Origin of the sequence: Xanthomonas sp. WHRI 10204 (genome assembly GCF_040202875.1) — a bacterium.
Lineage (GTDB): Bacteria > Pseudomonadota > Gammaproteobacteria > Xanthomonadales > Xanthomonadaceae > Xanthomonas.
In genome coordinates, this window is the sequence record NZ_JBEGDW010000002.1 from 1,250,581 (window position 1) to 1,308,251 (window position 57,671).

A 57,671-nucleotide genomic window follows, 5' to 3' on the forward strand; every position below is an offset into this window, starting at 1 on the left:
CGACACAGCCGCGGGGTTCTGGCATGCCCGGAGCGGGGCCCGCGTTTTGTACTGCCGCAGGCGGTACGAAGCGTGGGCGCCTTAAGCTTTGGGCGATGCCCAAAGCAAGGCGGCGGAGCCGGCCGATAAGCCGGGTTCTGTCGTGGACAGTCATTCGTCTAGGCGCTACGTCACCGCAGCGCTCAAGCAACCTACCCGGATCCAGCGCGGGCCACGCCAATGGATCCCTATTTGGTCTTGCTCCAGGTGGGGTTTGCCGTGCCGGTCCGTTACCGGACTCGCGGTGCGCTCTTACCGCACCATTTCACCCTTACCACGCGCCTCTTGCGAGGCCGTTCGGCGGTATCTCTCTGTTGCACTTTCCGTCGGCTTGCGCCGCCCAGGCGTTACCTGGCACCTTGCCCTATGGAGCCCGGACTTTCCTCGGCACTCTTGCGAGTGACGCGACTGTCTGGCCGACTCCGCCGGGGCGCATTCTACGCTATCGCCACAATCCAGAACGGCGCAGCGTTTCCAACCTGCAATTGACCGTAGGAGCGCACCCGGGCGCGACAGCCTTACCGAGAAAGCGTCATCGCCGATCACAGTGCGCTCGCGACCACCACACTAGCCGCCATACAACGCCTTGCGCGGCGCACCGGTCAGCTCGGCGGCGAGCTTGGCGGCGGTGGAGGGCGGCAAGTGTTCGGCGAGTTTGGCGTAGACGCGGCGGCCTTCGGCGAGTTGGCCTTCGGCGGCGTCGGCGGCGCCCTGCACCATCACCACGAACTCGCCCTTGCGCTGGTTGTCGTCGGCTTCGACCTTGGCCTGCAACTCGGCCAGGCTGCCGTCGAGCACGGTTTCGAACAGTTTGGTCAGCTCGCGGGCGATCACCGCCGGGCGGTCGTCGCCGAAGGCGAAGCGCAGGTCGGCCAGCGAGTCGACGATGCGGTGCGAGGATTCGTAAAACACCAGGGTGCGGGTCTCACCGGCCAAGTGCGCCAGCCGCTCCCGGCGCGCAGCGCTCTTGGCCGGCAGAAACCCCTCGAAGCTGAAGCGGTCGCTGGGCAGACCGGCCACGCTGAGCGCGGCAATCGCCGCGCAGGCGCCCGGCACCGGGCTGACCTTGATGCCGGCGGCGCGGGCGGCGCGCACCAGCTTGAAGCCGGGGTCGCTGACCAGCGGGGTGCCGGCGTCGCTGACGATGGCCAGCGACTCGCCCTCGCGCAGGCGCGCCACGATGCGTTCGGACATGGCCTCTTCGTTGTGGTCGTGCAGGGCCAACAGCGGGCGGTCGATGCCGAAATGGCTGAGCAATTGGCGGGTGTGGCGGGTGTCTTCGGCGCAGATCGCGGCCACGCCGCGCAACACCTCCTGCGCGCGCGGCGACAGGTCGGCCAGGTTGCCGATCGGCGTGGCGACCACGTGCAGGGTTCCAGGGGACATCATCAGCGGTCTTCCGGGGGCAAAGGGTAGAATCGTAGCGGTTTTCAACGGACCGCCCTGGCGGCCCCTGTCCAATGGATCTGAAATGAACAAGCGTGTTGCAAGGATCTCCGCCCTGTCGTTGCTGGTCATGCTGGCGGCCGGTTGCGCCACCAGCAGCGTCACCCAGACTGCCTCGCCGACGCAGAGCGCGGCGCTGGCGTTGCTGGACCAGGGCAAGCCGCGCGAAGCGGCGCAGCAGCTGGAAGCCGAAGCCGCCGGTGCCAGCGGTGCGCAGCGCAGCCGTCTGCTGGCCGCGGCCGCATTCGGCTGGCACGACGCCGGCGATGACGCCCGCGCACGCACGCTGCTGGCGCAGGTTAACGCGCGCCATCTGAGCGGCGAAGAGCGCGCCCGCTTCGGGCTGCTCACCGGCGAGCTGGCGGTGATCGACAAGCAGGCCGAGCAGGCGCTGCAAGCGCTGGGCGACAGCCCGCAGGGGCTGACCCAGCCGCTGCAGACGCGCTGGCTGGTGGCCCGCGCCGCCGCACTGGAAGCCACCGGCGACCTGTTCGGCGCCGCCGCCGACCGGGCACGCGCCGATGCCAGCCTGACCGGCATGCCGCGCAGCGACAACCAGCGCGCCATCGTGCGTCTGCTGGCGGCGCTGGACGATGCCACGCTCAAAGGACGCACCGCCGCGCTGCCGGCCGGCGACCCGCTGTACAACTTTGCCGGCCGCGCGTTGATCAGCCGCGGCCTGGCGTTGCCGCGCGCATTCGATCGCGATGCGCAATGGGGCTTCGACACCAGCAAGCGTCCGCCGGCCGAGCGCGACGGTTACCGCCCGCCGGTCAAACTGGCAGTGCTGCTGCCACTCACCGGCAATCTGGCCACCGCCGCCGCGCCGGTGCGCGATGGGCTGCTGGCTGGCTACTACGCCGAAACCCGCCGCCGCCCGGAGGTGCAGTTCTTCGACACCGCCGGCACCGCCGCCGGTGCCAACGCCGCCTACGACAAAGCCGTGGGCGCCGGTGTCGATTACGTGGTCGGCCCGCTAGGTCGCGACGAAGTCAGCGCGTTGTTCGCGCGCGGCCAGCTTGCCGTGCCGGTGCTGGCGCTCAACCGCCCCACCGACAACAAGGCGCCGCCCGCTGGCAGCGCAGGCTTCTCGCTGGCACCGGAAGACGACGGCATCATGGCCGCCGAATATCTGCTCTCGCGCGAACGTCGCAATGTGCTGATCGTGGGCACCGGCGACGACAACGGCAAGCGCACCATCAAGGCCTTCCGCGACCGCTTCACCGAACGCGGCGGCAAGGTCGCCGGCAGCATCAGCGTGGCCGATGCACCGGGCGACATCGGTGCGCAGCTGCGCAACTACGGCACTGCCGATGCGGTGTTCCTGGCGGTGCGCGGCAATACCGCGCGCGCGCTGGCGCCGCAGCTGGCCTTGAGCGGGTTTGCCGGCAAGTCGCGCGTGGGCACCTCGCAGTTGGTGGCCGGCACCGGCAAGGTCGAAGACGACCTGGCGCTGGACGGCATCATCTACCCCAGCGAAACCTGGACCGCACTCGGCGTCTCCGGCCTGCCGGCGGCCAGCCAGGTCGCCAGCACCCTGCCCAGCGCACGCGGCCCGGCCGCACGCCTGTTCGCGTTCGGCTACGACGCCTGGAAGATCAGCGCGTATCTGGAAAAGCTCGCCACCGGCACCGACGGCGGCCTGCGCGGCGCCACCGGCACCTTGCATCTGGACGGCTTCGGCAATGTGCTGCGCACCCCGGCATGGTCCACCTTCAACGGTGGCCGCCCGGTGCCGATCGCCGACGGCCGCTAAGTCATGCCGGCAGCGCGCCAGCAACGCGGTGCGGCAGTGGAAGCGGCCGCACGCGTGATGCTGGAGCAGGCCGGCTTGCGCCTGGTGGTGAGCAATGCCAACTACCGCGGCGGCGAACTGGATCTGGTGATGCGCGACGGGCCGGCGCTGGTGTTTGTCGAAGTGCGTTACCGCCGCGACACCCGCTTCGGCGGCGGCGCGGCTTCGGTGGATGTGCGCAAACGCCGCAAGCTGGTATTGGCGGCGCAATTGTTTCTTGCCTCTCACCCTGCACTGGCAGCGCTGCCGTGTCGCTTCGACGTGGTCGAAGCCAGCGGCGAACCGCCGGTGCTGCACTGGATCCGCGACGCCTTCCGCGCCGACGATTGCTGATGCTTCAGAAGCTCGACTAACGACGTTCGATGCCAACCATCATGACCCACGCCGCAGTGCCGCTGGCACTTTGGTATGCCAGTGAACGCGGACGCATTTCGCCGCGCTTGCTCGGTGCCGGCATCGTGGCGGCGATGCTGCCCGATGCGGATGTGCTGGCGTTTGCGTTGCACGTTCCGTATGCCGATGCGTTTGGTCACCGCGGTGCCAGCCATTCGTTGTTGTTCGCCAGCGTCATCGCACTGCTCGGCGCGGCGGCACATCGCAGCCTGCGTGCGGATGTCGTGCAGGCAGCGGTGTGGCTGTTTGTCTGCACCGCATCGCACCCGATCCTGGATGCGATGACCTCCGGCGGGCTCGGCGTGGCGTTGGCCTGGCCGTGGAGCGAAACGCGCTGGTTCGCGCCGTGGCGGCCGATTCGCGTCTCGCCGTTCGCCAACGGATTTTTCAATGCGCGCGGCTTGAACACGCTGCTCTCCGAGCTGCGTTGGGTCTGGCTGCCGCTCACCGTCGCAGCGCTGGGATTTCGATGTATCCAGCGCGCGGCACCACAGGATCACCCGCAATGACCGATGTACTTCCCACCGCGCTAGCCGAGCTGTTGGCCGCGCGGCTTGGACCCGATGGCTGGTTGACTGCCGACGATGCGCGCCGCCGTTATGGCGAAGACGATTCGCGTCGCTGGGCATTGCCCGCCGCGGTGGCGCTGCCGCGCGATACCGACGACGTGGTGGCGATCGTGCAGGCATGCCGCGCGCATGGCGTGCCGATCGTGGCGCGCGGTGCGGGCACCGGCACCACCGGCGCGGCGGTCCCGTTTTCCGGCGGTGTGGTGGTATCGATGGCGCGCATGAATCGCATCATGGCATTGCGCCCGGAAGACCGCTGCGCCGTGGTGCAGCCTGGCGTGCTCAATGGCGATCTGCAGCAGGCCTTGCAGCCGCATGGCCTGTTCTGGCCGCCGGATCCGTCCAGCGCAGAGATCTGCAGCATCGGCGGAAATTTATCCACCAACGCCGGTGGTCCCCGCGCGGTGAAGTACGGCGCCACCCGCGACAACGTGCTCGGTCTGGTGGCGGTGACCGGCACCGGCGATGTCATTCGCTGCGGCGGTGCGTACACCAAAAATTCCACCGGCTACGACCTCACCCATTTACTGGTTGGCAGCGAAGGCACACTGGCGATCATCGTCGAAGCGACTTTGAAGCTGACCCCGCGTGCAGTTGCGCAAGCCGGGCTGCGCGCGTTGTACCGCGATGCCGCCAGCGCTGCGGCCGCGGTGTCGCGGCTGATGGCGCAACCCACCACGCCGACCATGCTGGAATTCATGGATGCCAGTGCGATCGCGTTACTGCGCCGCAATGGCAGCGACGTGCCCGAGGCTGGCGCGATGTTGTTGATCGAAGCCGATGGCGATCACGACACGCTGCCTTACGCATTGCAGGCCTTGCACGATGCCGCCGATGGCGAGGGCGTGCTCAGCCTGGACATCGCCGCCGATGGCAGCGCGCGCGACAAACTGTGGGCCGCACGCCGTGCGTTGTCGCCCGCATTGCGCACCATCAAGCCCGGCAAGATCAACGAAGACGTGGTGGTGCCGGTGTCGCGCATCCCGGAGCTGGTTGCAGGCGTGGAAGCGCTGGCGGCGGAATTCGCGCTGCCGATCGTCGCCTTCGGCCATGCCGGCAACGGCAACCTGCACGTCAACATCATGTACGACCCGGACGATGCCGATGAAAACGCGCGCGCGCATGCGGCATTACCGCGCGTCTTCGCGCTGGTGCTGTCGCTGGAAGGCACGCTCTCCGGCGAGCACGGCATTGGCGTGGCCAAGCGCGATTTCATGACCCAGGCCTTCAGCGCACCGACGCTGGCGGCGATGCGCGCGATCAAGGCCGCGCTGGATCCGGATGGGATCTTGAATCCGGGCAAGGTACTGCCGCCGGCCTAGTGCGGGTATTGCTTCAGCGCGTCACACCGATAAAGCGCAGCCCCACGCCCGGTTCGGTGACGATGTAATGCGGGTCGGCAGCGTCGTCGTGCAGTTTCTGGCGTAGCTTGCCGACCAGGATGCGCAGGTAGTGGGTGTCCTCTTCGTGCGTGGGGCCCCACACTTCGCGCAGCAATTGCGGTTGCGTCACCACGCGGCCGGCATGTTTGAGCAGCAGCGCGAGCAAGGCGTATTCCTTGCGACTCAGCGGGATGGCTTCGCCATTGAGGGTGACTTCGCGCAGGCCCAGATGGATGTGCAGGCGGCCATCGTCGAACACGCTTTCTTCCACCGTGTTGCCGGCACCGGCCTGACGCAACAGCGAGCGGATGCGCGCCATCAGTTCCTGCACGCCGAACGGTTTGGTGACGTAGTCGTTGGCGCCGGCATCGAGTGCGGCGACCTTTTCGGTTTCGCCGGCGCGCACGGTGAGCATGATCACCGGCACGTTGGACCACTGGCGGATCTCGCGCAGCACTTCATGGCCGTCGCGGTCGGGCAGGCCGATATCCAGCACCACCAGTTCGGCGCCCTGCCCGGCCAACAACGCAAGCCCTTCTTCGCCGGTGCCGGCCTGCAGCACGCGGTAGCCCTGCGCGCGCAGGCTGATATCGAGAAAACGGCGGATCTGCGGCTCGTCGTCGACGATCAGCACGCGGGCGGGCGGGATGGCAGTGGTGTCAGTCGGCATCGGGACGAGGTGGCGCGGCAGGAACGAGCAGCGGCAGCGTAATGCGGATCGTGGTGCCGTGACCATGCGCGCCTGCCAACGCTTCGACGCTGCCACCGTGTGCGCCGATCATGCCCTGGCAGATGGTCAGCCCCAGGCCGGTGCCGTGACGGCCGCGGTCGCCGCGTTCGACGCTGTAAAACATGTCGAAGATGCGCGCGCGCTCGTCCTCGGGAATGCCCGGGCCCTGGTCGCCGATATCGATCTGCAAGGCGCCGCTGCGCAGCTGCGCCTGCACGGTAACGGCCATGCCTGGTGGCGAAAACTTCGCTGCATTCTCCAGCACGTTGAAGATGGCCTGCTCCACCAGCGCCGGGTGCACCCAGATCGCCGGCAGGTCGGCCGCCAGGTCCAGTTGCAGGCGCACATCCGGTTGGTAGCGCTGCAGGCGGCGGGTGGCCGAGCCGATCAACTCGTCCACGCCGATCCAGTCGCGATTCAAGGTCAGCCCGGTGTGGCCGAGCTTGGTCATGTCGAGCAGGTTCTGGATGTAGCGATCCAGCCGCTCGCCTTCGAGCTGGATGGTGTCGAGCAAGGCGTGGCGATCCTGCGCATCCATCGCATCGCCATAACTGGCCAGGCTGCTGGCCGAGCCGATCATCGAGGCCAGCGGCGAGCGCAGGTCGTGCGAGACGGACGACAGCAATGCCGAGCGCAGGCGTTCGGTTTCGCCGCTCACGCGTGCGCCTTCCAGGTCGGCGACCAGCCGCGTGCGCAGCGCGGCCTGGCCGATGTCGTCCACCATCGCTTCGGCCAGCCGACGTTGCTCCAGGCCAGGACGCTGCACGGCCTGCCGGAAGCGCAGCGCCGCCACGCCCAGGCTGCCGCGCTCGTGGCGTACCGGCAGGCACCACCATTGCGCACCGGCCAGCGTATCGGTGAAGCGGCCCGCAGGTTGCCCATGCCGCTGCGTCCACTCCGCCGCGCTGCGGTCGAGTGCGCCGAAGCTGGCCGGTGCATCGCTTTCGCGTTGCTCCAGGCGCAGCCAGACCTCGGCATCCAGTGCGGTGGTCAATGCACGGCGGCCGGCTTCCAACACCTGGCCGAGATCGGCGGCCGTGCTGAGCTGGCGGCCCAGCGCCTGCAGCGCGTTGGCATGCGCATTGGCCGCACGCAGCGCCAACACCTGGCTACGCAGCCGCGAGGCCAGGCGCCCGGCGACCAATGCCGCAATCAGGAACAGGCACACCGTCACCACGCCCTGGCGCGCACTGATGTGCAAGGTGAAGCGCGGTTCGATGAAGAAGAAGTTGTAGGCGACAAAACTCAGCAATGCCGCGATCACCGCAGCGGCCATGCGCGTGCGCGACGCGACCAGCACCACAGCGACGATGAACACCATCGACAGATCGTCGATATCGGTCCAGCGCTGCAACAGCCACGCCACAGCCACCGCACCGGCGGCGGCGATGGCGGCAAAAGCCAGGTCGTAGCCTTGCAGCCAATGGCGTGGATTGCGCCAGCGCTGACGCGCGCGTGCACGCGCATCGGCGGAGCTGACGATGACCAGTTCGTAATGCGCGCCACGTTGCAGCAATTGCTGGGTCAAGGTGCGGTTGAACATGCGCGCCAATGGGCGCTCGCGGGTGCGCCCGAGCACCAGTGTCGACACGCCGTTTTGCGATGCGAAATCCAGCAAGGCCTCGGCGACATTGGCGCCATGCAGCAACGCGGTGTCGCCACCCAGGCGACGCGTCAGTGCGAAGGCGCGGTCGATCTCCAGCTGCCAGCCGGCATCGGCCACGGTGCGCGTCTGCACGGTGACCACCGTCCACGGCGCATCGCGGCGTTCGGACAATCGCCGCGCCACCCGCACCAGATACTCCGAACTGCCACGCCCATCGATGGCCACCACCACACGGCGGCGCAGTGCGGCGGTACCGGGCAACCCACGCGCGGCCTGGGTATCGCGCAGATCGCTGTCGACGCGATCGGCGGCGGTCTGCATCGCCAGTTCGCGCAGCGCGGTCAGATTGGATGGCGAAAAAAACGCCTGCAAGGCCTGCGTCGCCTGTTCGGGCAAATAGACCTTGCCCTGCTGCAGGCGCTCGATCAGTTCGCGCGGCGGCAGATCCACCAGCACGATGTCGCGCAGACGATCGAACACCGCATCGGGCACCGTTTCGGACACACGTACGCCAGTGATGCGCAGCACGATGTCGTTGAGGCTTTCCAGGTGCTGGATGTTGACCGTGGTGTAGACATCGATGCCGGCATCCAGCAGTTCGACGATGTCCTGCCATCGCCGCTCGTGACGGCTGCCGGGCACGTTGCGATGGGCCAACTCGTCGATCAGGGCCAGGCGCGGTTTGCGCGCCAGCAGCGCATCCAGGTCGAGTTCTTCCAGCGTGCGGCCCTGGTAGCTCACGCGTGTGCGCGGCAACAGCGGCAAGCCGTCCAGCAACGCAGCGGTTTCGCTACGCCCGTGGGTCTCCACAATGCCGGCCACCACGTCCATGCCCTGCCGCAAGCGCTCGCGCGCCCGCGACAGCATGGCGTAGGTCTTGCCCACGCCGGGCGCCGCGCCCAAAAACACCGTCAGGCGCCCGCCGTGTTCGCGTTGCAGTTCGCCGATCAGCGCGTCGGCTTGTTGGGTGCGGGCGTCAATCATCGGGAATGCGGAATGGGGGATCGGGAATCGGGAATCGGGAATCGGGAATCGCAAAGACTACAGCTGCACGATGATCCTAGTGCTTTTGCTTCACCCCATTCTCTATTCCCGTTTCTCCATTCCCAGCCTGATCCAACGCAAGATTCAACGCCAGCACATTCACCCGCGGCTGGCCAAGCAGACCGAACTGTGGCGCTTCGGTGGCGCTTTGCAGCAGTGCGGCGACGCGTTGCTCTGGCCAGCCGCGCGCGGCGGCGATGCGGCGTACCTGCACCTGCGCGCCCGCCGGGCTCAGATGAGGGTCCAGGCCGCTGCCGGATTGGGTCAGCAACTCGCTCGGCACCGCATCCGGTGCAATCCCGTCGCGTGCGACGACCTCCGTGCGCGTGGCGACGATGCGTGCCTGCAGGTCGGGATTGGAGCGCGCCTGATTGCTGCCGGCCGCCGCAGTGAGGTCGTATTTGGCGGCCGATGGACGCGGCTGGAAATAACGCGCAGCAGTGAACGGCTGCGCGACCAAGGCCGAGCCGACCACGCGCGTGTCCTGGCGCAGCAACGAGCCGTGCGCCTGGGCCGGAAACAACGCGCCGGTGATGCCGGTAGCGATCAGCGAATACGCCAGACCCAAGCCGAACAGGATGAACAGCGCGAGGATCACCGAGGCGCGTAACGCACCGTCGTCGCGCAACGGCAGCGCAGTGGAACGCGTATGAGTAGAAGACGTGGTCATGGCTCAGGCACCCAGGGTGGCGACAAGCGCCAGATCGATCAGCTTGATGGCGGCAAACGGCAGCACGATGCCGCCCAGCCCGTAGATCAGCATGTTTCGGCGCAACAAGGCGGTGGCGCTGGATGGACGAAACCGCACGCCGCGCAAGGCCAGCGGAATCAACGCCGGAATGATCAGCGCATTGAAGATCAGCGCCGCCAGCACCGCATGCCGCGGGCTGGACAGCTGCATCACGTTGAGCGCGGCCATCGAGGGAATCGCTGCCGCAAACAGCGCCGGCAGGATCGCGAAATACTTCGACACGTCGTTGGCCAACGAGAAGGTGGTCAACGCACCGCGCGTGATCAACTGCTGCTTGCCCACTTCGACCACCGCCAACAGCTTGGCCGGATCCGAATCCAGATCCACCATGTTGCCGGCTTCCTTGGCCGCCTGCGTGCCAGAGTTCATCGCCAGGCCCACGTCGGCCTGCGCCAGCGCCGGTGCATCGTTGGTGCCGTCGCCAACCATCGCCACCAACCGACCACCAGCTTGCTCGGCACGGATGCGTGCCAGCTTGTCCTCCGGGCGCGCTTGCGCGATGTAATCGTCCACGCCGGCTTCTGCGGCAATGGCGGCAGCGGTGAGCGGGTTGTCGCCGGTGATCATCACCGTCTTGATGCCCATCGCACGCAGCTGTGCGAACTTTTCCTTGATGCCCTGCTTGACCACGTCGCTCAATTCGACCACGCCGAGCACATGCCGGCCTTCGGCGACCACCAGCGGTGTGGCGCCGCCGCGTGCCACTTCTTCGATACGCCCGTTCAACTCCGGCGACACCGTGGCGCCCTGTGCTTGCACATACGCCACGATGGCATCGCCGGCGCCTTTACGAATTGCGCGGCCGGGCAGATCGACACCCGACATGCGCGTCTGCGCGGTGAAAGCGATGAAATGCGCAGCTTCCGGTTCCACGGCCACGGCACCTTGTTGGCGCGCGAGTTTGACGATGGACTTGCCCTCCGGCGTGGGGTCGGCCAGCGAGGCCAGCATCGCGGCATCGCGCAGCTGCGCACGGTCGATACCGGCCAACGGATGAAACGCGGTGGCCTGGCGGTCACCGTAGGTAATGGTGCCGGTCTTGTCGAGCAGCAGCACGTCCACGTCGCCAGCCACTTCCACCGCCTTGCCGGATTTGGCCAGCACATTGGCCGACAGCGCACGGTTCATGCCGGCAATGCCGATCGCCGGCAACAGGCCGCCGATGGTGGTCGGGATCAGGCACACCAGCAATGCGATCAGCAGCAGCGGGTCCAGCGTGACGCCGACAAAGCCTGCGATCGCCGGCAGCGACGCCACCACGATCAGGAAGGTCAACGTCATTGCGGCCAGCAACAACGTCAGCGCGATTTCATTCGGCGTCTTCTGCCGATTGGCGCCTTCCACCAGCGCGATCATGCGATCCAGAAAGCTGTGGCCGGGTTCGGCCGTGACCTTGAATACGATCTCGTCGGACAGCACCCGTGTGCCGCCGATCACGCCACTGCGATCGGTGCCGGCTTCGCGCAGCACCGGTGCCGATTCGCCGGTCACCGCCGCTTCGTTGATGGTGGCAAGGCCGCGCACGATCTCGCCATCGGCCGGGACGAATTCGCCTTCGGATACCATCACGTAATCGCCCGGACGCAGCTCGGCCGCCGACACGCGGGTTTCGCGCCCACCCAATGCGGTTTCGACGCGGCGCGCGATCAGGTCCTTGCGCGCACGGCGCAACGATGCGGCCTGCCCACGGCCACGTGCTTCGGCAATGGCTTCGGCAAAATTGCCGAACAACACGGTGACAAACAAGATCACCGTCACTGCCCAGCCAAAACCGGCATTGCCATAGCCACTGGCGGTGATCACCGCTGCCAGCAGCGTGCCGCCCATCACCACCGCCATCACCGGGCTACGCAGCAGATGCCGTGGCGATAGCTTGATAAAGGCCGCACGCATCGCTGCGATCAGCACCGCAGCATCGAACAACGCTGCGTCACCGCGCTCGCGTTTTTCAGTTGTATCGATCGTAGACATGCTCATTCTCAGGACGCCGCCAGGGCGAGGTGTTCAGCGATGGGGCCCAGCACCAGTGCCGGCATGAACTGCAGCACGGTCAGCACGAGCACGATCGCCATCAAGGTCAGCGCAAAGGTGGGTGTTTCCACCTGCAGGCTGCCGGCCGATTCGGGCGCGCGCCGCTTTACCGCCATGCGTGCAGCCACCATCAACGGCAAGATCAAGGCCGGGTAGCGGCCCAGGGCCAGCACCACCGAGCAACTCAGATTCCACCAATACGTGGCATCGCCCAGCCCTTCAAAACCCGAGCCGTTGTTGGCGAAAGCCGAGGTGTACTCATAGAACACCTGGCTGATGCCGTGGAAGCCCGGATTGGAATTGCCGGTCAATGCCGGTACCGCCAGTGCCACCGCAGTAAAGCCCAGTACCACCAGCGGCTGCAACAAAATCAGCAGTGCCAGCAACTGCACTTCGCGCGCTTCGATCTTGCGGCCGAACAATTCGGGCGTGCGCCCGGTCATCAAACCGGCCAGAAACACGCTCAATAACAGGTACACCACAAATTGCTGCAGACCGCAGCCGATGCCGCCCCAGATGGCGTTGATCAGCATATCCACCAACGTGACCAGACCACTCAGCGGCGCCAGCGAGTCGTGCATTGCATTGACCGAGCCATTGGACGTCTGCGTGGTCAACGCCGCCCAGAGCGCGGAAGCATCGGCGCCGATGCGCACTTCCTTGCCTTCCATCAGGGCCGGCGAGGCGGCACTGGCCGAATGCGCTTCGGACCACATCAACAAGGCCGTGGAGGCAGCCGACATCGTCAACATTGTGCCGAACACCAAGGCAGTGAGTCGCTTGCGCCCGGTCAGATAACCGACCATGAACACCACGCTCATCGGCAGCAGCACCAGTGCCAGGGTTTCCAGCACGTTGCTCAACGGCGTGGGGTTTTCCAATGCCACCGAACTATTGGGGCCATACCAGCCACCGCCGTTTGTGCCGAGCTGCTTGACCGCCACCATCGCTGCCACCGGTCCCACCGGAATGGTCTGCGTGGTCATGCCGGCGCTGCTATCCAGCGGCGCGGCAGTAGCCGCGCCTTGCAGCGTGGATGGCACGCCTTGCCAGCCGAGCAACATGGCCCACACCAGAGACAGCGGCAACAGCACGCGCACGCTGGCACGGATGACGTCGGCCCAGTAGTTGCCGACATCGGCCTCGGGCAGCGCCTCTGCGCCAGACGTTGGCTGCTGCCCTGCATGGCGCGCCAACGCCATCTCCGGCTCGTCCCGCCCGGCCACCACTGCCCGGTCGCTCGCTGTCGCGTCCGATGCCGACGCGCCATCGGACACGCGTGCGACGGCGCGCCCACCGAACAACGCGCGCAAGGTCGCCACCGCCAACGCCAGACCCATCATCGGCGTTACCACCTGCAGGCCGACGATGCCGGTCATCTGCGCCAGATACGACAGCTGCGCCTGGCCGGAATAATGCTGCTGATTGGTATTGGTGAGGAACGACACCATGGTGTGCAGCGCGGTATCCCAACGCATGTTGGGGATGCCATCCGGGTTGAGCGGCAGCCACGCCTGGGTCATGAACACGCCCCAGGTCAGCAGCCCGACCACCAGGTTGCTGAGCAGAAACGCGATGGTGTAGCCGCGCCACGACATGCCCTGCTGCGGGCGGGTGCCGAGCAATGCGTACAACGGCCGTTCGATCCAGCCGAACAGCGCATCGCCACGCATCGGCGCACCGCGCATCACTGCCGCCAGATACCGGCCAAGAGGCCACGCCAGCACGATGGCCAGCGCATAAACAAGAAAGGTTTCACTCATTGGAGCGCACTCGCATCAGAAGTCTTCGGGCCGCAGCACCACGTACAACAGGTAGGCGGCGGCAACGAGTACGGCCACGCCGCACAGCAGGGACAACCAGGCAGGCATGTCGGCTACTCCCCGTGACGCGCACAAGGGCGCAAGGCCGCTGCGCTGCGCGCGGGCGCATGCGGCAGCTGCATGACAACAGGGCAAGGCGCTGCCGCACCGCGCGCGCAGCGCCGATGGAGCAGACAGGTCAAGGGATGCATCAGGATCGTCCACAGCGGAACCGCTCCGCCACTGCGCGCAGTCTCGTCCCGAGCTGCGTAAAGTCGCTATGGACATGCCATGGGCACCGCGTAAATTCCGCATAAAAGCGGCCGAGCGGTGGTTGGTCGATGCCTGGATTGTTTGCTCGCCTGTGTGCGGTTACGGCTTGGAAGCTGGCGATTGATTGGTTTGGCTGAGGGTGGGTGATCGAGCGGTGGTTGGTCGAGCGGTGGTTGGTCGAGCGGTGGTTGGTCGAGGCGGTTGGTCGAGGGCGCACTGCCCTGGCCGGTTCCGGGACACGCCGTGAATCCGTCCGTGGAGGCTCGGTGGCGGCATCCATGCCGCCACACGGTCCCGGAACCGGCCAGGGCAGTGCGCCTGTCGAGTTGGTTGCGTGCGGATGGAACGGTGACACGCAGTGGCGCAGATAGATGACGTTGTGGGGTTGATTGAGCTGATGCGGCTGACGACTCAGCTACAGACGTAACGACATGATTGCTGTACTTGAGTACATACTTTTTATATGTGGGCTCTTCCCATAAAAAAGCGAGGAGTAGAAACTCATCTGCTCGCCACAGCACCGCACGCGAACGATGCCCTGCTTTTAACCATGCATACCGACATTCTCGAATGGCCCTTGCCCGCCCACCGTCGCGGGACCTTATGCGGCATGGATGCCGCATAAGCGCCTTATCTGTTCGGAATCTGGCAGTTTAGGTGTCGAGAGCCGGCGTGGGCTGCCGTCAGAGCCTGGATCTCAGCGATCGCCATGTAGCTTGGTACCCACGCCGGATTCTCCCTTGATTCGCCCGAACAGTTGCCCGAGATGACACTCGAAACGATAAGACTGGGCAGGCGAGGGAACTCTCGACATTTCTAGCCTAGCGGAGATTTCCCATGAGCGGAATCGGGATCGATGTGTGCAAACACTTTCTGGACGTTGCGGTTTTTCGAGGCCAAACCCGTCAGTTCACCAACACCGCAGGCGGTCATCGGAAGCTTGTCGATTGGCTGAAGACGCTGTCGGTGCGGCAGGTGGTGCTGGAGGCGACCGGGGGCTACGAGCTGGCAGCGCTGGATGCCTTGCATCACGCCGCACTGCCGATGGCGCGCGTCAATGCGCAACGGGCACGCAACCTGGCCAACGGTTTGGGACTGGCCAAGACCGACCGGCTGGACGCGGCCATGTTGGCCTGCATGGCCGAGAAGATGGAGCTCCATCGGTATGTTCCACTGGAACCCTGGCAGCGCGATCTGGGCGAGCATGTACGTGCCCGTCGGCAACTGGTCGAACTGTTGAAAGCAGCAAGGCAGCAGTTGCTGCAGGTTGCGGAAAAAGCGCTACGAAAGATCCTGCAGGGCAACGTGAACCAGCTTGTGCGCAGCGTGGCGCGGCTAGACAAACTGATCGCCGGGCAGCTGAAGACGCTGCTCATCGAGCAACCGCACCTGGCCGCGTTGAAGACGCTCAAAGGGGTCGGTCCGGTGCTGCTGGCCGTACTGGTGTACCGGTTACCGGAGCTTGGGACGCTCAGCGGAAAGCAGATCTCCCGATTGGTTGGCGTTGCCCCGCTCTCGCGCGACAGCGGCGCGATGCGTGGTAAACGGGGGATCGGTGGAGGCCGAGCCGATATCCGGCAGGCGCTGTACATGGCGGCGATGTCCTCGGCTCGGCACGAGCCAGGTCTGCGCGATTTTTACAGATCGCTGCGCACACGCGGCAAGGAAGGCAAGGTCGCCCTCGTGGAGGTGATGCGCAAGATGCTGGTCATCCTCAATGCGCGCGTGCGCGATCAAAGAGCCGCCATGCAGTCCACCTGAGCGCACTCGGCGGCCGTGAGTAACCGCAAAAGCGTGCCAGCCAGCGGCCGGCACCTACCGAGGAACACGCCCGAAGGACACCGATCAACGGTCGCGGATTGAGGTCCTGACCAACACAGTTGCTACATGGACGTACTTGCGGCGTGTCCTGCGATGGTGGGCGGGCAAGAGCCCTGCAGCGACCGCACAGATCAGCGGCTTCTCGCCGTCGCTCATCGAACGCAACGACATGCAGAGATACGAGCGCGCTTTGACAGCATCTGAAAACCCAAGCCAGTGTGATCGCAGGACGCGTTGCCCTACTCACTTGCGAAATACGCCATCAACCGATCACTTAAAGCTCCCTAGCGGCATCCATGCCGCAACAAGGCCAAAGAGAAAATCCCACTTGTTCGCAATCTGCACAGTAGCCACGCAAGTGCAATGGCAAGGCGAACACAGGTCATGGCAATCATCCACCGCTGATGTAAGCAAACGAAGGCTCGGTATTACCTTGAAGCCTTACCGCAGCGGTACGCTCAACACCGATGGCGTTGCCACCGGCGAGGTAAACGTCACCATGCCGCCGCCATCGCTTGCGTCGGTGTAGCGCGCATCGCGGGTATCGATGACCAGCACCAAACGCTGTCCTGCGGGGATTTCGGCGGCGGCGGCCTGCAGCGACCAGTCCAGGGTCACCGCGCGGCCGGGCGTTGCATCGCGCAGCGAGTACGGCGCATGCGTGATCAACGAGGCAATGCCCAACGCGTCCATGCGGTACAGATACGCAAACAGGCTCACCTTCGATTGCGTGGGCACCACCGTGATGCGTAACGATGGACTGCCCGCCAGCTGACGCACACCGCTAGCCGGCGACCCAACCCACACCGCCGCGCCAGCGCGGGTGACCAGCGGAATCGAGGTGGTCACCGGCAAGCCGATGCCTTGCAACAGGCCGCTGACCAGCACCACGCCCGAGTCGGCCAGGGTCGGCACGTCGGTGGCAATGCGCGATTGCCATCCGCTGGCCGTGCCAGCGATCAATCCGCCGGTGGGGCTGAGCAGCCCGGCCGGTGCAGACAGACCCAGGCGCGTGGTGCCTTGCTGCACCGATGCCCAATCCGGATACGTCAGCCATTGCCCGGCGCGCGGCGATAGCCGCACCGGCGCTTCGGCATCCACGCCATTGCGCACTTGCTTGAGATGGCGATCGAACCAACGCGTGGCTGCGGTGTAAACCTCATTGGGCAGGCCCAAGGCGCCGGGCAGTTCCGTGGTGGCGTGATCGCCCTGGCTCAGCAGCAGTTGCTTGGGCCCGCGCAGCTGATTGAAGAAGGCGATGGTTTGATTCGGCGGAAACAAGCCGTCGTTGAAGGCATTGCCCAGCAGCACTGCAGTGCCGCGCGCGTTGAGCGCGGCCACGTCGGTGACCGGGCTGCGCGAGGCCGCCTGCGGCAGGAAGCCCTGCACCGCACCATCGAAATCGCCCTGCGCCACTTTCGTACCGATCTGCGCCAGATCCGGGCCAGCGCGTCCGGTCAACGCGCCCGCGCCGACCAGCAACCCGACACCTTGCTGGCTGACGGTGCGATTGGAATACAGCGAGGCCTCCAGATCAGCCCAGCCACTGAGCGCAGCCACTGCCTTGATGCGCGGGTCGCGCTCGGCGGCCAGCAGGCTGATGCCCGCGCCATAGGAGATGCCGGACGCGCCGATCGCATTCGGGTTGGCCGGCGTATGCGCCAGCGCCCAATCAATGACCGCACTGACGTCTTCCACGGTGTCCGGCCCGGCGATGTCGATCTGCCCGGCCGAATCCCAGAACCCGCGCGAGGTGTAGCTGACAACGACATAGCCATCGCTGGCAAGCTGAGTGGCGCGGCCCAGATATTCCAGATTGGGCAACGACCAACTGGCCGGCATCACGATGAGCGGAAACGGCCCGCTTCCCTGCCCCTGCGGCACCAGCACCAGCGCCCCCATCGGCGTGCCATCCCAGCCGGGGATGCGCTCGTAGGTCTTGCTGAAGGCGCCTGCCACGGCCGATGCCGACGACACCAGCAACGCCACCGCGGCGATGCCACGGATCCAAACCTTGTTCATGCTGCTCTCTCCCACGCAAAGCCGGGCCGGGATAGCCCAGCGGCAACTGCCATGCATCCGTGGTTCGGGGGAGAACCCGGCGAACGTACCAGACGGTACGGTATGGGTTCAAGGCGGGGATTGGGGATTGGGGATTGGGGATTGGGGATTGGGGATTGGGGATTGGGGATTGGGGATTGGGGATTGGGGATTCGAGAGGCGGGAATTTGATACCCCCACTGAAACACGGGCGTTGAGCCGCCCCGCCGCCGACACAACCGCCCACAAGTCGACACATGCCCTCATGGCGCCACTGCGACCGAATTTTTCAGGGGCATAGCCGTGCTGCAACCAGCGCGATATCGCGTGGCCGTTTTGTCTTCGCGAAACACATCGGCAGGACGGGTGAGGCCCCAGAACCTCGCCCCGCAGCACCGCACTCGGCAACGCAGGCAGTTCGGGACGCGCCCTACCACGCTCGCCGATGCGCATCGCCCGGCTGGCACCGCCACAGCGGACACACCGCCCAGCGCCAGCTTTCGTGACCCGTCAGCGCAGCAGCACCAGCCGCCACTCCCTCAACCGACGAAGTGCTGATACCCGCGCTGTGGCGGTTGCCAGGGATGGCCGTCGGCGTCGTGTACCACCACGCCCGGTGCGGCAACGATCTGGCCGATGCGCGTGGCAGCCACGCCGGCAAACGCCATCGCCTGCAGCACGGCATCGCGGTGCTGTGGGGCAGCGGTAAAACACAGTTCGTAGTCGTCGCCGCCGCCCAATTGCCAGCCGATGCACTGCAACGCGCTGATTCCGTCGCTGCACGACATCTGCGGCAAGTTAGTCAACGCCAGGTGGGCGCCCACACCGCTGCGCTCGCACAGATGGCCCAGATCGGCCAGCAGGCCGTCGGAGACATCCACGCAGGCATGGGCAAGCCCACGCAGCCGCAATCCTGCCTGCACGCGCGGCTGCGGACGCAGCAAACGGCTGCGCCATGCTTCATGCAGCGGATCCGCCGCCACACGCGTGACATCCAACGCGCCGGCCTGCCACAGCGACAACGCCGCTGCCGCTTCGCCCAGCTGGCCGGTCACCCACACGTCATCGCCCACCCGCGCGCCATCGCGACGCAGCGCAGCCCCCGGCGGCACGCTGCCGATCGCGGTGACCGCGCACGACAACGGCCCGCGCGTGGTGTCGCCGCCGACCAACGCGATGCCATGCGCATCGGCAAGCGCGAAGAATCCATCGGCAAATGCGTCCACCCACGCCAGATCGTCGTGCGGCAAGGACAGCGACAAGGTGCACCAGCGTGGCTGCGCGCCCATCGCGGCAAGGTCGGACAGGTTGACCGCCAGCGTCTTCCAGCCCAGATCGTCGGGCAGCGTTTCGTGCGGAAAATGCACCCCGGCATTGAGCGTGTCGGCAGTGATGGCCAACTGCTCGCCAGCCGGCGGCTGCAGCAACGCTGCGTCGTCGCCGATGCCCAGCGGCACATCGGCACGCGCGGCGATGCGCGTGCGCAGACGCGCAATCAGATCGAATTCGGGCATGGCAACGGGAATCGGGAATGGAGAATGGAGAATCGCAAATGCGGCGGGTGGTCGCGAGCAGTGGGGCTCTTCACGATTCCCCATTCCCGACTCCCGATTCCCGCGACTCAGGCGCCGCTAACGCCGCCCGACTCGACCTTGCGCCACTCCACTGCAGCGCGATCCAGCACGCCGTTGACGTAGGTGTGCCCGTGTTCGGAGCCGAAGCGCTTGGCGGTTTCGATCGCTTCGTTGATCACCACGCGGTATGGCACGTCCTGCCGATGCAGCAGCTCAAAGGCGGCCAGACGCAGCACCGCACGCTCGATCGCATCGACCTCTTCCACGCCGCGATCCAGATACGGCGTCAACGCGGTATCCAGCTCGGCGCGATGGGTGAGCACGCCTTCCACCAGGCTTTCGAAGTACGCCAGGTCGGCCACTTCGTGCGCCTGCTCATGCGCAAACTGGCCGATCACCTGCTTGGCGAAACCGCCCGAGATCTGCCAGGCATACACCGCCTGCAAGGCGCGGCGGCGTGCGCGCGAGCGCAGCACCGGGTCGATACCGTCGCGACGGCCGTGGCGGGCATGTCCACCGGACTTGCTCATGGCAACAACTCCATCAAATTCACCAGTTCCAGTGCGGCAAGCGCGCATTCCTCGCCCTTGTTGCCATGGCTGCCGCCGGCACGCGCCTCGGCATCTTCCACCCGCTCGACCGCCAGCACGCCATTGAGCACCGGCACGCCGGTCTGCAATTGCACGCTCATCAGGCCTTCGGCACACAGGTCGGCCACATGTTCGTAGTGGCGGGTATCGCCACGGATCACGCAGCCCAGCGCGATGATCGCGCCGTGCTGGCCGGACTGCGCCACGCGGTTGGCAGCGATCGGAATTTCCCAGGCGCCCGGCACGCGGATCACGTCGATGGCGTCCTCGCCTACGCCGTTGCCGGCCAGGCTCTGGCGTGCACCGGCAACCAGCACGTCGGTGATACGGGCATTCCAGCGGCTGGCGATGATCGCAAAGCGCGCGGTGGTGGGGCGAAGATCGCCTTCGTAGTGGGTCATGCGGGTCGGCAACTCGAGGGGGCGGGAAGTTTAACAGCTGCCGGGCCCAGGCCCGGCCGACATCTGAGGCAGCGGCCCGCCGAAGCAGGCACTGCCGGGCGTCCTGGACGCCCTGGTGCACCAGCTGCAGCGCGTTGTGCCAGCGGCATGCGGTTGTCGATGGGCCACGGGCGACATCACAGCCACCCGCTCCTTCGACGCCCGCACCCGCTAGCCAGCACGCGCTGCCGGGACTGGATGCGCTACGGCACCGCGGTCGGCGGCACCGAACGCACCGCTTCGCCCGCGTGGCATTCCAGATACTCCACCACTTCCAGCCCGAAGCCGGCCAGGCCGACCTGGCGGCGCGGGGTGCCCAGTACGCGCAGCTTGCCCAGGCCCAGTTCGGCCAGGATCTGCGCGCCGGCGCCATTGCGACGCCACTGACTGACGTCCTTAGCATTGGTGGCGGCCTCGGGCTGCTGACGCAGCCGCGCCAACAGCGATTCGCTGTCGCGCGGGGCCGACAGCACCACCATCACGCCCTGCCCTTCGGCAGCGATCGCACGCAAGGCATCGGTGGCGGCCACGCCGAAATCATCGCGCTGCCAATGCAGCAGATCGGCCAGCGGGTTTTCCACCTGCACGCGCACCAGCGTGGGGGTGTGCGGATCGGCCGCGCCGCGCACCAGCGCAAAGTGCAGGTCGTGCGCGATGCGGTCGCGGTAGGTCACCAGTTTGAACGGCCCGAACTCGGTGGTGATGTCGCGCTCGTCCACCCGCTCGACGGTGTGCTCGTTGGCCAGGCGGTACGCGATCAGATCGGCGATCGAGCCCATCTTCAGCCCATGCTCGCGAGCGAACACTTCCAGCTGCGGGCGGCGCGCCATGCTGCCATCCGGGTTGAGCACTTCCACCAGCACGCCGGCCGGTTCCAGCCCCGCCAGCATCGGCAGATCGCTGGCGGCTTCGGTGTGCCCGGCGCGGGTCAGCACGCCACCGGGCTGCGAAATCAGCGGGAAGATGTGACCCGGCTGACTCAGGTCCTGCGGCTTGGCATCCGGGCGCACTGCGGTCCGCACCGTGTGCGCACGGTCGTACGCCGAGATACCGGTGGTGACGCCTTCGGCCGCCTCGATGCTGACGGTGAAGTTGGTCTGAAACTGCGCGGTGTTATTGCGCACCATCGGCGCCAAACCGAGTTGCGCGCACCGCTCGCGGGTCAGCGACAGACACACCAGCCCGCGCGCGTGGGTCACCATGAAATTGATGTCCGACGGCTTGACCAGCTCGGCGGCCATGATCAGATCGCCCTCGTTTTCGCGGTCTTCGTCATCGACGATCACCACCATGCGCCCGGCACGCAACTCTTCGATCAGCTCGGGAACCGGTGCGAAATTCATGCCTCACCCCGCGTGCCGAGCAAACGTTCGACATAGCGCGCGACCAGATCGATTTCCAGATTCACCGCAGCGCCTACCGCAGTGGCCGCAAACGCGGTATTGGCGACCGTATGCGGAATCAACGCCACTTCAAAGCCATCCTGGTCCACTTCGTTGACCGTGAGGCTGACACCATCCACGCAGATCGAGCCCTTCTTGGCCACGTAGCGCAACACCGCCGGTGGCGCCGCAAACCGCCAGCGCTGCGCGCGCGCATCCTCGTGCACCGATTGCACCTGACCCAGCCCGTCGACGTGGCCACTGACCAGATGCCCGCCAAGGCGGTCGGTCGGGCGCATCGCACGTTCCAGATTGATCACCGCGCCTTCCGGCAACGCGCCCAAGGTGGTCAGCGACAGGGTTTCGGTGGACGCATCGGCCTGAAAACTGCTCGCGTCGAACGCGATCACGGTCAGGCAAACGCCATTGACCGCGATGCTTTCGCCCAATTGGACTGCGTCGAACGGCAAGCTGCCGACAGCGAAGGTAAACCGCACATCGCCACCCTGCGGTTGGCGCGCCGCCAGACGGCCGACGCCTTCAATGATTCCGGTAAACATCAGCGCGCCCCCGTTTGCAGTAGCGATCGGGGTGAGTTGGCGCGATGGAAGGTCGCGATGCAACGCGACAGGTGATGCAAAGACATAGTCGTTTCTCGCAGAAGTTGAGCGAAAAACGCCGCAAGGCAAAGCAAACAGGCGCGCGCACAGCCGCAAGGGCTGCGCGTTGGCCGTCTTCTTTCATCCGGACTATACCGTCGGCTCCGGCATCGGACCGGATCTGCTGACCTTCGCACCACGCCCGGCGCATAACACCCCGGGCACCGCTGCGAAGCGCTCGCGGGCTCGCACGCTTGCACGTGCCTACCGCCGGTGGGGAATCGCACCCCGCCCTGAAGACGTTCGTAAGTACCGGCGAACCGGCCGGCGCAGTTTAACAGCGCGCATCGGCGCCATTGCTGACCACAAGCTAAGGCCGACAGGACGCTGTGTCGTGTCAGGAATTTCCCCATAGCCAGTTTTGTGAAGAGTCTGTTAAATTGCGCACCGCGGCGGGAGACGTCGCGCTTTTTTCCAGCCTGCAACAGGCCGGAAGACACGGACATCAACTCAGAGAGAACACTTATGCGCACCACCCTGATTCTGGCTGCCCTGCTGGCAGCAACCCCGTTTGCCGCCGCTGCTGAAGGCCTGAGCTACAGCTACGTCGAAGGCGGCTGGAACCGCACCGAAATCACCGTGAACGGCGATTCGGACGATCTCGACGGCGGCTACCTGCGCGGTTCGTGGAAGATTGCCGAGCCGGTCTACCTGCTCGCCGGCTACCAGCGCGCCACCAAGGATTTCAACCTCGGCTCTGGCTTTGTGCTCGAAGGCACCTTGCAGCAGGCCAGCTTCGGTATCGGCTATCGCCAGGAAATGACCGAGCGCGTTGAGTTCATCGCCGACATCAGCGTGCTGCGCTCCAAGGTCGAATCCGACCTGCGCCTGCGTGGCCGTTCGATCGACGACTCCTCCGACACCAGCAGCCTGGGCTTCGGTAACCTCGGCCTGCGTGGCAAGCCCTCGCCGCGGACCGAAGCATGGATCAAGGCCGGCTACATCGACGGCAGCGACGTGGACGAAGGCGAATTCGTCGGCACCCTCGGCGGCCAGGTGAACTTCACCCCGACCTGGGGCCTGGTCGGCGAAGTCCAGTTCATCGACAACGCCAATCAGTACCGTGTCGGCGTGCGCGCAAGCTTCTGATCGACGCGCTGCAGCTACAAAAAAGGCTCCGCTTGCGGAGCCTTTTTTGTGTCCGGCCACTCCCGGCGCGATTAGGGCGCTCCTGAAGGCAAATGCGTTTCGCCACGGCTACAGGCACCACCAGCAGAATGGGCGGTGGAAGCCGCGTCTCTAGCGCCTGCAACATCGCACGCACGCTGGCTGCGATTTGCATCTAGAAACTTCCAGAAGCTGGAACATGCCGTCGACCACGACACCAACGCAGCATCCTGCTACTGATTGATCGTGGTTTCGATGACATCGACGATCTCACTGACGGGGATCGTGAAAACTCCAGCGTTGCCTTCTTCAAAAGCAGTCCGCCAGGTTGTGTAGCCCTCCAGATACTCCGGGTTCACCGCGGCCTGGCCGACAAGCGTCGTGACGGAGCTTTCGAGTGTCGCTCTGGACACCGGAGAATGCGGCAACTCCGTTGAGATGGCGTTGGGCGCACGCGCATTTTTTACCCGAACGTCGCGAACGCTGATATGGAACACTTCGCCAATCTTCGGTTCGATCTCGATCCTGTTGATCTGCAGCGTCGATCCCGGCTCTTCGGCCCTGCTGCGGTATTCCCAGACTTGCCCTTCCGCAAACTGCCGGGCTTGTGCAGTGTCCATGGTCATAGTGAGAAATCCGATGACAAGAAGAAAAGTGAGCTTCATCTAAAAAGGCTTAAGAGCACGTGTTGGTCGGCAGTGTCTAACCGTCGCCTGCATCGCTGGTCCCTTCGGACCTGCCCTGCCCCGAGGCAGGCAACGCATTCGATACGGTCACCCTCAGGCCTCAACGCTTACAGAACACGTGAGTTACAGAATCAGCATCCGGCAACGTTCTCTTGCACCAAAGCCAGCGCTCATTCAACGGCACCAGGCAGATAGCGCAGCCGCAGGTCCTGGCCAAGTTGGCGCACATCGGCCAGATGCAGCGTGCGACGCTGCGCCATGGTGTCGATGCCAAGCCCGGCCAGCAGCGGTCTGGCGGCATCGCCCAGCACCACCGGCGCCAGATAGACCAGCAGTTCGTCGACCAGACCAGCTTCCAGCAGCGCGCCGCTCAGGGTTGCGCCGGCTTCTGCGTGCACTTCGTTGATGCCGCGCTCGGCCAGCAGCGCCAACACCGCTCCCAGATCGAAGCGACCGTCGTGCAGTGGCATCCCGACGAACTCGGCGTTGTGCAGCGACGGCGCTGGTGCAGCGTTGCCATGCAGATAGAGCGTCGGTGCATCGCCCTGGCGAATCTTCCCGCACCCCACGGTGCGCAAGCGCGCATCCAGCACGACCCGCAACGGCGGCACGAAAGGGGTGTCATCGCCCAGACGCACCGTCATCGCCGGATCGTCGGCCAGCACCGTGCCGGCACCGGTCAGGATGGCACCGGCACGCGCGCGCCAGCGTTGCACGTCAGCACGTGCGTCTGCACCGGTGATCCACTTGGACTCGCCGCTGGCCAGCGCAGTGCGCCCATCCAGGCTGGCGCCCAGCTTGACCCGCAGCCACGGACGGCCACGCTCCACCCGCGACAAAAATCCACGATTGAGTTCGCGCGCCTGCGCCTGCAGCACGCCGCTGACCACCTCGATCCCCGCCTCGCGCAGCAGCGCGAAACCACCGCCGTTGACCTGCGGAAACGGGTCGGCCATCGCCGCGACCACGCGCGCCACGCCAGCCTCGATCAAGGCCAATGCGCACGGCGGCGTGCGCCCATAATGTGCGCACGGCTCCAACGTGACATACGCGGTCGCTCCGCGTGCACGCTCGCCGGCAGCGCGCAACGCAAACACTTCGGCATGCGGGCCACCGGCACGTTGATGGAAGCCTTCGCCCACGCACACGCCATCGCGCACGATCACGCAGCCCACCATTGGATTGGGGCGCGTGGTGTAGGCACCGCGTTCTGCCAGGCGCAGTGCCTGCGCCATCCAGCGGTGGTCGTCGGCCGTCGCGTTCATTGCGTTGCTCCCTCCGGCGCGATGGCCATCACCACGATCTGCATCGGGCCAAGCAACAGCTCGGCATGCGCGTGCCAGCCAAGCCGCTGATAAAACGGCACCAGCGCCGGTTGGCAATACAGATACAGCAGCGACACCTTTAATTGCGCGGCGGCCCGCACGCAGTGCGCCACCAGTGCTTCGCCGATGCCCTGCCCGCGCGCCTGCGGCTGCACGTACAGCGATGCCAGCCAGGGCGACCATTGCCGGATGCGGCCATCGTCGTTCTCCAGCAGGCTGACCGAACCGAGCCAGTGCGACTGATCGAGCGCGACCCAAGTGGTGGGAATCACGCCATCGCGGGTATGACTGCGCAGTTCGCTCAACGCTTCATCGATGTTCCAATCCGGCAACAGGCTGCCGAAGGCCTGCAGATGCGCCAGCGCGATCGCAGGCAAATGTTCTGGCGTGTCCGCCACGCAGGCGATGCGCATGCGCTCAGCGCTTACCGGGTTTGCCGGCACGTTCCAGCGCCGCTTCCAGCAGCGGCAGTTGCTCGCTACCGACCGGAAGCTCGCGTTCGAGCTTTTCGATTTCTTCGCGGAAGTCGGCTACGTCCTGAAAACTGCGATACACCGAGGCGAAGCGCACATAGCCCACATGGTCGAGTTTGCGCAGCTCGACCATCACGTATTCGCCCACGCGCAGCGAACCCACTTCGCGCTCGCCGGACATGCGCAGCTGATGCACCACCGCGCGCACCGCCGCTTCGATCTGTTCCTCGGACACCGGGCGTTTCTGCAGCGCGCGGTCGAAGCTGGTGCGCAGCTTGCGCGCGTCGAACGCCTCGCGCCCGCCATCGCTCTTGACCACCGTCGGCAGTTTCAGCTCGATGGTTTCCAGGGTACTGAAACGCTCGCCGCACGCCTCGCACTCACGGCGCCGACGAATCGTCGTGCCGTCTTCGGACACCCGCGAATCGATCACGCGGGTGTCGTTGTGCTGGCAAAAGGGGCAGTGCATCAGGTTGCCGAGATTGGTGAGTGGGGTTTAGGGATTGGCAACAGCAGGAACAAGGACGCGCTTGCCGCGCATCCCCAATCCCGAATCACCAATCCCGGCACCTCAGCCATACACCGGATACTTCTTGCACTGCGCAGTCACTGCGTCGCGCACCTTGGCCAGCACGGCTTCGTCGGCCGGAGCATCCAGCACGTCGGCGATCCAGTTGGCCAGATCGATGCTGTCCTGCTCCTTGTAACCGCGCGTGGTGATGGCCGGGGTGCCCAGGCGCAGGCCCGAGGTCACGAACGGCGAACGCGGGTCGTTGGGTACTGCATTTTTGTTGACGGTGATGTGGGCTTTGCCGAGCGCGGCCTCTGCATCCTTGCCGGAGACATCGCGGCCGATCATGTCGACCAGCATCAGGTGGTTCTCGGTGCCGCCGGAGACGATCTTGTAGCCGCGCGCGATCAGCGTGTTGGCCATGGCCTGGGCGTTCTTGACCACCTGCTGCTGGTAGGTCTTGAAGGCTGGTTCCAGCGCTTCCTTGAACGCGACCGCCTTGGCCGCGATCACGTGCATCAGCGGGCCACCCTGGATGCCGGGGAACACGATCGACTGCAGCTTCTTCTGCAGCTCTTCGCTGGCGCCCTTGGCCACGATGATGCCGCCGCGCGGACCGCGCAGGGTCTTGTGGGTGGTCGAGGTGACCACGTGCGCATGCTCCATCGGACTCGGATAGACGCCGGCGGCAACCAGGCCGGCGACGTGCGCCATGTCGACGAACAGATACGCGCCCACGCTGTCGGCAATGGCGCGGAAGCGCGCCCAGTCGATCTTCTGCGAGTACGCAGAGAAACCGGCCACGACCATCTTCGGCGTGTGCTCGGTGGCCAGGCGCTGGACCTCGTCGTAATCGATCAAGCCCTGCTCGTCGACGCCGTACTGCACCGCGTTGAACAGCTTGCCGGAGACATTGACCTTGGCCCCGTGGGTCAAGTGGCCACCGTGGGCCAGACTCATGCCCAGGATGGTGTCGCCGGGCTGCAGCAGCGCCAGATACACCGCCTGGTTGGCCTGCGAGCCGCTGTGCGGCTGCACGTTTGCGTAGTCGGCACCAAACACCTGCTTGATGCGGTCGATCGCCAGTTGCTCGGCAATGTCGACAAACTCGCAACCGCCGTAATAGCGCTTGCCCGGATAGCCTTCGGCGTATTTGTTGGTCAGCTGGCTGCCCTGGGCCTCCATCACCAGCGCGCTGCAGTAGTTCTCGCTGGCGATCAGTTCGACGTGATCCTCCTGGCGGCCAACTTCAGCGGCGATGGCCTTGGCCAGTTCGGGGTCGTAGGTTTCCAGTCGGACGTCGCGCGAGAACATTCGAAGCTCCGGGGCAGCTGCAGCCAGTAGGGCCGCCGATTGTAAGCCCCCGCCGCACGGGTGACCAATCGCGCTGCTGTTGCGGCAATGCGCCCGGTCGGCCGGCGCGCGGCGCAAACGGCAAAGGCGCACCGAAGTGCGCCTTTGTGTGATGACCGGCCCGATTGCTCGGCGAGCAACCCGGTGCCTGCTCAGTTGTTGAGGACCAGGTCGGCGATGACGCCGGTGGCAATGGCGACCAGCAGCAGATTGCCGGTGTTGTCGCGCTGCCAACGGTAGCCGTACGGCGGGCGACGCAGGTTGTAGCGGTCATAGTCGTTCACAACATAGACCGGCCCGTGATAACGCTGGCCGCGGGCCCAATACGGGCGCGGCGGCGGGCCAGCGCGGTAGTAGGTGGGGCGATCGTAAACGTAGACCCGGTTGCGGTCGTAGCGACGCTCCTGATAGCGGGCATCGCGATAGCCCTCGCGGTAACCGTTGCCGTAATAGCGGCGGTCGTCGCGACGTTCGGCCCGGCGGTCATCGCGCCAGTCGCGACGGTCGTTGCCCCAGTTGCCGCGATGATCGCGGCCGCGGTCGTGGCGATCGTCGCGGTCATGCCCGCGGCGGTCGTGGTCGCGGTCCCAGTCGCCGGCGAACGCAGCCGGGGCCATGGAGCCCAACGCCAGGATGGAAGAAAGCACAACAGTGACGATGCGATTGCGGTTCATGACCAGCTCCTGTTTGCGATGTCGCAATTTCATTAAGACGTTGCTCGCCTTAACGCATTCTTGCTGGAATCGATTACGAAAACGCCTATTCAGGTAATAGGTAGGCTGCCGTTTAGCTACACGCCCGTCTGCCGCGGCCCCAGGCACTTGCCCGTATAATCGCCGCAATCCCTTTTCCGCCGCCTCCGGCCTCGGCCGGCGGGCTGCCTGCGTCCACGGAGCACCCATGTCGCAATATATCTACACCATGAACCGCGTCAGCAAGGTGGTCCCGCCCAAGCGGCAGATCATCAAGGACATCTCGCTGAGCTTCTTCCCGGGCGCCAAGATCGGCCTGCTGGGCCTGAACGGCGCGGGCAAGTCGACGGTGCTGAAGATCATGGCCGGCGTGGACACCGACTTCGAGGGCGAAGCCCGTCCACAGGCCGGCATCAAGGTCGGTTATCTGGCCCAGGAACCGCAGCTCAACCCCGAGCACACCGTGCGCGAGGCGGTGGAAGAAGGCGTGGGCGATGTGCTGCAGGCTCAGGCCGCGCTGGATGCGGTGTATGTGGCTTATGCCGAAGAAGGCGCCGATTTCGACGCGCTGGCCAAGGAACAGGAGCGCCTGGAAGCGATCCTGGCCGCGGGCGATGCGCACACCCTGGAAAACCAGCTGGACGTGGCCGCCGATGCGCTGCGCCTGCCGCCGTGGGAAGCCATCGTGGGCAAGCTGTCCGGTGGTGAAAAGCGCCGCGTGGCGCTGTGCCGCCTGCTGCTGCAGAAGCCGGACATGCTGCTGCTCGACGAACCGACCAACCACTTGGACGCCGAATCGGTGGAGTGGCTGGAACAGTTCCTGGCGCGCTACACCGGCACCGTGGTGGCGGTGACGCATGATCGCTACTTCCTGGACAACGCCGCCGAGTGGATCCTGGAACTGGACCGCGGCCGCGGTATTCCGTGGAAGGGCAACTACACCGACTGGCTGACCCAGAAGGACGAGCGCCTCAAGCAGGAAGACAACCAGGAAAAGTCACGCCAGAAGGCGATCCAGAAGGAACTGGAATGGTCGCGGCAGAACGCCAAGGGCGGCCGCACCAAGGGCAAGGCACGTCTGGCCCGCCTGGAAGAGCTGCAGTCGGTCGATTATCAGCGCCGCAACGAGACCAACGAGATCTTCATCCCGCCGGGCGAGCGCCTGGGCAACTCGGTGATGGAGTTCAAAAACGTCTCCAAGAAGTTCGGCGACCGTCTGCTGATCGACAACCTGTCGATGATCGTGCCGCCTGGCGCCATCGTCGGCATCATCGGCCCCAACGGTGCCGGTAAGTCGACCCTGTTCAAGATGATCACTGGCCAGGAAAAGCCCGATTCCGGCGAAATCGTGGTCGGCCCCACCGTGCAGCTGTCCTACGTGGACCAGAGCCGCGATGCACTGGAAGGCAACCACAACGTGTTCCAGGAAATCGCTGGCGGCCTGGATATCCTCAACATCAACGGTGTGGAGATTCAGTCGCGCGCCTACATCGGGCGCTTCAACTTCAAGGGCCAGGACCAGCAGAAGATGGTCGGGGCACTCTCCGGTGGTGAGCGCGGCCGTCTGCACATGGCCAAGACGCTGCTGCAGGGCGGCAACGTGCTGCTGCTCGACGAACCGTCCAACGATCTGGATATCGAAACGCTGCGTGCGCTGGAAGATGCGTTGCTGGAGTTCCCGGGCAACACCTTCGTGATTTCGCATGACCGCTGGTTCCTCGACCGTATCGCCACGCACATCCTGTCGTTCGAAGGCGACTCGCATGTGGAGTTCTTCCAGGGCAACTACCGCGAGTACGAAGAAGACAAGCGTCGCCGTATGGGCGATGACGCGGGCCCGAAGCGTCTGCGCTTCAAGGCGCTGAAGTAAGCGCGTTCAAGTTGTCACGATCAGGGCGCCGCTAGGCGCCCTTTTTGTTTGTGGGGCTGGGGGCGGCGGGTGTGGATGAGTGGTGTGGCATGTGGCGTTTGGATGCGGTATGCGTTAGTGCACGCAACGGTTGGGGGTTACGGCGCGTCTGGGCGATTGAAGGTGCGCTTGCCATGATTGAGGCATCACTGGTGGTCGAGGGCGCGATGCCCTTGCCGCTTCCGGGACACGCCGTGAATCCGTCCGTGGAGGCTCCGTAGCGGCATCCATGCCGCTACAGGGTCCCGGAAGCGGCAAGAGCATCGCGCCTGTCGCATTCGTTGAGGACTGATGGAAGCAAGCTGCACCACGCGGTGCGAGGTGAGTCTCTGGGCGCTGCGTTGGCTCAGCATTGCGATGCATGCGCTACACAACGTGTGAGCCGCAGAGATACGCATGGTCAAGGTTGAGCGGCCAGCGGGCATTGCCACGCGTCAAACGCGATCGCTTCGGCACGGCCGCGTTTGCGCACGCGACCGTGCCCGGATCAAGTAACGCGTTACAGATCGTAGGACAGCACGTCTTCGAAGCCGAAGGTGTCGAAATTTTCGATGCGCGAGGGATATAGGCGGCCGACCAAGTGGTCGTATTCGTGTTGCACCACGCGGGCATGGAAACCTTCGGCCTCGCGCTCGATCGGGCTGCCGTCGGGGGCGAAGCCGCGGTAACGGATGTGGCGGTAACGCGGGATCACCGCGCGCAGGCCGGGAATCGACAGACAGCCTTCCCAGCCGTTTTCCATCTCGTCCGACAGCGGCTCGATCTGCGCATTCGCCAAGGCCGTGCGCGGTACCGTGGGCGCGTCCGGATAACGCTCGCTGACTTCGAAGCCGAACACCATCAGTTGCAGGTCCACCGCGATCTGCGGAGCCGCAAGACCGACGCCGTGCGCATGATCCATGGTCTCGAACATGTCGGCCACCAAGGCATGCAACTCGGCACTGCCCAGGTTGCTCACCGGCGGCGCCACGCGCAGCAGGCGCTTGTCGCCCATGCGGATAATTTCGCGAATCATATCGATGCTCCTCAAAAACACGACAGCGATTTTAGAACGGCCAACACACGCTAGCGAGCGGCTGCCGGTTGGCATGGGTGGCGCCAGCCGCAGTGTACGAGTGCTGCATAACGCTTCCTTGCACCGGCCGCGCCTGCCTGTAGTCAACATACTTGCGGTTAAACGGTCGCTTTGTTGGTCGCTCTCAGCGCGGCAGACGCAGTGCGATTAGCGGTGCAGACTGCCATGGCGCCAAGGTGTCAATCCGTCCGGCCTGTTGGTCGCGTAACCGTTTTATTGCTTGCTTTTAGCGCAGCAGCCGCAGAGTGGGTAGCGGTGCAGTGCAGGACTGCGATCCGCTGCAGCGCTCAAGCGACGATCCGCTGCCCGCGCTCGTCCAGCACGGGTTCGCCGTCTTCCTTGGCGAATGCGCTGGTGGCCAGCGGCAACAGGTCGAGCACCTGCTCGGATGGACGACACAGGCGCGTACCCAACGGCGTCTGCACGAACGGGCGGTTGATCAGGATCGGGTGCGCAAGCATCGCGCTCAACAGTGCGGCGTCCTCCAGCGCGGGATTGTCCAATCCCAGTTCCAGATACGGCGTGCCCTTCTGACGCATGGCATCGCGCACCGACAGACCGGCGTCGGCAATCAGCGATTGCAACATCTGCCGGCTGGGCGGGTGCTGCAGGTAGTCGACGATCTGCGGTTCGATGCCGACATGCCGAATCAGCGCCAGCGTGTTGCGCGACGTGCCGCAGGCGGGGTTGTGGTAGATGACGGCGTGCATGCGTGACCTGTTCGGTTCGATGGATGCGCGTGTCGCTGCGATCGTTGACGATCGAAGCGCTCTGCAGGACGCGCAGTGTACGAGTGGGCGTGTCGAGTCCGTACACGCACACCTGCGCTTTCCTGTGGGCCTGTCTGCTTGCCCGCTGCGGCCTATCGCTGTGCTGGCTGTTGGTTTCTGACGGCTGGTTGGTCACTGCCGCTTGCCGCTCGCAGGCATTGGGTCGCCGGTGTCGACTGCGTCGTCGCGGCGAAATCCAGACCCCCTCCCGCGGAGCAGCAAGGCACGGCTCGCGCGCGACTGACGTGACTTGCCTTGGTGCGTCCGCGCCAGCCGCACGGGCCGGGGCGAGGAACGGCATGGAGCTGTGCGCGCAGCCACCTTGGTGCAGTGAGGTCCACGAGGCGCGGCCGCCCCTGCCCCTCCCGGGGGGGGCGCTCCCTGGGAAACAGGGAGCTCAGCGATCTGCCGCACACCGTCACCAGGGCGCCAGATTTCTGACCAAAACGCCCCAGGACCGCTACCGATTTCCGAAAAGCATCGTGGCGCAAGCGCGAGGCTGACGTTTTCAGGACATCTGTTCGCATTCAGCGCGCCAACTGTCAAAAGATTGACACACATCACGGATTCATGGTTCAGTCATGAACAGACTGAAACGGAAGTATCTCCCGAACTCCGGTGTGTCGCACGGCGTTCTTTCTGCGGTTGGACTTAAGGAAATCCCAACGATGATGAGCTTTCGCAAGCCCGGATGGATGCTGTCCGGTGTGCTGTGTGTTGCCTGCCTGCCCGCTGTTGCGGGGGCGCAGGACGTCGCCGCCAGTTCCAAGGTCGGTATCGATCCCGTCACCGGCAAGCTGCGTCCGCTGACCGACGCCGAGAGTGCGGCGCTGGACCAGCAGGCCGGCTCCGCCGCCCGCAGTGGGGCGAGCCGCACGACCGTGCCGCAAACCGAGGCGGCCGCACGCGCCACCGAGCGTCGCCTGCCCAACGGCACCGTGGTGCGCAAGTTGCCGGCCACGCAAATGAGCTCGCTGACCGCGACCCGCCAGGCCGACGGCCGCATCGTGATCGAGCACAGCGACGACGCAGACACCCAACCCGCCCACGCCGAGCACGGAGCGCTGCCGCATGAATAAGCCCTTGTTGCTGTTATCCCTGGCCGTGGGCGCGGCGCTGGCGCCGCTGCATGCATCCGCTGCCAACGTCACGCTGATCAATGGCGATGCCGGCACCGTGGTCGGGTTGAACGACCCCACCACCGCCGCACCGTTGGGCGGCAATCCCGGGCGGTCGGTCGGCGAACAGCGTCGCATCGCCTACCAATACGCCATGGATCTGTGGGGCGCGGTGCTGCAGAGCAACGTCGAAATCAAGGTGTATGCCTCGTTTGCACGGCTGACCTGCACCGCCACCGGCGGCACGTTGGGCCAGGCCGGCCCGAACTGGATCGTCAACGACTTCCCCGGCGCCAAGGCCAATACGCTGTATCCGTCCGCGCTGGGCGATGCGATCGCCGGGCAGGACCTGGTGCCCGATCCGGCCGATCCGGCCGACGTGTTTTCGCAGTTCAACGGCGATCTGGGCAAGGACGACTGCCTGGCCGGTTCGGGCTGGTACCTGGGCCTGGACGGCAAGACCCCGGCAGGGCAGATCAACTTCCTCAACGTGGTGATGCACGAGATCGGCCACGGGTTGGGCGCTGCCGGCTTCCTCAACAAGACCACCGGCGTGCTCGGTTCGGGCAGCGGCCTGACCGACGTCTACACCTCGCAGGCCTTCGATAACGTGCAGAACAAGCGTTTCGACGACCCGACCATGACCAACGCCTTGCGCGCCGAGGCGATGCGCACGCCCGGTCGCACGGTGTGGGCCGGCACCCGCGTCAACCGCGAGGCGGCGTTGATCCTGGACCCGCGCACGCTGCTGCAGGTCAGCGCGCCAGCCACTGCGGCTGGCAAGTTCGAAGTGGGCTTTGCCAGCTTCGGGCCGCTGGCCAGCGCCGGTAACTTCCCGGCGCGCGCAGTGGTGACCATCAATGATGGCGTTGCCGCCGCATCGGCCACCGATGGCTGCGAAACCCCGTTCGTCAATGCGGCCGAGGTGGCCGGCAAGGTGGCGCTGATCGACCGCGGCACCTGCGCCTTCGCCATCAAGGTCAAGAACGCACAGCTCAACGGTGCGGTGGGCGTGATCGTGGCCAACAACGCCGGCGGCGTGCAGACCATGGGCAATGCGGCGCCGCCGATCACCGACATCACCATCCCGGCGATCATGGTGTCGCAGGCCGATGGCGCACGGTTGAAGAGCAGCACCGGCGTGGTGGCGGCGCTGTACGAAGATCCCGAGCTGCTGCAGGGCACCGACAGCGCAGGCCGCACGCGGTTGTATGCGCCCAGCGTGGTGGCCGGTGGTTCGACGTTCTCGCACTTCGATACCGACCTGCAGCCCAACGCGTTGATGGAACCGTTCGATACGCCGGAAGTACAGGCGCATCTGAACATCGACCTGACCCCGGCGATGTTTGCCGATATCGGTTGGACCTTGAACCGTGGCCTGACCCGGCTGGGCAACTGCAGCACGCTGGTGCCGACGGTGGAAACCGGCGGTCTGATCGTCGGTGCGAACCTGACCGCCGAGAGCAGCCTGTGCAAGACGCAGAATGCCGGTAACCGCTTCGGTTATCTGACCTGCATGAACGATCACATCCGCGAACTGGAAGACCAGGGTGCGATCAGTCGTCTGCAGCAGGCCGCCACGTTTATCTGCGCGACCAAGGTACGCCCGTAACCCAGGCGTAGACGGTCAGATGTGATGCGAACGGCGCCGCGAGGCGCCGTTCGTTTATGCGTAATCAGCTGTGTACTGGATGCAGCCATGTGCGTCGATGCAGTGCGCGCCATCGCACCTCGACGTGGCGCAGAGCGATGCACTGCGTCTGCGCAACGGCTACAACCGCATCAGCTGTGTACTGCATGCAGCAATGTGCGTCGATGCAATGCGCGCCATCGCACCTCGATGTGGCACAGAGCGATGCACTGCGTCTGCGCAACGGCTACAGACGCTGGCCTCGTTAGGGAAGCCCTGAGCAACGCATCCGCGTGTTTTCGATCAACACCGCTGGCCATCTTCACTATGCGCAACTGTTAGATATTCAGCAGGAAAGGCGGCCGTGTTTGAGCGACATCCCAGGTTGCCCCGTCATGCCGCGCGTTGTTCAGCCCTTCTTTCGCTCACACCACGCGTTGCCGTGCCTCACCGATCTGCGGCATACGGCGAGGTCAGTACCTGCGGCGCGCGCCCCAACGCGGCGCCCAGGCGATCCATCACAAAGCGCAGATAGAGATTGCTGCTGAACTGGTTGTAGTCGCGTGCATTGTTGAAGGTCATGCGCCCGCCCAGGAACAACTGCGGCGCCACCTGCCATTCGGCTGCGCCACTGAGGTTGTACGACACGCCGGTGCGGCTTTCGCCCGCATACACCGGGTCGGTGTAGCGGTCGACCAGGCCGAGCAGCGCTGCCAGCGATGCGGCGTCGTAGGCGGCCTGCTGCAGCGTCGGGTCGGTGGGGAAATACGGCGTGGGGTCGGTCTTGAAATGCTGCACGCCGACGCTGGCATCGACCTTCCAGTTGACGCTCTGCCCCGCGCTGCGCCCGCTCCAGTGCACCGGGAAACCGAGGTCCACATATTCCTGCGGGCTGAAGTAACCGCCGTGGCCGTACGTAAATCCACTGAGATTCTTGTCGTACTGCATGGCGGTCAGATTGACGCCGGCGGTCAGCGACTGATGCTGGGTTTCCAACGCATGTACGTAGAAGCCCAGGTCGGCCTGGCGGTGGTCGTTGTCGGCCACGTTGCTACCGATCAAGCGGTGCGCGGCAAGGTTGGCATACCCACCAAGCAAGCCGTTGTCGGCGGTGGCCGAGAGCACGATGCCGTTGCTGGTGACGCCGCCCCACTCGCGGCCGCTGCGTGCATCCTGCGCACCGGCGAACGACAGCACGCTGTCGGTAACCGCGCGCCGCGAGGCATCGGCCGACCAGCTCACCGTCTCACCGATCTCGCCGCGATAGCCGACGCCACCGACGACGTTCTGCTCCTGGAACCCGATCGGCGTGCTGCCCACATCGGCGCTGAAACCGCCATTGCGATAGCGCACGCCGATACCCACGCCGGTGTCGTCCTGGCTGAGCCGGCGCGCACCATTGCCGCTTGCGGCCATGCTGTTGAGCGTGGCCGCCAGCGAGGTGGGCGTCTGCTGCGCGGCAGCGGTGCTGCTGGCCAATGCCTGCAACGCGGCACCGTCGCCGGCGGCCAGCTGTTCGCTGATCGCGGTATTGCTGAGGATGTCGCGCGCCAGCTGCGCAATCGGCGTGCTGGACGCGTTGACGCTGAGCAGATATGCCGGCAGCGGCTCGTTGGCCAACGCGGCCAATGCCGCCGGCGTGCTGTTGTTGTTTTCGGTCAGCAGTTCGCCGAACAAGCCGGTATTCAAGGCGTAACGGCGCAGGCGTTCGCGCGTGGCGACGTTATCGCCCTGGGTGGCGAGCAACTGATACACCGACGAGTTGGTCAGCGTGTCGATCGGGCTGCGGTCGGCGGCAAGCGCGTCGTTGACAGCCGTCTGCGGGCCGGCGCCGAAACGGCTGGCGGTGGCGTAATCGGTGGTCAGCGTGCCGGCATCCACCACGGTGGGCGTCAGCGTGACGCCGAGCTTGCCTTCGCCCACCGCAAAGTCGGCCTGCACCGGCATTTCGATGTCGTCCAGCCGGCCAAGGCCGTCTTCGCCATCGCGCGAACGATACAGCGCGCCACCGGCGAGGTTGTCGCTGTTTTCCGATTGCACGGCGCGCAGTTCGTCGAGCACGCTGTTGCCGCTGCTGGGCGCGCGCGTTTCTTGCGCGGCAACGCTGCGCGAAGGAGCGGTGTTGTCCGGCACGAACGCGGGAGCGCTGCGCGTGGGCAGGCGGCTGCGGCTGTTGGGCGCCGGCAAGAACGAGGGTGCGGCACTGGCGCTCACCGGCTGCGGCAGCGTATCGACCGTATTGCCGGCGTAGGCATCGACGGCTGCGGCGAAGCGTGCAGTTGCCGGTTGGGTGGCGGCCGGCGGCTCCAGCGCGACATCGGCAAATGCGTTCCCCGCCGGCATGCGCTCGGACAGCACTGCCGGCGAGCGCGGCATGGCGCCGGTCATGCCGGAGAACGGATTGAGCGGACGGCCGGACGAGGCCACTGCCGCCGGGCCACGTGCGCCCGGCAGGCCGTTGTCGAGCTGACCGGCCTGGCGCTGCTGCGCGGCCAGCGATGCGCGGAAATACTGCTCGGCCTTGCGGTTCTTGCCGGCGCTGCGATACACGCGGCCGGCGGCGGCGAGCACGTCCGGCGATTCCGGCGCCTGCGCCAGCGCGCGCTGCAGATAAGTCTCGGCGTTGCGCAGATCCGACTGCGCGGCGGCGCTGTTGGCGGCAGCGGTGAGCGTGTCCAGATCGTTGGGGTGGCGCTGCAGGATCTGCTGATAGATCGCCAGCGCCTGGCGCTGATCGCCGGCGGCGGCATACAACCGTGCCAATGCCGCCTGAGCGTCGCGGTTGTCCGGTTGCTGGGCCAGGATCGGCGACAACGCATCGTAGGCGCCTTCCAGATTGCCGAGCTCGCGCAAGGCATCCACCTGGCGCAGCGTGTAGGCGCTGCGCAGGATTTGATAGCGGCGCAATTGTTCCGGCGTCATGGTGGTGGATTGCAGCTGGCGCAGCACCGCCGACAACTCGGCGTCCTGACGCGCACGCAGCAGCACACCGGCATATTGCAGGCGGTCTTCGGTGCGCGGATTGGCGCCGGTGACCAGCCGCTGCGCCAGCACCAGCGCGCGCGAGGCATTGCCGGCGTCGGCATGCGCGCCGGCCAGGGCGGCCAGCAATTGCGGATCGTCGAGCTGGTTGCCCAGCGCGGTTTCGGTACGTGCGAGCAACTGCTGCGCCTCGCCCACTCTGCCCTGCTCCACCAGCAGCCGCGCCTGACGCGCCTGCAGTTCGATCCAGGCGTTGGTGCGCAGCTGGGTCATCTCCGGCGTACGCGCTGCGGCAGGAATGCGATCCAGACTGTCGTACGCGCTCTGCCAATCGCCGCTTTCCTGTGCGAGCAAGGCGTTGGCGTGCAGCGCTTCGGGTTGGTCGCCGTGCACGGCAAGCAGGCCATCCATGACGCTGCGCGCCTGATCGGGGCGGCCGGCCTGTTGATACAGGCGGGCCAGATCCAGCCGGATCCAGGCATCGCCGGGGCGTTCGACCATGGCCGCTTCCAGCTCGGCCTGCGCGCTGACCGTATCGCCGGCCTCCAGCGATTGCCGCGCGCGGGCGCGCTGCACATTGGAACGCAACAAGGCTTCGCCACCGGATTTGGCGCGCTCGGCGGCCGGCAGGCGATTGAACAATTCACTGGCTTCGGACATGCGGCCCTGGCGGCTGTACAGCCCGACCAGGCCCTGCAAGGCGCCGGCATTATCGGCATCGCGCGACAGCGCCTTGCGATAACTGGCTTCGGCCGCAACCGGGTCGCTGGCGCTTTGCAGACCGCCCAGCGCGACATGGCCGGCCGGCTCGTTGGGCAGCAGCTGCACCGACTGCTCCACCAGCTGGCGTGCCTGCGCGATGTCACCGCGTGCGCGTGCAGCCTCGGCCTGCTGCAGCTGTTGCCAGTAGCGCGCGCTGTCCAGCGCACCTTTCCATTTGCCATTGCTGGCGGCGGCCGGGCGCAGCAGTTCCTGCGCTTCGGCAAAGCGTTGCTGACGCAGCCGCACAGAACCCAGGCCGCCTAATGCATCCGGGTCGCGCGCACGGGCGCGCAGCACCTGGGTGAAACGTTGTTCGGCCGCGCTCAGATTGCCGGCGTTGAGCGCGCGAAAGCCCTCGGCCAGCGCGATGCCGTTGGGATCGGCGGGCGCAGCGGCAGCGGCGGTGCGTTGTTCGCGCAATTGACCGAGCTTGGCGGTTACTTCCGCATCGGCCGGGCTACCGGCCAGAAATGCCTGATACAGCGGTGCATCGGCGGTGCTGGCGTTGAGCCACAGCAGCGCCTGGCGCCAGCTGGTGCGCGCCGGGCCGCCCACATCAGCGCGTTGGGCAAGCGTGCGCAATTGCGCGATGCCTTCGCGACGGGTGGGTTCGCGATAACTCAATACCTGGGCCAGCGCCATCTGCACGGACGGGTTGGCCGGGTCGCTGGCCTGCAGCGTGCGCAGACCATCGCGCGCACGCTCCCAACCGGTCGGCGTGCCGGCCAGCGATTGGTAGTACTCCAGCGCAAGCGTCGGCGGCGGCGCCTTGCCGGCAAACACGGCCTCGTAGCTGCGCGCAGCTTCCACATAGCGCCCGGCCGCGGCAGCGCGGCGTGCGTTGCGCAGATTAGGGTCTTCGCCGGCAGTGGCGCTGCCGCGCGCACCGATCGCCACGCGCAGACGCTGCGCCTGCGGCGATTGCGGATGCGCCGCTTCGAGCTGCTGCAGACGCTTGCGCGCCTCCGACTGACGGCCCTGTGCCAGATCGATCTGCGCCAGGCCGAGCAAGGCGTCTGGCTGGTCCGGATCGATGCCGAGCAGCTTTTTCCAGGTGTCGGCGGCCAGATCGTCGCGTCCCTGGTCGTGCCAGTAGTTGCCCTGCCCGACCAGTTGCTGGGTCGCACTGGTCTGCGCGTGCACCGGTGAGACGAGCAGGCACAGGTCGATCATGCCGGCGAGGTAGAGCGGGGTCAGGTTTTTGCGGAGCATGCAGGCGTTCTCCAGGCGGGCAGCAGGCGCCCGTCTGCGGCAAAGCGGTAGCGGTTCTCAAGCCAGCCCTGTCCGAACAGGGCCAGTGTGCGTTCGAAATACGGCAGCGCAGCGGCGGCCGGTGTAGCGGCGAGCGGAATCCGCTGCGCCTGTGCCTTGAGCAGGGTGGGCTGACGCAGCGCGCTCAGGTAAGGCAGCAACGCGGCGGAAAACCCCACCGGCACGGCGCCGGTGCCCACGCCGCGGGCGGTGTCGATCTTTTCGGCGAACGCGGTGCCTGCGGCCAGCAGATCGGCCGGGCCGGACAAATCCTGCAGCAACTTCGCGCGCAGCGGCTCGCCTGCATCTAGCATGCCGGCCCACAGATACACGCGAATGGCATCGTAACTGCCGAGATTGCCGCGTTTGGGATCGGCGCCGAAGGCCTTGCCGTCCCACACCGTCCAATCCGGTGCAAAGCCGACCGGCGCACTGTCGTGCAGCACGCGCGCAGCGTTGGCGGCGATCGCCGCCCACGGCCCCTTGGGGTCGGCGTTGGCGCAGCGCCGCAGTACCTGGATCGGCAGATAACTGGGATTGAGCGTCCAGCGGCCCGGTTCGACAAAGCCGCTGCGGCCGGGCAACAACATCGGCCCCAGCCCGGGCAGCGTGGCCACTTCCTGGGTGCGCATCAGTTGCAGGATCTGCTGGCCGGCCTTGCTGTAACCGGGGCGGTTCCACAGCCGGCCGGCTTCCAGCAAGGCGTAGGCGATCCACAGCTCGCCATCGCTGGCGGTGTTGGCATCGAGCACGCGCCACTCGCCGCTGCCATCGCGGCCCCACAACCAGGCCGGCAGATTCAGATCCGGGCGGCCGCCGCACAGGTTGTGCCGGGTCCAGCCCAGCACCTTGTCGAATAGGACCTGGTCGTTGGCCACCAGCGCGAAGAACAGCGCGTACGACTGGCCTTCGGAGGTGGAGCGTTGATCGGCGTTGAGAAAGTCCACCACCCGGCCATCGGGCTGGATGTGCTTGGACACGAACGCGTTCCACAGTGGCCAGGCGCCGCACTGTGCAGGCGCTGCCATAGCGCCGGCCGGCAACAGCGCGGCCAGTGAAGCCAGTGCACCGGCGCGCAGCAGGCGGCGGCGCGTCATGGCACTGCCGCGCGCGGCCGCGTTCATGCGCCGTGGCCGTCGTTGAGGCGCTCGGCGGTATGCCGGCGCAGCAGCACGCGCGCGGCCAGTGCCAGCAGCAGTGCCAGCAGCACCACGGTCAGGGCCAGCCACACCGGGTGATGCGAGAAGTACCAGCGCAGCCAGGTCGGCAGCGGCAAGTGACCCACGTAGTAGGTCTGATTGCCGACCAGGCTGGTGACCTTTTTCTGCTGCAGCAACACCACGCTGCCCTGGAAATCCTTGAGCAAGGCCGGGTCGAACCAGGCATCGAACAGACGATTCATGTTGGCCGGGTCTTCGGTCTGAAACGCGACCACGCTGCGGCCGGATTTCAACGGCGATTCGAAACCCATCAGCAATACGTCGTCCGGCTGCGGCTGCAACGCGATGTCGGTGGTGGTCGGCAGATCGGTGCGGCGCGCGTCGAAGGACAGGAAGCCGGGTAGTTTTTCGAACAGCCAATCGGTCAGGCCGATGCGGCGGTTCTGCCCGTCCTGGCCCACCGGCAGCTGCGCACGCCATTGCTTGAACAGCGGTTGCGATTCGGCGCTGCCCAGCAGCAACAGATCACGATCGGCGTGCTGCTGCACCGCGCTGGCGGCGATGATCTGCGCATGCAGTGCCGGGTAGCCGGTGGACGCACCGAACCTGCCGAGCAAGGTCAGCACATTGCCCAGATCCTGGTCGCCCGGATTATTGGGCAGCACGATCGCCGATTCAGACAGATCGGCCAGCCGCGTGAACGGATAGCCGGCATTGGCGAACGCTGCCAGATTCGGCATCGCCATGTAGTGGTCGAAACCGCTCAGGTCGATGGTGGAATCGGCATCGATGGCGCCGGAGACATCCGGGAAGGTGTTCTTGCAGGCCTCGCCTTGCGGGCGATCGAAAAAGAAGTGGAAGCGCAGCTGGCTATTGGCCGAAAACGCGCCCACCGGCAGTGTCAGATCCTGATGCACCGGCATGTTGCCGCGCGTGCCCAGGCTGTTCCACCAGCGCACCGGCGTGGACTCGGCGAATGGGCGGCCGGTCAGCGGCAAGGTGGTCACGAACGACTCGTTGATGCTGACGTTGAGGGCGGACTTGTTGTCCTCTTCCGGCAGCGTGTAGCGGTATTTCAGCGTCACCGGAATGCCGTCGCGCTCCCACACGAACAGGTCCGGCGGCAGCTGCAGACCGACCCGGATCAGGTCCGGGTGATAGCCGGTGACGTTGAGCGCGCCGGGCTGGGTGACCAGATCGCCGAAACGCACCGGATGCTCGCTCGAAATCCATTTGGGCGCGTCGTACGGCCGACGCGGCGTCGGCGCAGACATCTCGCCGATCCGCGCCACCGCACCGGTCAGCGGTGCGCGCAACGCCAGCGCGGTGGCCGCGCGTTGCAGATCCTCGGTGTTGCGGCCGAGCACCAGCAGCAGCTTGCCGTTGGGATCGGTCGGGTTGACCACGACGGCAACCGTCGGCCCGCGGATATCGGCCACGCCGCTATCGGCGGTGGCGAACTGCGCAGGCAAGGTGTTGGGTGTGGCGAACACCACCGCGTTGCCGCTCGCCGGCAAGCTGCTGGTCGAGGCCGGGAATACCGCGCCGCGATAGCCGGCCAGGGTGCCGAACCACGATGCCACGGTGCCGGCCGCCTGCAGCGTGGCCATGTCCGGCTGCTGCGGGAAATAGAACGGCAGCTCCAGACGCCGCGTATCGCGCACATCGAAAAACGGCACCGGCAGCAGCGCCAGGTTGTTGGCCAGCGCCAGCGGCGTGGTGGTCAGCGACAGACTGGTGGCCGCATCCACATTCGCCCACAGGCTGCTGTGGTCGGGGTCTTCGCACTCGCGGGTGTAATGCCCGATGAGTTGCAGGTTGAGCTGGTTGTAGTCGGTGATCAGCCGCGGGTCGATCGGCAGATCGGCCGACAGCAACTTGCCGGCGTTGGCCTTGTCGGTGGGCAAGCTCGCAACGGTCACGCCGTTGATGGTGACCTTGACGTGCGACAGGTCCGGCAGCAGCGACGGCGAGTAGCTGTATTTCAGATTGAGCGTGGCAGCGGTGACAATCTCGTCGCTACGCACGCTGAAGGGCACGCCGGCACTGCCCTGCACACCACGCAAGGTGATTTCGTAATCGATGCCCAGATCGCGCAGCGTGGCAGCGCGCGCGCTGCCGGCGGGCGGTGTGGCCGCGGTAGGCGCGACCACTGCTGCGCTGGCACTTTGCGCATCGGCGCCTGTCTGCGCGGCAGGCGCCGTCGGTGCGGTCTGTTGCGCCTGCGCCAGACCGGCCAGAAGCGTGAACGCACAGGTCAACACGGCCGGGGACATTCGCATCAGTTGCTTCTTGGCAGGGGAAAGGGAAACACCACGCATCACGCTCACGACTCCAGATCCGCGCGCGCCGGGCGGAAGCCCTGACGCGTGCTGTCCACCATATGCCGACCCAGGCGCCCGAATCCGCGCGCACTGGCGGCCAGCACCTGGCCCATCGAGCGCCAGAACGAATCGCGATCGTGCTGGCCCCATTGCGACAACCAGATATCGGCACGCGCAAAGGTCGATGCCACCAGCCAGCGTTCCTGTTCCATCGACATCTCGGTGAACTGGATGCTGACCTGACCGTCGCGATCCTGACGCACCACGGCCGGCAAGGTCTGCTCCACACCGCGATGACTGAGCCCGATCTGCACCGTCGAGCCGGGCTCGATCGGCTGCGGTTGCGCGAGCTTGATCGCCATGCCGCCGGTGGAAAAATTCACCGAGCGGCAGGCCAGCACGCCGCCGTCGGGCAGATACAGATTGACCGGGACATCCAGCGGCACCCGGTGCGCGCTACGCACCTGGCGGGTTTCGCTGGCGGTAGCGATCGTGGCGCCCAGCAGCACCATGTTGTAGAGCGTCCAGGCCAGGTTGAACCAGATCGTCTGCTGCTCGCCGCTGCCGCCGACATAGACCAGCCGCAGCACGCCGGCGACCACGCCGGCCACGTTGAGCAGCAGCAGGAACAGATACGGCTTGGCGATCTGCGCATCGAAATAACCGCGCGCCACCAGCCCGCCCTTGGGCGTGACGTTGAACTTGCCGAGCTTGGGATTGAGCAAGGCCACCAGCGTCGGGCGGAAGATGTACCAGGCCAGCGTGGTCTCGTAGACCTCGTTCCACAGCAGATGCCGGAAGCGGCTCTGCACGCGCAGATTGGTCAGATTGGCCTGCAGGATGTGCGGCAGCGCGTAAGCCAGGATCATCAACGCCGACGCCTGGATCACATGCGCGCCGAAGAACAGATACGCCAGCGGTGCGGTGAGATAGATGATGCGCGGCAAGCCGTAGAAAAAATGCAGCATCGCGTTGAGATAGCACAGCCGCTGCGACAGCTTGAGCCCGCGGCCGAGCAACGGATTGTCGATGCGCGCGATCTGCGCCATGCCGCGCGCCCAGCGGATGCGCTGCGCCACGTGCCCGGACAGGCTCTCGGTGGCCAGACCCGCTGCCTGCGGCACCGCCAGATACGCCGTGCGATAGCCGCGACGCTGCAACTTGAGCGCGGTGTGCGCATCTTCGGTGACGGTTTCCACTGCCACGCCGCCAACCTCTTCCAACGCAGTGCGCTTGATCACCGCGCACGAACCGCAGAAAAACGTGGCATTCCATTGGTCGTTGCCATCCTGCAACAAACCGTAAAACAGCTCGCCTTCGTTGGGCACCTTGCCATGTGTATCGAGGTTGCGCTCGAACGGGTCCGGCGAAAAGAAATAGTGCGGCATCTGCACCAACGCCAGCTTGGTATCGCGCAGAAACCAGCCCATCGCCACCTGCAAAAACGAGCGGGTCGGGATGTGGTCGCAATCGAAGATGGCCACGTATTCGCCGCTGCATTTTTTCAAGGCGGCGTTGATGTTGCCGGCCTTGGCGTGCGCGTTGTTGGTGCGGGTGACGTAGTTGATGCCGACCTCGGCACAGAACTCGCGGAACTCGTCGCGGCGGCCGTCATCGAGCAGATAGATATTGATCTTGCCGGCCGGCCAATCGATCACGCTGGCGGCCAGCACCGTGGTGCGCACCACCGACAACGGCTCGTTGTAGGTGGGAATGAACACATCCACGCTCGGCCACAGGCTCTGGTCGGCGGGCAATGGGACCGGCTTGCGATTGAGCGGCCACAGCACCTGAAAATAGCCCAGCACCAGAATCACGAACGCGTACAGCTCCGCACCGAGCAAGCCCAGGCCGAGGATGAAATCCACCGCGCTGCCCACGCCCATGGTCTGGGTCATGCGCCACCAGATATAGCGGCACGACACTGCCAGCGACATCCCCATCATCATCAGGATGACCACCCGCCCGCCACGGTTGCGCACCGCCAGCGCCACTGCGAACAGCACGCCGGAGAACACCAGCTGCTGGGTGACATCCATCGGGACTGCGACCACGAACACCAGCAGCAACGCGCCCAGCAGCCACAGCGCCCAGGTTGCCAGCGTGGGCAACGGTGATGCGGAACGAAGGCTGGCAGTGGTCATCGGGCAATCCTGGAAACGTGGCAGACGTACGGCAACGCGGCGACAAACGCATCACGCGCTTGCCGGGCATCACGGAAGGGAGCGCTCAACGCGAGCGCAGGCGCTGGAGCGGGCTGTGCGCAGAGGCGCGCGCGTCGGCCTGCAGCAAACGCTGGAACAGCTGTTCCAACGGCGTCTGCGCCGGCCGCTCCAGCGACGACAGGCCGCGCGCGCCAGGCTCATCGCGTTGCCGCAATTTGCGCAGCGGTGCCAGCGCATCGCCGGGCGATACGCCAACCGTCTGGTCGGCAGGCACCGTTGCCTGCATCACCGGCGACGACGGGGCCACGAGCGGTGCGACCGGCGGTGCCACTGCCGCTGACACTGCGGGCGAACGCGCTGTCGGCACGTGTACCGGCGCGACCGCAGCTTCCGGCGCAACCGGCGCCGTCTGCGCAGCTTCCGGCGCCTCGGCAGGCGTCACGCCCGGCTTGCGCGGCGGCAGCTGGGTGTAGGCGAAATCGTGATAGCCCTCGCTTGCCTGCGTCCCCAGACGCGCGAACAGACCCGATACGTCGTCGTGTCCCGGCGTGTTCTTGGTGTTCTTCGGTGCCATCACACTCCCCTTGCCTGATCGCACATGCTCATGCCGTCCGCGCCAACACAAACAGGCGCAGATCGACGGAATCGGCCGGCACGGTCTGCACCGCCAGGCCTGCCAGCATCCCCAATTGCTGGAACCATCCTTCGTAGACCCCTTGCAGGAACCCATCGCTCCAGCCAGCCCCGTCCAGCGCCACGCTCAACGGCGCACCGCCGTGCCGGATCTGCACGTAGTCAGGGTATTCGTCCATTGCGCACTGGCCCCAGTCGCAGCTGTCCCAGATCGCATTGGCGGCCTGTTGCACCTCGTCCAGCGCGGCGCAGGACGCCAGCCTGTGCTCACGCGCGAAGCGGCGGCCGATCCGAGCCATCAAGGTGGCCAGGTCGTGCTCGGGCAGCTCGGCGCCGAACTCCTCGGCCATCGCCCGCACAAAGCCCAGCCACTGCCGGGAGCAGCTCCGCGTGCGGTACAGCGACAAGGGGTCGAGTGCAGGCATTCAACAGGCTTCGCAAGGAAAGGGACGTCACATACGACGGTTGCACTAAAAGTGATGCAAGCGTGATGCCAATGTTAACGTTTGCCAACCAGCGATTGAGAGATGCATCTCACTTTTCCGGGCATTCCCCGACAGCAGGCCGCCCGTTTCGGCAGTTCATGCCGGCCTGCGTCAGTCATTGCCGCCGCTGGTCAGGCCCCTTCGGGCATCGGCGGCAGACCGAACACGTCGCGCAGGTAACGCAAGTAGCCGGCGTCTTCGCACATGCTCTTGCCCGGCGAATCGCTGAGCTTGGCCACCGGTTGATCGTTGCAGCGGACCATCTTGATGACGATCTGTAGCGGCGTCGGCCCCAGGTCGTTGGTGAGGCTGGTGCCCACCCCGAAGGCCAGCCGGCAACGGGTGTGGAAGTGCGCGTACAGGCGCATCACCTTGTCGATGTTGAGGCCGTCACTGAAGACCAGCACCTTGGTCTTGGGATCGATGCGGTGGGCTTCCAGGTGCGCGATCACCCGCTCACCCCATTCGAACGGGTCGCCGGAGTCGTGCCGCATGCCGTCGAACAGCTTGCAGAAATACAGATCGAAGTCGCGCAAGAACGCGTCCAGCCCCACGATGTCCGACAGCGCAATGCCCAGATCGCCGCGGTATTCGCGCGCCCACGATTCCAGCGCGGCGACCTGGCTGTCGCGCAGCCGCGGCCCCAGCGCCTGGAACGCCTGCAGGTATTCGTGCGCCATGGTGCCCAGCGGGGTCAGCCCGTAATGCTTGGCGAAATACACGTTGCTGGTGCCCACGAACTGCTCGCCCAGGCCATCGCGCAGCAGCGGCAGCAGCTCGCCATGCCAGTGCCGCGAATAGCGGCGACGGGTGCCGTAGTCGGCGATCTTGCAGCCGGCCGGCATGTTGCGCAGGCTGCTCACCTTGGCGCGCAGGCGGCTGCGGCCCTCTTCAAAATCCGGCTCGGAGGTGTTGCGGAACCACACCTCGTTGATGATCGCCAGCAACGGCACTTCAAACAGAATGGTGTGCAGCCACGGGCCGCGGATGGTCAGCTCGATCTCACCTGGGTGGGTGGTCGACGCCGACAGCTGTACGTACTTGCGGTCCAGATGGAACAACGCCAGAAAGTCGGCGAAATCCGGCTTGATGAAGCGCAGGCTGCGCAGGTAGTCCACCTCGTCCTCGCGCAGGCGCAGCCGGCATAAGGCATCGATCTCGCGCGAAATCTCATCGATGAACTGCGCCAGATCCACGCCGGGCGTGCGGCACTTGAAGCGGTAATCGACCTGTGCGGCCGGGTGCTGATGCAGCACCGCCTGCATCATGGTGAATTTGTACAGGTCGGTGTCGAGCAACGAATGGATGATCATGCCGCCGGATTATGCCCGCAGCGGCAGTGGCCGCGCGTGCATTGGGCATGACCCGACCGCCGGCCGCGACTCCCCGCCCTGCGTTAAGGGCGCACGCTCCAGCGCGGGGGCCTTGTCGAATTTCCCTGGGCGTCTGCGGGGCCGCATGGGGCCTGCGGTTATTTAGAGCCGCTAAGAAAAGGACGGTGCTCACCGCCAGGCAGGCGCGGCCGATGTTCGGTGTTCGGTGTTCGGTGTTCGGTGTTCGGTGTTCGGTGTTCGGTGTTCGGCGCAGCATGTACACGCCGGTTCTGAACGCGCCGTCCACACCCACCTGTCGACTGCTCGCTACGTTTTGTGTGCAGCGCTTAGTGTCACGCGCCCGCGGCGCCACTCAGATCGACAAGGCCGCAGCTCGCAGATCGCAGATCCACCCCCTGAGCAGCTGCTAAAGCTGGGGCGACCACACAAAGGCCGCGCCGGCCTGTCGCCGAGCACGGCCGCGCGTCAGCGCGCCAGCACCTGCTGCGCCGGCTTGCCCTGCACGGTGAAGTCGCTGTCGCCCGGGCCACCGGCGGCGGGGTCGGTGTACCAGCACCACAGCGCGATGCCGTCCACGCCGTGCGCCTGCAACACCTTTCGCCACTGCTGCAGCACCTGCAGCTGCAGGCGGGTATCCACCGCGGCGGTGCGTTGCTCCGGGCTTTCCCACGGTGCGGCAAGACTGCCGCGTGCCGAGCGCAGGCCCAGCTCGGCCACCCACACCGGCTTGCCCACGCGCTGCCCCAGGTCCTGCAGGCGTTGCGCGGCGGCGTTCATCTCGGTAGCGCGCGCGCCGGCAGCGTCGGACAGACGCGGGTACAGGCTGGTGCCGACCGCATCGAACAGCGACCAGTAACGGAAGGTTTCCGCATGCTCCATCCCGTCGGCCACATACAACAGCTTGCCGCGATAGACCTTGCGCACCGCCGCGACCAACGCAGGCCATTGCGGCGCGTCCTGCAGCTTGCGCAGTTCGGTGCCGACCACCAACGCTTCGGCGTGTTCGTCTTCGGCCAGCTGCGCCAGTGGCAGCAGTGCCTTCTGATATGCGGCAAACCAGGCTGCCTGGTCGGCGGGCGCCACCTCGCCGGCCCAGTGGCCGGGAATCCAGACATGCACCTTGAGCGTGGGCTGCAGACCGGACCGATGGCTCTGCCGCAGCGCAGCGCGCATGGCCTCCAGGCTGCTGTCGCTACCCAGCACCGGGTCGTTCGATTGCAGGTTCGCCTGCCAGACGAAGGCCACCAGCAGCGCCTTGCGCGCACCAGTGCCGGCCAACGCATCCAGCGACTGCGCAGCGGCAGCGCTTTCCCACGGCGCATTGGCCGAGACCTTGACGTTGGCACCCATCCACATCGGCGCGGCCGCATTGCATCCATTGGCCAGCAGGCACACGGCAAGCAACGCTGCGAGGATTAGAACGCGTTTGCACATGCGCCAGACACCTCGGTGGTCGACGCTGCCGTGCCCGGCACGCAGGTGCCGGTACGCAGCGCTGCGTTAGTCGCGTCCGGCTGCAGCGCAGTTGCCGTTGCAACGCCGGTTGACGTGGCGGCGGCGCTCATCTGCGCGGGCACGTGCGTCTTGATCGCGGCATCCGCCTCAACCAACGGCATCAGCGTGTCCGCCGCCGCAGGGGTCGCCACACGCGCGACCGGCAGCGACACCGGTGCGGCCGTGACCACCGCCTTGCCCTGCAGTAGCGACTGCGCATCGGCGGGCGCCGCACGCATCCAGCTACCCCAGCCCTGCGGTTGCACCCAGGCCGCGCCGAGCAGGCCGAGCAGCAATAGTCCGGCTGCCTGGCTGCGCTGATCGGCCTGCAAGGCGCGCAGCAACAAGGCTGCCGGCACCCACAGCAACAACAAGGCATCGAAGCCCGCCCAGCCGAACGCAAACGACAGTGCGGCCGCGCAGATCACCGTGCCGACGCTGGCCACTACGCCACGCGCAAGCGCACCGTTACGCGCCCGCATCACCAACGCCAACACCGGGAAGCAGGCCAGCGCCGCCACGCCCCAACGCACCGCAGGCAACCAGCCTTCGGCCTGTGCGGCCAGCGGCAACGGCAGCGGACTGGCCCCTTGCGAGATGCTCGATAAGGTCGGCCACGGCGCGTTGAACACGGTCAGATTGACGTAGGCCCACATGCCGACCAGAAACGCGAACGGCAGATAGCACACCAGGTAGAACGAGCCCGGCGCCTTGCGCAGCATCTGCGGCGGCATCACCAGCAGCAGCCACGGCGCGACCATGGTCGACAACGCCAATGTCTGCAGATCCAGGCACAGCAAAATGCACAGCCACCCGGCGATACGCAGGTAGGTGAAGGCCTCCACCGGCGCCTGCAGGCGGCGCAGCGTGCGGCACAAGCCGTAGAACGCCAGCAAGCCCACCGCCTGGCTGCCGCCGGCAGCGATCGGCAGCAGGAACAGCGGGTTGCAGCCCACCAGCAGGGTCAGCCCGCTGGCCCAGCCACGCCCGAACACGCCGGCCAGATCGCGCCACAGCAGCGACAGGAACAAGGCGTTGGCAGCCACCGCCAAAAACGGCCATACCTGAAACGGCAGATCCCAATGGTGCAACGCCAGATCGACGGCCCAGGCCAGCAGGCCGCTGGCCGGCACACCGATGCCGGGCGCGCTGGTCGGTGCAACACCGCCCATCGACTGCACCAACAACGGCTGGCTCAGCAGCGACAGCGCCACCACGGCCACCAGAAACGCCGGCAAGCCGCTGTCGCGACGCGCTGCCGGCTCACTCTTCGAGTGCGGCGCGGCGTTCGTTTTCCGAATGCTTGCTGATGCCATGCGTGGTCTTCTCCCAATAGAACGGATTGTGGATCAGCTGCCAGAGACCCTTGTAGGCGGCGATCGATTGCAGCACCCAGTAAAACGGCACCGTCAGCGCGTACGGCGCCAACTTGAAGTAGTCGCGCTTGAACGCGGCCACCAGCGTGATGTAGATGAAGAACGCATTGGCCAGCAGTAGATTGACCATCGAGACCGCGGCGAGCCACGGCGGAAAGATGGCATCGAACACGCGCGCGCCGCTCAGCACACTGACCAGGCACAACGTCCACATCACCGGCACACCCAGTGCGATGAAGAAATTGCCGCCGATAAAGAACTGAAAGCCCCAGAACCCCTTGAACCCGGTGCTGCGATACAGATGCACCGGGTCGCGCATATGCACCAACCAGGTCTGCATGTAGCCCTTGAGCCAGCGCGAGCGCTGCCGGATCCAGTTGGGAATGCTGACGTTGGCCTCCTCGAACGTGGTGGAATTGACCACGTTGACGCGGTAGCCGTTCTGGATCAGCCGCACGCCCAAATCGGCGTCTTCGGTGACGTTGTACGGGTCCCACGCGCGCACCTGACGCAACACGTCCAGACGGAAGTGATTGGAGGTGCCGCCCAGCGGAATCGGGATGCGCAGGTATTCCAGCGCCGGCAGGTAGAAGTCGAACCAGAGCGTGTACTCCAGCGTGAACATCCGCGTCAGCCAGTTTTCGTCGGCGTTGTAGTAGTTCAGCCGCGCCTGGATGCACACCACATCCTTTTCTGCCTTGCGGAAGGCGGCCACCACGCGCTTGAGCTGATCCGGCTCGGGCTTGTCTTCGGCGTCGTAGATGGTGAGCAGTTCGCCACGCGCAAAATGCAGCGCGTAGTTACAGGCCTTGGGCTTGGTCTTGGGCTGCGACGGCGGCACCCGGATGATTTCGAAGAACGCTTCCAGGCCGAGTTTCTTGGCCGCATCGATGGTCTCGAAGTCGTCGGCTTCCAGCACCAGCTTCACGTCGAGCTTGCTGATCGGGTAATCCAGCTTGCGCAGCGCGTTGGCCAGGATCGGCAACACCTCCGGTTCCTTGTACATCGGCACCAGCACGGTATAGACCGGCAGGTCGTCGTCGCGCAGCGCGGCCACTTCGTCTTCGGTGACCTTGATGTCGATGCGGTGGCGCGAACCGAACCACACCAGCAACAGCTTCAAACCGAACGTCGCTAAAAAGCCCAGCGCCACCAGCACGTTGACGGTGATCAGCGCAGGCACCGGGAACAACACCATCGCGATCAGCAACACCGCCGCGATCGCCCACAAGGTGAACTTCTGCCCGCGCGTGACCACCTGGCGCGCCGAGTACGTCGGTGCGTGCGAGGCGAGCAGGTTCAAGGCGTTGTCGGTGAGCTGCTCGTCGGCGTAGCGCTGCAGGCTCCAGATCACGTCGAACTTGGCGGTGCCGACAAAGCGCACGTCTTCGCCGTAGTGCGCGCGCGCCCAGGCAAACACCGCCGGGTCGGGATCGGCCACCGCCAGCACCAGCACACCGTCCTCGCGACGCCACGGCAGCAACAGACGCTGCGCATAGCTGTCCAGGTCGGCGGCGGTGAGCAGCTCGGCGTCCGGCGGCTGCTGCACCAGATCGATGAACTCCAGCCCGAAGTGCGCGGCAACGATGGCGTAAAAGCGCTGCGCCGGCACGCCGCGCTGGGCCAGGATCACATCGCCCAGGCGCGAGTTCCAGCGCTGCTGCAACGCCAGCGCCGAGCGCAGCTGTTCGTCGGTGATGACGCCTGCCGTCACCAACGCACGACCCAACAGACCGCGTTCGCGGCCGATGTCCGGCGCCCGTCCCAGCGCCTCCATTTCGCAGGTGACCGTCATTGTCGTGGCGTCCTTAGAACCGCCACCAGGCGGCCACGAACGGCCCGCCTGCGGCACCGGTATTGCGGCCCATCACCGGCTGCTGGTAACCCAGCTGCCACTGGCTGCCGCCCGGCGCGGTGTACAGCGTCGACAGCTGCAGCTTGGTGAGGTCGTAGTTGGTGCCGGTGGCGACGAAGCCAACGCCGCCAGCAGAGCCGGGGACATCAAAGTTGCTACGTCCGTTGCCCAGGCCCTGGATCACGTTGAGCTCGCCCAGCAGCAACCAGCTCGGAGTCAGGCTCAGACCTGTGGATGCATCCACCCGCACTTCGTCGGAGGCGGCGCTGCCGCGCAGGCGCACTGCGCCACCCAGATCGACGTAGCCGTTGCGCCCGCCCAGCGTGTAACCACGGCCACGGCTGTAACGCAGCTCTAGGCCATAGTCGCCCAGGCCAAGCGCGGGATCGGAGTTTGCATCGGGATTATTTGGATGGAAGGTCTTGCTACGTCCATAAGCCGGAATGCTCACCAGTGCCTGCACCGAACTGCGCCAGACATCGTCCGGGGCGCTCGGCAGCGCATAACGCAGCCCGATTTCCTGATCGGCAAAACCGGTCGTGCTGGTGCGCGTACGGCCACTTCCGCCGTAATTGCTGAAACCGACGTCGGTGAAATAGAAATTGCCGATCACGCTGAGCGTGTCAGTCACACCATGCTCGACATAGACGTTGAGCTGGTCCTGGCGACTGCGGCCGTTGCCATCGAATTGCTGACCATCGCCAAAGGTCGTGCGGCGGTGACTGTCGTCGAACCAGCCACGGCCATCGCTATGCAGCGCCTTGACGATCACTAACGTGTCGCCCTGCGGCTGGGTCCAGGCACCGGCAATGGCGCTACCTGGCAACGCAGCCAGCGCGCAACTCAAGGCGAGTGCAGACAACGTGGCCACCGGCGTGCGGCGGGCGTTACTGAACGGGGTAGACGATGTGGCAACCGGGCTGGACTGCACGGAGGTAAGGCACGACGGACGTACCCGCGAGCGCGGGTCGTTCTGTAAAGACATTTGTACGATTCCTGATGGGGGACCCGTTAGGGACAGGAAGCACGGGCTAGGTCACACTTCGCCGCGAAACGTATCACAGTTCCGGACAGTTCCACATCACGGATTTATCACTAATTTAACACTAGCGACCACTATTTCAGGCGCAACAATCGCGGCACCTGGGCAGCTGCATGGGTCCAGATCGCCAGCCATACCCCGAGCTGGGTCAACGGCCCGCGCTGGCCGGCCTCGAACTTGCGAAAATAGCGCCACAACCCGCGGTGCTTGTGCCATTCCACGAAGAACGGCCGCGAGCGGCTGGACACGCCGCGCACGTGCACCACTTGCAGATCGTTGGCCACCGCCACCAGCGCGCCGGCCTGGCGGGCACGCCGGCACAGATCCAGGTCCTCGGCGTGCAGGCGATACCTGCCGTCCCAGCCGTCCAGCCGATCGAACAGGCTGCGCTGCATCAGCATCAAGGCACCGGAGATCGCATCCACCGGCTGCAGGGCAACCGACGGATTGGCGGGCACCGCCAGCTGGGCAGCGGCACGCGGGGCGCGCAGCATCGCGGCAAAGTCCGGGTCGCGGCGGCGCACGGCCGCATCCGGCCGGCCCTGCTCGTCCACCTGCTCCACCCCAAGCAGCACTGCGGCATGCCCGGTGGCGCGCGCGCACAGCTGCACCAGGGTGTCGGCTTCGACCATCAGATCCGGGTTGATGAAGACCAGCCAGGGCGCCTGCGAGTCGCGCGCGCCCTGATTGCAGGCAGTAGCAAAGCCGGGGTTGTCCGGGTTGGCGATGAAGTGCACCCGGGCATCGGCCAGCGCATGCCGTTGCACCACATCCAGGGTGTCGTCGCTGGACGCGTTGTCGACCACCCGAATCTCGCTGATGCCCTCGGCTGCACGCAGCCGCGACAGGCAGGCATCGATGGTGCTGCTGCTCTGATAGGTGACGACGACGGCGGCGATCTGGACTGGAGTCATCCGGCCATTATCCGGTGCCGGGACCACGCAGCGCCATCGCAGCGACGGCCCGGCATGGCGGCCGACGGCGGCACGGGGCATACTGCGCGCCCGACGGCCGCCACGCGGCCTAGGTCGGCGCCGCCTGCGGCACTCCCACACTTGATTCTTGAGATGACGGCCAGCGACCTTTCGGTTTCGCGCTGCCCTTCCACTCCATGTCGCGCGACCGCCTGATGGCGCCAGCGCGACAACGACGGCCCGGCAGCGCCGTCTGTGTTGTTACCGGCCTGCGTGCCGGCCCCGTTGAATCGGCTTCGCGCAATTGGTCTATACCACTCATCCTCTCCTCGACATGTCTGCAGAGGGTGGGCGCATGAGCGCGACGCATCAGGTCCATGGCATGAGCCTGGAGTTGGCGCTGCCCGACTGGCCGGCACTGACCGTGGATGAAATCAACCACGTGCTGCAGCGGTTCTCCGGGCTCGGGTCTGACCACGGCGTGCACTGGCACAGCGCGCGTCCGTTCTCCGCCGCCGCCTGCGTGCAGACCGCGTCCGGCCCGGTGATCGTCAAGCGCCATCACCGCAGCGTGCGCAGTGTCGCTGCCTTGCGCGAAGAACATAGCTTCATGGCCCATCTGCGCTGGGCCGGCGCGCCGGTGGTGGAGGTGCTGTACGCGGCTGACGGCCAGACCGCACTCGCGCAGGACCAGTGGGTCTACGAGGTGCAACGCGTCGGCGCGGGGCGCGACCTGTATCGCGATGCTTTGTCGTGGACACCGTTTAGCAACGTTGCGCACGCGCAGGCCGCAGGGGCTGCGCTCGCGCGGCTGCATCACGCCGCGCAGGGCTTCGATGCACCACCGCGCTCCACCACGGTGCTGGTCGCCAATCTACGGCTGTTTGCACAGCAAGACCCGGTGCAGGCGCTGCAGCGCGCGTTACCCGCGCGGCCGCATCTGGCCGCAGCGTTGAAGGAGTTTTCCTGGCAGCACGATCTGGCCACCCACGTGCTGCCCTGGCATGCGCGCGCCTGGCCATTGCTGTCTGCGCCAGGTGCGATGCCGCCGCTGTGGACGCATGGCGACTGGCATGCGTCCAATCTGCTCTGGAACACCGATCACGACGACACCGACGTCAGCGCGATCTTCGATTTCGGATTGAGCGATCGCAGCAGCGCCTTGTTCGATCTGGCCACCGCCATCGAACGCAACCTGATCCCGTGGCTGCAGCTGGATACCGGCGCGCGTGCGCAGGCGGACCTGCAACAACTCGATGCCTTACTGGATGGCTATGCGCTGTATCGCCCAATCAGCGCCACACAACTGCGCTGCCTGGCCGCCCTGTTGCCGATCGTGCATGCCGATTTCGCCTTGAGCGAGATCGAGTACTTCGCCGGCATCACGCGTTCGCCCGACAACGTGGACATCGCTTATCACCGCTATCTGCTGGGTCATGCGGACTGGTTTGCCAGCACCGATGGTCAAGCGCTGCTGGCGCATCTGCATGCGCGCGCAGCCCTGCTGCGATGAGCGGCAACACCGTGTCTTTCCTCTTCCCTTCTTTACGAGTTGCTTGCATGTCCCGTCTGTCGTTAGCCGCACGTCCCCATCGCCCGCTGACGCTCGCCCTGGCGCTGAGCCTGGCCGCCCCTGCATTGGCGCAACAGCAGCAACCCGGCGAGTCCGCGGTGCAGCTGGATACGGTCAATGTGCTGGGCGAGCGCAGCGATAGCAACACGGCGCTGACCGGCTTCGGCGCAACGCCCCTGCTCGATGCGCCGGCCTCCATCGCGGTGATCGAGCGCCAGCAATTGCTCGATCGCCAGGCGCGTGTGCTTAGCGAGGTGTTGCGCGCCGATGCCTCTGCCGGTGATGCGTATGCACCGATCGGCTATTACGAAAACTTCGTGGTGCGCGGCTATTCGCTCAATGCCGCCAACAGCTATCGCATCAACGGACTGAGCGCGGTGGGCGAGCAGTCGATTGCGCTGGAAAACAAGCAGCAGGTGCAGATTGTCAAGGGCCTGACCGGGCTGCAGTCGGGCATCAACGAACCGGCCGGGTTGATCGACTACCGCACCAAACGCCCCGAGCATGTGCGCAGCGTGACCCTGGGCACCGACGAGCAGGGCTCGCGCTATGTCGCCGCCGATTGGGGCGACTGGTTCGGCGCCGAGCGCACGCTGGGCCTGCGCGTGAATGCCGCGCGCGAAGACATCAACAGCTATGTCGATCACGCCGATGGTTACCGCAATTTTCTGTCGCTGGCCGGTGACTGGAAGATCACCGCGCAATCGTTGTTGCAGCTGGATGTGGAGTATCAACATCGGCAACAGCGCTCGGCGCCCGGCTACCAATTGCTCGATGGCACGCAGGTGCCGCGCGACATCGATGTGCACCGCCTGCTCGGTTACCAGCCGTGGGCGCGACCGGTGGAAATGGATTCGCTCAACGCGCAGCTGCGCTATGCGTATCAGTTCAACGACGACTGGCGCGCTACTGTCGAGGCCTCGCGCAGCCGCGCGGTGATCAACGATTTCTCCACATTCGCCTGGGGCTGCTATGGCGCCGCGAGCTGTGCCGAGATCTTCACGCCCAACTTCTTCAGTGCGCAAGGCGAGTACGACGTTTACGACTACCGCAGCCCCGACGACACCCGCGTGCACGATCAACTGCGCGCCACCCTCGAAGGCCATGTGGTCACCGGCGCGCTGGAGCATCGTCTGAGCATCGGCGGCGACTGGCTACGCCGCACCATCGACCGCTTTGGCTCGGTCAACGAATTCATCGGCAGCGGCAGTATCGATCGCGACCCGGAGGTTTTCGCACAGACCGATGTGGCGCTGGACCCCAAGCAACGCCGCCTGGATAGCCGCCAACGCGCGTTGGTGCTGA

Annotated in this window: 44 protein-coding genes, 2 other RNA genes and 1 riboswitch (1 of these 47 running past the window's edge); of the genes, 12 read left to right on the forward strand and 34 right to left on the reverse strand. The window is 65.8% G+C overall.

The annotated features are described in order from the left end of the window. Positions 1-110: 110 nt before the first annotated feature. An RNA gene (gene rnpB / locus ABQZ00_RS16355) (RNase P RNA component class A) lies at positions 111-463 on the reverse strand. Between the two features lie 143 nt (positions 464-606). Beyond that, complete coding sequence (rsmI, locus tag ABQZ00_RS16360; protein ID WP_055850904.1) at positions 607-1,428, reverse strand: 16S rRNA (cytidine(1402)-2'-O)-methyltransferase; 822 nt, start codon at positions 1,426-1,428, stop codon at positions 607-609. Positions 1,429-1,510: 82 nt separating this feature from the next. Here rsmI and ABQZ00_RS16365 point away from each other — a divergent pair, with 82 nt between their 5' ends. The 4 genes from ABQZ00_RS16365 to ABQZ00_RS16380 are packed head-to-tail and all read left to right on the forward strand — an operon-like array spanning position 1,511 to position 5,564. Beyond that, complete coding sequence (locus ABQZ00_RS16365) at positions 1,511-3,241, forward strand: penicillin-binding protein activator (protein ID WP_323538754.1); 1,731 nt, start codon at positions 1,511-1,513, stop codon at positions 3,239-3,241. 3 nt (positions 3,242-3,244) lie between these two features. After that, the gene (locus tag ABQZ00_RS16370; protein ID WP_115553028.1) at positions 3,245-3,613 is read left to right on the forward strand and encodes a YraN family protein; all 369 of its coding nucleotides are present in this window, start codon (positions 3,245-3,247) and stop codon (positions 3,611-3,613) included. Positions 3,614-3,642: 29 nt separating this feature from the next. Beyond that, entirely contained in the window at positions 3,643-4,182 is a 540-nt protein-coding gene (locus tag ABQZ00_RS16375) for a metal-dependent hydrolase (protein WP_323538753.1), read from the forward strand. After that, positions 4,179-5,564, forward strand: a complete 1,386-nt coding sequence (locus ABQZ00_RS16380) for an FAD-binding oxidoreductase (RefSeq protein WP_323538752.1) — start codon at positions 4,179-4,181, stop codon at positions 5,562-5,564. Before ABQZ00_RS16375 ends, ABQZ00_RS16380 begins: the two co-directional genes overlap by 4 nt. A gap of 13 nt (positions 5,565-5,577) precedes the next feature. Here the strand turns inward: ABQZ00_RS16380 and ABQZ00_RS16385 are convergent, their stop codons facing one another. The 6 genes from ABQZ00_RS16385 to ABQZ00_RS16410 form a co-directional block, all read right to left on the reverse strand. Then, on the reverse strand, positions 5,578-6,294 hold the full coding sequence (locus ABQZ00_RS16385; protein WP_055850891.1) for a response regulator: 717 nt from the start codon (positions 6,292-6,294) through the stop codon (positions 5,578-5,580). Further along, on the reverse strand, positions 6,284-8,944 hold the full coding sequence (locus ABQZ00_RS16390; protein WP_115553025.1) for a DUF4118 domain-containing protein: 2,661 nt from the start codon (positions 8,942-8,944) through the stop codon (positions 6,284-6,286). The genes ABQZ00_RS16385 and ABQZ00_RS16390 overlap by 11 nt, the downstream gene beginning before the upstream one ends. Before the next feature lie 76 nt (positions 8,945-9,020). Further along, the gene (gene kdpC, locus ABQZ00_RS16395) at positions 9,021-9,674 is read right to left on the reverse strand and encodes a potassium-transporting ATPase subunit KdpC (RefSeq protein WP_323538751.1); all 654 of its coding nucleotides are present in this window, start codon (positions 9,672-9,674) and stop codon (positions 9,021-9,023) included. Between the two features lie 3 nt (positions 9,675-9,677). Continuing rightward, positions 9,678-11,726, reverse strand: coding sequence for a potassium-transporting ATPase subunit KdpB (kdpB, locus tag ABQZ00_RS16400; protein WP_323538750.1), 2,049 nt, complete (start codon positions 11,724-11,726; stop codon positions 9,678-9,680). Positions 11,727-11,734: 8 nt separating this feature from the next. Then, positions 11,735-13,549, reverse strand: coding sequence for a potassium-transporting ATPase subunit KdpA (gene kdpA / locus ABQZ00_RS16405; protein ID WP_323538749.1), 1,815 nt, complete (start codon positions 13,547-13,549; stop codon positions 11,735-11,737). 15 nt (positions 13,550-13,564) lie between these two features. Beyond that, positions 13,565-13,657, reverse strand: coding sequence for a potassium-transporting ATPase subunit F (locus ABQZ00_RS16410; protein ID WP_006452907.1), 93 nt, complete (start codon positions 13,655-13,657; stop codon positions 13,565-13,567). A 1,041-nt stretch (positions 13,658-14,698) separates the two neighbouring features. On the opposite strand from ABQZ00_RS16410, the gene ABQZ00_RS16415 reads away from it, so the two are divergent. Then, entirely contained in the window at positions 14,699-15,622 is a 924-nt protein-coding gene (locus ABQZ00_RS16415) for an IS110 family RNA-guided transposase (RefSeq protein ID WP_323538748.1), read from the forward strand. A 501-nt stretch (positions 15,623-16,123) separates the two neighbouring features. On the opposite strand, the gene ABQZ00_RS16420 is transcribed toward ABQZ00_RS16415, so the two are convergent. The 6 genes from ABQZ00_RS16420 to ABQZ00_RS16445 form a co-directional block, all read right to left on the reverse strand. Beyond that, positions 16,124-17,704: a CocE/NonD family hydrolase gene (locus tag ABQZ00_RS16420; protein WP_323538747.1), complete on the reverse strand. Its 1,581-nt coding sequence runs from the start codon at positions 17,702-17,704 to the stop codon at positions 16,124-16,126. 557 nt (positions 17,705-18,261) lie between these two features. Then, the gene (gene thiL, locus ABQZ00_RS16425) at positions 18,262-19,236 is read right to left on the reverse strand and encodes a thiamine-phosphate kinase (RefSeq protein ID WP_323538746.1); all 975 of its coding nucleotides are present in this window, start codon (positions 19,234-19,236) and stop codon (positions 18,262-18,264) included. Between the two features lie 107 nt (positions 19,237-19,343). Then, on the reverse strand, positions 19,344-19,826 hold the full coding sequence (nusB, locus tag ABQZ00_RS16430; protein WP_055850874.1) for a transcription antitermination factor NusB: 483 nt from the start codon (positions 19,824-19,826) through the stop codon (positions 19,344-19,346). After that, positions 19,823-20,287: a 6,7-dimethyl-8-ribityllumazine synthase gene (gene ribH, locus ABQZ00_RS16435; RefSeq protein ID WP_055850871.1), complete on the reverse strand. Its 465-nt coding sequence runs from the start codon at positions 20,285-20,287 to the stop codon at positions 19,823-19,825. Before ribH ends, nusB begins: the two co-directional genes overlap by 4 nt. A gap of 242 nt (positions 20,288-20,529) precedes the next feature. Then, a complete protein-coding gene (gene ribB, locus ABQZ00_RS16440) occupies positions 20,530-21,669 on the reverse strand; it encodes a 3,4-dihydroxy-2-butanone-4-phosphate synthase (RefSeq protein ID WP_115553018.1) in 1,140 nt (379 codons plus the stop codon). Next, a complete protein-coding gene (locus ABQZ00_RS16445; protein WP_115584350.1) occupies positions 21,666-22,268 on the reverse strand; it encodes a riboflavin synthase in 603 nt (200 codons plus the stop codon). The genes ribB and ABQZ00_RS16445 overlap by 4 nt, the downstream gene beginning before the upstream one ends. A gap of 168 nt (positions 22,269-22,436) precedes the next feature. Continuing rightward, positions 22,437-22,612, reverse strand: a riboswitch (FMN riboswitch). A 220-nt stretch (positions 22,613-22,832) separates the two neighbouring features. Here ABQZ00_RS16445 and ABQZ00_RS16450 point away from each other — a divergent pair. Continuing rightward, positions 22,833-23,456, forward strand: coding sequence for a hypothetical protein (locus ABQZ00_RS16450; RefSeq protein WP_055850863.1), 624 nt, complete (start codon positions 22,833-22,835; stop codon positions 23,454-23,456). Positions 23,457-23,707: 251 nt separating this feature from the next. On the opposite strand, the gene ABQZ00_RS16455 is transcribed toward ABQZ00_RS16450, so the two are convergent. The 6 genes from ABQZ00_RS16455 to ABQZ00_RS16480 all read right to left on the reverse strand — a co-directional run bounded on the left by ABQZ00_RS16455 (position 23,708) and on the right by ABQZ00_RS16480 (position 28,496). Then, positions 23,708-24,139 carry a hypothetical protein gene (locus tag ABQZ00_RS16455; RefSeq protein ID WP_323538745.1) on the reverse strand — a complete coding sequence of 144 codons (432 nt, stop codon included), beginning with the start codon at positions 24,137-24,139 and terminating at the stop codon, positions 23,708-23,710. Positions 24,140-24,330: 191 nt separating this feature from the next. After that, positions 24,331-25,425 (reverse strand): bifunctional diaminohydroxyphosphoribosylaminopyrimidine deaminase/5-amino-6-(5-phosphoribosylamino)uracil reductase RibD, encoded by a 1,095-nt coding sequence (ribD, locus tag ABQZ00_RS16460; RefSeq protein ID WP_323538744.1) that lies wholly within the window; start codon positions 25,423-25,425, stop codon positions 24,331-24,333. Next, on the reverse strand, positions 25,422-25,898 hold the full coding sequence (locus ABQZ00_RS16465) for a GNAT family N-acetyltransferase (RefSeq protein WP_323538743.1): 477 nt from the start codon (positions 25,896-25,898) through the stop codon (positions 25,422-25,424). Before ABQZ00_RS16465 ends, ribD begins: the two co-directional genes overlap by 4 nt. 4 nt (positions 25,899-25,902) lie before the next feature. Beyond that, positions 25,903-26,427: a transcriptional regulator NrdR gene (gene nrdR / locus ABQZ00_RS16470; protein WP_005997276.1), complete on the reverse strand. Its 525-nt coding sequence runs from the start codon at positions 26,425-26,427 to the stop codon at positions 25,903-25,905. A 102-nt stretch (positions 26,428-26,529) separates the two neighbouring features. Continuing rightward, positions 26,530-27,783 (reverse strand): serine hydroxymethyltransferase, encoded by a 1,254-nt coding sequence (gene glyA, locus ABQZ00_RS16475; protein ID WP_115561295.1) that lies wholly within the window; start codon positions 27,781-27,783, stop codon positions 26,530-26,532. Between the two features lie 191 nt (positions 27,784-27,974). Then, positions 27,975-28,496: an RcnB family protein gene (locus ABQZ00_RS16480; protein ID WP_323538742.1), complete on the reverse strand. Its 522-nt coding sequence runs from the start codon at positions 28,494-28,496 to the stop codon at positions 27,975-27,977. A gap of 226 nt (positions 28,497-28,722) precedes the next feature. On the opposite strand from ABQZ00_RS16480, the gene ettA reads away from it, so the two are divergent. Continuing rightward, entirely contained in the window at positions 28,723-30,384 is a 1,662-nt protein-coding gene (gene ettA / locus ABQZ00_RS16485) for an energy-dependent translational throttle protein EttA (protein ID WP_055850852.1), read from the forward strand. A gap of 538 nt (positions 30,385-30,922) precedes the next feature. Here the strand turns inward: ettA and def are convergent. Then, a complete protein-coding gene (gene def, locus ABQZ00_RS16490; protein WP_115512537.1) occupies positions 30,923-31,438 on the reverse strand; it encodes a peptide deformylase in 516 nt (171 codons plus the stop codon). Positions 31,439-31,785: 347 nt separating this feature from the next. Further along, positions 31,786-32,208: an arsenate reductase (glutaredoxin) gene (gene arsC, locus ABQZ00_RS16495; protein ID WP_323538741.1), complete on the reverse strand. Its 423-nt coding sequence runs from the start codon at positions 32,206-32,208 to the stop codon at positions 31,786-31,788. 728 nt (positions 32,209-32,936) lie between these two features. On the opposite strand from arsC, the gene ABQZ00_RS16500 reads away from it, so the two are divergent. Together ABQZ00_RS16500 and ABQZ00_RS16505 are read left to right on the forward strand one after the other, a co-directional pair. Beyond that, complete coding sequence (locus ABQZ00_RS16500) at positions 32,937-33,347, forward strand: post-PEP-CTERM-1 domain-containing protein (protein WP_115561291.1); 411 nt, start codon at positions 32,937-32,939, stop codon at positions 33,345-33,347. After that, positions 33,340-34,998, forward strand: a complete 1,659-nt coding sequence (locus tag ABQZ00_RS16505) for a PA domain-containing protein (protein WP_115527084.1) — start codon at positions 33,340-33,342, stop codon at positions 34,996-34,998. Before ABQZ00_RS16500 ends, ABQZ00_RS16505 begins: the two co-directional genes overlap by 8 nt. A 465-nt stretch (positions 34,999-35,463) precedes the next feature. Here the strand turns inward: ABQZ00_RS16505 and ABQZ00_RS16510 are convergent, their stop codons facing one another. The 7 genes from ABQZ00_RS16510 to pncB all read right to left on the reverse strand — a co-directional run bounded on the left by ABQZ00_RS16510 (position 35,464) and on the right by pncB (position 48,091). Next, positions 35,464-39,972 (reverse strand): cellulose biosynthesis protein BcsC, encoded by a 4,509-nt coding sequence (locus ABQZ00_RS16510; RefSeq protein ID WP_323538740.1) that lies wholly within the window; start codon positions 39,970-39,972, stop codon positions 35,464-35,466. Beyond that, positions 39,954-41,135, reverse strand: a complete 1,182-nt coding sequence (gene bcsZ, locus ABQZ00_RS16515; protein WP_323538739.1) for a cellulose synthase complex periplasmic endoglucanase BcsZ — start codon at positions 41,133-41,135, stop codon at positions 39,954-39,956. The genes ABQZ00_RS16510 and bcsZ overlap by 19 nt, the downstream gene beginning before the upstream one ends. Then, complete coding sequence (bcsB, locus tag ABQZ00_RS16520) at positions 41,132-43,453, reverse strand: cellulose biosynthesis cyclic di-GMP-binding regulatory protein BcsB (RefSeq protein WP_323538738.1); 2,322 nt, start codon at positions 43,451-43,453, stop codon at positions 41,132-41,134. The genes bcsZ and bcsB overlap by 4 nt, the downstream gene beginning before the upstream one ends. A 44-nt stretch (positions 43,454-43,497) precedes the next feature. Then, entirely contained in the window at positions 43,498-45,639 is a 2,142-nt protein-coding gene (bcsA, locus tag ABQZ00_RS16525; RefSeq protein WP_055850829.1) for a UDP-forming cellulose synthase catalytic subunit, read from the reverse strand. Between the two features lie 85 nt (positions 45,640-45,724). Then, a complete protein-coding gene (locus ABQZ00_RS16530; protein WP_323538737.1) occupies positions 45,725-46,234 on the reverse strand; it encodes a hypothetical protein in 510 nt (169 codons plus the stop codon). 28 nt (positions 46,235-46,262) lie between these two features. Continuing rightward, positions 46,263-46,718 carry a cellulose biosynthesis protein BcsD gene (bcsD, locus tag ABQZ00_RS16535; protein ID WP_323538736.1) on the reverse strand — a complete coding sequence of 152 codons (456 nt, stop codon included), beginning with the start codon at positions 46,716-46,718 and terminating at the stop codon, positions 46,263-46,265. A gap of 191 nt (positions 46,719-46,909) precedes the next feature. Next, entirely contained in the window at positions 46,910-48,091 is a 1,182-nt protein-coding gene (pncB, locus tag ABQZ00_RS16540) for a nicotinate phosphoribosyltransferase (protein ID WP_115553004.1), read from the reverse strand. Positions 48,092-48,366: 275 nt separating this feature from the next. On the opposite strand from pncB, the gene ABQZ00_RS16545 reads away from it, so the two are divergent. After that, a non-coding RNA gene (locus tag ABQZ00_RS16545) (sX9 sRNA) lies at positions 48,367-48,434 on the forward strand. 143 nt (positions 48,435-48,577) lie between these two features. Here ABQZ00_RS16545 and ABQZ00_RS16550 read toward each other — a convergent pair. From ABQZ00_RS16550 to ABQZ00_RS16570, 5 genes are all read right to left on the reverse strand, one after another. Then, a complete protein-coding gene (locus ABQZ00_RS16550) occupies positions 48,578-49,546 on the reverse strand; it encodes a glycoside hydrolase family 113 (RefSeq protein ID WP_323538735.1) in 969 nt (322 codons plus the stop codon). Then, complete coding sequence (locus ABQZ00_RS16555; RefSeq protein WP_323538867.1) at positions 49,528-50,823, reverse strand: hypothetical protein; 1,296 nt, start codon at positions 50,821-50,823, stop codon at positions 49,528-49,530. Before ABQZ00_RS16555 ends, ABQZ00_RS16550 begins: the two co-directional genes overlap by 19 nt. 46 nt (positions 50,824-50,869) lie before the next feature. Then, positions 50,870-52,777, reverse strand: coding sequence for a glycosyltransferase family 2 protein (locus ABQZ00_RS16560; RefSeq protein ID WP_311239514.1), 1,908 nt, complete (start codon positions 52,775-52,777; stop codon positions 50,870-50,872). A gap of 13 nt (positions 52,778-52,790) precedes the next feature. Beyond that, positions 52,791-53,822 carry a hypothetical protein gene (locus ABQZ00_RS16565; protein ID WP_323538734.1) on the reverse strand — a complete coding sequence of 344 codons (1,032 nt, stop codon included), beginning with the start codon at positions 53,820-53,822 and terminating at the stop codon, positions 52,791-52,793. Between the two features lie 131 nt (positions 53,823-53,953). Next, on the reverse strand, positions 53,954-54,793 hold the full coding sequence (locus tag ABQZ00_RS16570; protein WP_323538733.1) for a glycosyltransferase family 2 protein: 840 nt from the start codon (positions 54,791-54,793) through the stop codon (positions 53,954-53,956). 355 nt (positions 54,794-55,148) lie between these two features. On the opposite strand from ABQZ00_RS16570, the gene ABQZ00_RS16575 reads away from it, so the two are divergent. Both ABQZ00_RS16575 and ABQZ00_RS16580 read left to right on the forward strand, forming a co-directional pair. Next, a complete protein-coding gene (locus ABQZ00_RS16575; RefSeq protein WP_323538732.1) occupies positions 55,149-56,306 on the forward strand; it encodes a phosphotransferase enzyme family protein in 1,158 nt (385 codons plus the stop codon). A 47-nt stretch (positions 56,307-56,353) separates the two neighbouring features. After that, a protein-coding gene (locus ABQZ00_RS16580) for a TonB-dependent receptor (protein WP_323538731.1) crosses the window boundary here: on the forward strand, positions 56,354-57,671 show its 5' portion. 854 nt of this gene lie beyond the right edge of the window; only the first 1,318 of its 2,172 coding nucleotides appear in the window; the start codon lies at positions 56,354-56,356; its stop codon lies beyond the right edge, outside the window.

Excerpts from the sequence above, each read along its gene's own strand:
- ABQZ00_RS16410 (WP_006452907.1), bottom strand. The coding sequence starts at position 13,657 with ATGCCTGCCTGGTTGTCCCTGCTGTGCGGCGTGGCCGTACTCGTTGCC.
- nrdR (WP_005997276.1), bottom strand. The coding sequence starts at position 26,427 with ATGCACTGCCCCTTTTGCCAGCACAACGACACCCGCGTGATCGATTCG.
- ABQZ00_RS16465 (WP_323538743.1), bottom strand. The coding sequence starts at position 25,898 with ATGCGCATCGCCTGCGTGGCGGACACGCCAGAACATTTGCCTGCGATC.
- bcsD (WP_323538736.1), bottom strand. The coding sequence starts at position 46,718 with ATGCCTGCACTCGACCCCTTGTCGCTGTACCGCACGCGGAGCTGCTCC.
- thiL (WP_323538746.1), bottom strand. The coding sequence starts at position 19,236 with ATGCCCGAATTCGATCTGATTGCGCGTCTGCGCACGCGCATCGCCGCG.
- ABQZ00_RS16500 (WP_115561291.1), top strand. The coding sequence starts at position 32,937 with ATGATGAGCTTTCGCAAGCCCGGATGGATGCTGTCCGGTGTGCTGTGT.
- bcsB (WP_323538738.1), bottom strand. The coding sequence starts at position 43,453 with ATGCGAATGTCCCCGGCCGTGTTGACCTGTGCGTTCACGCTTCTGGCC.
- ABQZ00_RS16560 (WP_311239514.1), bottom strand. The coding sequence starts at position 52,777 with ATGACGGTCACCTGCGAAATGGAGGCGCTGGGACGGGCGCCGGACATC.
- ribH (WP_055850871.1), bottom strand. The coding sequence starts at position 20,287 with ATGACCCACTACGAAGGCGATCTTCGCCCCACCACCGCGCGCTTTGCG.
- glyA (WP_115561295.1), bottom strand. The coding sequence starts at position 27,783 with ATGTTCTCGCGCGACGTCCGACTGGAAACCTACGACCCCGAACTGGCC.
- bcsZ (WP_323538739.1), bottom strand. The coding sequence starts at position 41,135 with ATGAACGCGGCCGCGCGCGGCAGTGCCATGACGCGCCGCCGCCTGCTG.
- ettA (WP_055850852.1), top strand. The coding sequence starts at position 28,723 with ATGTCGCAATATATCTACACCATGAACCGCGTCAGCAAGGTGGTCCCG.
- ABQZ00_RS16510 (WP_323538740.1), bottom strand. The coding sequence starts at position 39,972 with ATGCTCCGCAAAAACCTGACCCCGCTCTACCTCGCCGGCATGATCGAC.
- ribB (WP_115553018.1), bottom strand. The coding sequence starts at position 21,669 with ATGAATTTCGCACCGGTTCCCGAGCTGATCGAAGAGTTGCGTGCCGGG.
- ABQZ00_RS16530 (WP_323538737.1), bottom strand. The coding sequence starts at position 46,234 with ATGGCACCGAAGAACACCAAGAACACGCCGGGACACGACGACGTATCG.
- ABQZ00_RS16450 (WP_055850863.1), top strand. The coding sequence starts at position 22,833 with ATGCGCACCACCCTGATTCTGGCTGCCCTGCTGGCAGCAACCCCGTTT.
- ABQZ00_RS16375 (WP_323538753.1), top strand. The coding sequence starts at position 3,643 with ATGCCAACCATCATGACCCACGCCGCAGTGCCGCTGGCACTTTGGTAT.
- ABQZ00_RS16385 (WP_055850891.1), bottom strand. The coding sequence starts at position 6,294 with ATGCCGACTGACACCACTGCCATCCCGCCCGCCCGCGTGCTGATCGTC.
- ABQZ00_RS16550 (WP_323538735.1), bottom strand. The coding sequence starts at position 49,546 with ATGTGCAAACGCGTTCTAATCCTCGCAGCGTTGCTTGCCGTGTGCCTG.
- arsC (WP_323538741.1), bottom strand. The coding sequence starts at position 32,208 with ATGCACGCCGTCATCTACCACAACCCCGCCTGCGGCACGTCGCGCAAC.
- pncB (WP_115553004.1), bottom strand. The coding sequence starts at position 48,091 with ATGATCATCCATTCGTTGCTCGACACCGACCTGTACAAATTCACCATG.
- ABQZ00_RS16505 (WP_115527084.1), top strand. The coding sequence starts at position 33,340 with ATGAATAAGCCCTTGTTGCTGTTATCCCTGGCCGTGGGCGCGGCGCTG.
- ABQZ00_RS16370 (WP_115553028.1), top strand. The coding sequence starts at position 3,245 with ATGCCGGCAGCGCGCCAGCAACGCGGTGCGGCAGTGGAAGCGGCCGCA.
- kdpB (WP_323538750.1), bottom strand. The coding sequence starts at position 11,726 with ATGTCTACGATCGATACAACTGAAAAACGCGAGCGCGGTGACGCAGCG.
- ribD (WP_323538744.1), bottom strand. The coding sequence starts at position 25,425 with ATGAACGCGACGGCCGACGACCACCGCTGGATGGCGCAGGCACTGCGC.
- ABQZ00_RS16570 (WP_323538733.1), bottom strand. The coding sequence starts at position 54,793 with ATGACTCCAGTCCAGATCGCCGCCGTCGTCGTCACCTATCAGAGCAGC.
- bcsA (WP_055850829.1), bottom strand. The coding sequence starts at position 45,639 with ATGACCACTGCCAGCCTTCGTTCCGCATCACCGTTGCCCACGCTGGCA.
- rsmI (WP_055850904.1), bottom strand. The coding sequence starts at position 1,428 with ATGATGTCCCCTGGAACCCTGCACGTGGTCGCCACGCCGATCGGCAAC.
- ABQZ00_RS16420 (WP_323538747.1), bottom strand. The coding sequence starts at position 17,704 with ATGAACAAGGTTTGGATCCGTGGCATCGCCGCGGTGGCGTTGCTGGTG.
- ABQZ00_RS16455 (WP_323538745.1), bottom strand. The coding sequence starts at position 24,139 with ATGAAGCTCACTTTTCTTCTTGTCATCGGATTTCTCACTATGACCATG.
- ABQZ00_RS16380 (WP_323538752.1), top strand. The coding sequence starts at position 4,179 with ATGACCGATGTACTTCCCACCGCGCTAGCCGAGCTGTTGGCCGCGCGG.
- ABQZ00_RS16575 (WP_323538732.1), top strand. The coding sequence starts at position 55,149 with ATGAGCGCGACGCATCAGGTCCATGGCATGAGCCTGGAGTTGGCGCTG.
- ABQZ00_RS16480 (WP_323538742.1), bottom strand. The coding sequence starts at position 28,496 with ATGAACCGCAATCGCATCGTCACTGTTGTGCTTTCTTCCATCCTGGCG.
- kdpA (WP_323538749.1), bottom strand. The coding sequence starts at position 13,549 with ATGAGTGAAACCTTTCTTGTTTATGCGCTGGCCATCGTGCTGGCGTGG.
- ABQZ00_RS16445 (WP_115584350.1), bottom strand. The coding sequence starts at position 22,268 with ATGTTTACCGGAATCATTGAAGGCGTCGGCCGTCTGGCGGCGCGCCAA.
- ABQZ00_RS16565 (WP_323538734.1), bottom strand. The coding sequence starts at position 53,822 with ATGTCTTTACAGAACGACCCGCGCTCGCGGGTACGTCCGTCGTGCCTT.
- nusB (WP_055850874.1), bottom strand. The coding sequence starts at position 19,826 with ATGAGCAAGTCCGGTGGACATGCCCGCCACGGCCGTCGCGACGGTATC.
- kdpC (WP_323538751.1), bottom strand. The coding sequence starts at position 9,674 with ATGACCACGTCTTCTACTCATACGCGTTCCACTGCGCTGCCGTTGCGC.
- ABQZ00_RS16390 (WP_115553025.1), bottom strand. The coding sequence starts at position 8,944 with ATGATTGACGCCCGCACCCAACAAGCCGACGCGCTGATCGGCGAACTG.
- ABQZ00_RS16415 (WP_323538748.1), top strand. The coding sequence starts at position 14,699 with ATGAGCGGAATCGGGATCGATGTGTGCAAACACTTTCTGGACGTTGCG.
- ABQZ00_RS16365 (WP_323538754.1), top strand. The coding sequence starts at position 1,511 with ATGAACAAGCGTGTTGCAAGGATCTCCGCCCTGTCGTTGCTGGTCATG.
- def (WP_115512537.1), bottom strand. The coding sequence starts at position 31,438 with ATGATTCGCGAAATTATCCGCATGGGCGACAAGCGCCTGCTGCGCGTG.